General features: G+C 76.6%; 16 protein-coding genes and 1 pseudogene. 6 read left to right on the top strand and 11 right to left on the bottom strand.

Translation table 11 applies throughout. The annotated features are described in order from the left end of the window. Positions 1–114: 114 nt before the first annotated feature. The 9 genes from AC07AL_RS33305 to asnB all read right to left on the bottom strand — a co-directional run bounded on the left by AC07AL_RS33305 (position 115) and on the right by asnB (position 33,803). The gene (locus AC07AL_RS33305) at positions 115–3,315 is read right to left on the bottom strand and encodes a non-ribosomal peptide synthetase (RefSeq protein WP_331744776.1); all 3,201 of its coding nucleotides are present in this window, start codon (positions 3,313–3,315) and stop codon (positions 115–117) included. Continuing rightward, the gene (locus AC07AL_RS33300) at positions 3,312–8,831 is read right to left on the bottom strand and encodes a type I polyketide synthase (protein ID WP_400985622.1); all 5,520 of its coding nucleotides are present in this window, start codon (positions 8,829–8,831) and stop codon (positions 3,312–3,314) included. Before AC07AL_RS33300 ends, AC07AL_RS33305 begins: the two co-directional genes overlap by 4 nt. Positions 8,832–8,931: 100 nt before the next feature. Next, positions 8,932–17,601 carry an amino acid adenylation domain-containing protein gene (locus AC07AL_RS33295; protein ID WP_363585484.1) on the bottom strand — a complete coding sequence of 2,890 codons (8,670 nt, stop codon included), beginning with the start codon at positions 17,599–17,601 and terminating at the stop codon, positions 8,932–8,934. After that, positions 17,598–22,070: a type I polyketide synthase gene (locus tag AC07AL_RS33290; protein ID WP_478319232.1), complete on the bottom strand. Its 4,473-nt coding sequence runs from the start codon at positions 22,068–22,070 to the stop codon at positions 17,598–17,600. The genes AC07AL_RS33295 and AC07AL_RS33290 overlap by 4 nt, the downstream gene beginning before the upstream one ends. Before the next feature lie 104 nt (positions 22,071–22,174). Then, a complete protein-coding gene (locus AC07AL_RS33285; RefSeq protein ID WP_331744769.1) occupies positions 22,175–22,912 on the bottom strand; it encodes an aspartyl/asparaginyl beta-hydroxylase domain-containing protein in 738 nt (245 codons plus the stop codon). A gap of 1 nt (position 22,913) precedes the next feature. Further along, positions 22,914–29,399: an amino acid adenylation domain-containing protein gene (locus tag AC07AL_RS33280; protein ID WP_478319231.1), complete on the bottom strand. Its 6,486-nt coding sequence runs from the start codon at positions 29,397–29,399 to the stop codon at positions 22,914–22,916. Continuing rightward, positions 29,396–31,183 (bottom strand): non-ribosomal peptide synthetase, encoded by a 1,788-nt coding sequence (locus AC07AL_RS33275; protein ID WP_478319230.1) that lies wholly within the window; start codon positions 31,181–31,183, stop codon positions 29,396–29,398. Before AC07AL_RS33275 ends, AC07AL_RS33280 begins: the two co-directional genes overlap by 4 nt. After that, positions 31,180–31,923, bottom strand: coding sequence for an aspartate/glutamate racemase family protein (locus AC07AL_RS33270; protein WP_331745473.1), 744 nt, complete (start codon positions 31,921–31,923; stop codon positions 31,180–31,182). Before AC07AL_RS33270 ends, AC07AL_RS33275 begins: the two co-directional genes overlap by 4 nt. Continuing rightward, positions 31,920–33,803 carry an asparagine synthase (glutamine-hydrolyzing) gene (asnB, locus tag AC07AL_RS33265; RefSeq protein ID WP_363585488.1) on the bottom strand — a complete coding sequence of 628 codons (1,884 nt, stop codon included), beginning with the start codon at positions 33,801–33,803 and terminating at the stop codon, positions 31,920–31,922. The genes AC07AL_RS33270 and asnB overlap by 4 nt, the downstream gene beginning before the upstream one ends. A 311-nt stretch (positions 33,804–34,114) precedes the next feature. Between asnB and AC07AL_RS33260 the strand changes: the two genes are divergently transcribed. Further along, the gene (locus tag AC07AL_RS33260; protein WP_380377381.1) at positions 34,115–34,948 is read left to right on the top strand and encodes a thioesterase II family protein; all 834 of its coding nucleotides are present in this window, start codon (positions 34,115–34,117) and stop codon (positions 34,946–34,948) included. A gap of 74 nt (positions 34,949–35,022) precedes the next feature. Here the strand turns inward: AC07AL_RS33260 and AC07AL_RS33255 are convergent, their stop codons facing one another. Then, on the bottom strand, positions 35,023–42,315 hold the full coding sequence (locus AC07AL_RS33255; RefSeq protein WP_478319229.1) for an amino acid adenylation domain-containing protein: 7,293 nt from the start codon (positions 42,313–42,315) through the stop codon (positions 35,023–35,025). A 426-nt stretch (positions 42,316–42,741) separates the two neighbouring features. Further along, a complete protein-coding gene (locus AC07AL_RS33250) occupies positions 42,742–43,218 on the bottom strand; it encodes a GNAT family N-acetyltransferase (RefSeq protein WP_363585491.1) in 477 nt (158 codons plus the stop codon). 458 nt (positions 43,219–43,676) lie between these two features. Between AC07AL_RS33250 and AC07AL_RS33245 the strand changes: the two genes are divergently transcribed. From AC07AL_RS33245 to AC07AL_RS33225, 5 genes and pseudogenes are all read left to right on the top strand, one after another. Then, the gene (locus AC07AL_RS33245) at positions 43,677–44,588 is read left to right on the top strand and encodes an ABC transporter ATP-binding protein (protein ID WP_363375621.1); all 912 of its coding nucleotides are present in this window, start codon (positions 43,677–43,679) and stop codon (positions 44,586–44,588) included. Between the two features lie 83 nt (positions 44,589–44,671). Beyond that, the gene (locus AC07AL_RS33240; protein ID WP_363624229.1) at positions 44,672–45,496 is read left to right on the top strand and encodes an ABC transporter permease; all 825 of its coding nucleotides are present in this window, start codon (positions 44,672–44,674) and stop codon (positions 45,494–45,496) included. Continuing rightward, positions 45,492–46,409: pseudogene (gene ddaH / locus AC07AL_RS33235) on the top strand (dimethylargininase); the annotation flags it as partial. The gene AC07AL_RS33240 and the pseudogene ddaH, both read left to right, overlap by 5 nt. Before the next feature lie 49 nt (positions 46,410–46,458). Further along, positions 46,459–46,659, top strand: coding sequence for an MbtH family protein (locus AC07AL_RS33230; RefSeq protein WP_478319228.1), 201 nt, complete (start codon positions 46,459–46,461; stop codon positions 46,657–46,659). Positions 46,660–46,859: 200 nt separating this feature from the next. After that, entirely contained in the window at positions 46,860–47,570 is a 711-nt protein-coding gene (locus AC07AL_RS33225) for a hypothetical protein (RefSeq protein WP_478319227.1), read from the top strand. The last annotated feature ends 93 nt before the right edge of the window (positions 47,571–47,663 follow it).

Raw genomic sequence — 47,663 nt, 5'->3', positions numbered from 1 at the left:
GTCTTTTATTTTCTCGGAGGAAAGGGTGGGAGGGGGAGGGCGGGGGGTGGTTTGTCCCCGGGGGGGGGTGGGCGCCGCTGCGCCCCCCCCCCCCCCCCCCCCACGCCGGTTGGTTCACTGGTCGGCGTCGGAGCCCGGGGCGTCGGAGCCGGCCGGTGCGTCGGCGTCGGCCGGTGCGTCGGCGTCGGCCAGGGCGGGGCCGATGGCCGCGGTGAGGTCGCGGACCGTGGAGGAGTCGAAGAGCAGCTCGATGTCGAGCGAGCAGCCGAGTTCCGCCTCCAGCCGGGAGACCAGTCGCAGGGCGCGCAGCGAGTCGCCGCCCAGCTCGAAGAAGTCGTCGTCCAAACCGACCTCCGGCAGTGCCAGGACCTCGCGGAACAGCCGGGCCACCAGCGCCTCGTGGTCCGCCGTGCCGCCCGGCCCGCCGCTCGGCGCGGCCTCGTCGGCGAACCCGGCCGGGGTGGGCAGGGCGAGCAGGTCGGTCTTGCCGGCCGGGGTGAGCGGCAGCTCGGCGAGGACGGTGACCGCCTCGGGGACCATGTAGGAGGGCAGCGAGCGCCGCAGCCCGGCCTGGACCCCGGGGGTGTCGAGCGGGGCGCCCCGGTCCGCGGGCACCACCCAGGCGACCAGGCGGCCCTCCCGGACGGCGACCGCGGCGGCCGCCACCTCGGGCAGGGCCAGCAGGACCTGCTCGATCTCGCCGGGCTCGATCCGGTAGCCGCGCAGCTTGAGCTGGCGGTCCATCCGGCCGAGCAGTTCGATCCGCCCGTCGGGCAGGCGGCGGGCGTGGTCGCCGGTGCGGTACATCCGGCCGCCCGTGAACGGGTCGGTGACGAACCGCTCGGCCGTCAGCTCGGGCCGCTGCCAGTAGCCCTGGGCCACGCCGTCGCCGCCGATGCACAGCTCGCCGACGCAGCCGACCGGCAGCAGTTCGCCGTCCACGGTGTCCAGCACGTGCAGCACGGTGTTGGCGATCGGGCGGCCGACGGTGACCCGGGTGGTGTCGGCGGTGATCCGCTCGACGCTGGAGTACACGGTGGTCTCGGTCGGCCCGTACATGTTCCACACCGACTCGCCGCGCTCGGCCAGCGGCGCCGCCAGGTCCGCGGGGAAGGCCTCGCCGCAGCTGTAGAGCCGGGGGCGGCCGGCGCCCTGCCAGTCGGAGTCCAGCAGCGCCCGGTAGCGGGACGGGGTGGCCTGGAGCGCGGTGATGCCGTGCTCGACGCTGTAGCGGTCGAGTTCGCGGCCGCTCAGCCCGAGGGCCTGGCCGCCGACGTGCACCGTCGCGCCGACGGCGAGCGGCACCAGCAGCTCGGCCAGCGAGGTGTCGAAGCCGAGCGTGGTGAGGGCGAGGAAGCGGGTGTCGCCGTCGAGGCCGGGGTGACGGCGGGCCAGGCTGTCCACCAGGTTCGCCAGTGCCCGGTGGCCGACGGCGACGCCCTTGGGGCGGCCGGTGGAGCCGGAGGTGAACATCAGGTAGGCGAGGCCGTCCGGGGCTGCGCCCGGCAGCTCGGCGGCGGCGGGGTCGGCGGCCTCCTGGAGCATCAGGTCGAGGTCGGCCAGGTCCAGGGAGGCCAGGTCGACGGCGGTGCCGTCCCAGCCGGCCAGCGCGGGCGCGCCGGTCGCGTCGGTGAGCACCACGGCCGGGGCCGCGTCCGCCAGGACGAGGCCGATCCGCTCCACCGGGTGGGCCGGGTCGAGCGGGACGAACGCGGCCCCGGCCCGGGCGACGGCCAGCACCGCGGTCACCAGGTCGGCGCTGCGGCCCAGGCAGACGCCCACCCGGTCGCCGGGGCGCACGCCGCGCGCGGCCAGCTGCCGGGCCAGGGCCTCGGCCCGCCGGTCGAGTTCGCGGTAGCTGTACCGGGTCTGCTGGTCGACCACCGCCGGGTGGTCCGGGCGGCTGCGGACCGCGTCGTCGATCAGCCCGGACAGCAGGGCCGACGGCTCGCCGCGGTCGATCTCGCTGCCGTTCCAGGTGTCGAGCTGGCGGGCGCGGGCCGCCTCGGGGACGGCGAGCAGCTCGCGGACCGGGCGGCCGGGCTGCGCGGCGATGCGGGTCAGCACCGCGACGACGTGGTCGAGCAGCGCGCCGGTCTCCTCCGGGGTGATCCGCCCGGCGTCCACCACCGCCTGGAGCTGCATCTCGGCGGCGGCCCGCACGACCAGGGTGACCGGGTAGTTGGTCCGCGTCTCGTAGCGGACGTCGCTGACCGTGACCGCGCCGTGGGAGAGCACCGCCTCGGTGCGGTCCGGGTAGTTCTCGACCACCACGACGGTGTCGAACAGCGGCACGCCGGGCGCGGTGTCGGCCCAGCGCTGGATGTCGGTCAGCGGGGTGTGCTGGTGGTCCAGCAGCGGGTGGCGGGTCGCGGCGTGGCGGGCCAGCCACTCGTCGCCGGGCAGCTCCCGGTCGATCCGCACCCGCACCGGGACGGTGTTGATGAACATCCCGAGCATCCGGTCCGCCCGGTGCAGGTCGACGGGGCGGCCCGAGACGGTCACGCCGACCACCACGTCGTCGCGGCCGCTGTGGCGCGCGACCGTCCCCGCCCAGGCGGCCTCGACCAGGCTGCTGAGCGTGGTCGCCTTGCCGGCGGCCAGCCGCCGCAGCGCGGTGACGGTCTCGGCGGGCAGCTCGGCCCGCACCGTGCGGAAGTCGCCGGACGGCTTGGCGCCCGGGCGCACGCCGGGCAGGCTCAGCGTCGCCGGCTCGCGGTAGCCCGCCAGGTAGCCGGTCCAGAACGCGCGGTCGCGCTCGGCCTCCTGACGGCCCAGCCAGGCGATGTACTCGCGGAAGGCGGGCGGCGCGGGCGGCTCGGCGGCGTCACCGGACAGTCCGGCGGTGACCTCGGCCAGCAGCAGCGCGGCGGACCAGCCGTCCAGCAGCAGGTGGTGGTACGTCCACACCACCAGGTGCTCGTCGGGCAGGCGCAGCACCAGCAGCCGCATCAGCGGCGGCCGGGCCAGGTCGAAGCGCTCGCGGGCGCGCTGCTCCAGCTCCTCGGCGACGGCGCGCTCCCGGGCCGGCTCGTCCAGCCCGGACAGGTCGCGGAACTCGATCGGCAGGTCCGCCTTGGGCAGCACCACCTGGTGCGGGGTGCGGATCCGCTCGCGGACGAAGGCCGTGCGCAGCACCGGGTGCCGGGCGATCGCCCGCTGCCAGGCTGCTCCCAGTTCCGTCAGGTCCAGTTCGCCGCGCACCCGGAAGGTGGTCAGCTCGACGTACAGGCCGTGCTCGGGGGAGGTGGTGCTGTGGAAGAGCATCCCCTCCTGGGTCGGCGAGAGCGGGTAGATGTCCTCGATGTCGTTCACTTGGTGTCCTCTCCTGACCGGAACAGGGCGAATACCCGGGCCAGGTCGTCTTCGCTGAGGTCCGCGTCCGAGAACGCCTCGCCCGCCCCCTTCGCGGGGGCCGGATCGGGCTCGGTGGGAGCGGTGGGCGGGGCGGGGGTGTCGGACGCCGGGGCGGCGGCGGGCGTGCGGTCCGCGCGCAGCCGGGCGGCGAGCTGTCCGACGGTGGGGTGGGCGAAGAGGTCGCCGGGGGAGACGGTCAGGCCCTGCCGCTGGAGTTCGGCGGTGATCTGGACGATCAGCAGGGAGTCGCCGCCGAGTTCGAAGATGCTGTCCTCGGGGCCGATCCGGGGGACGCCCAGCAACCGGGACCAGACCGCGGCGATCTGCTCCTCCAGCCCCTCGGGGCCGGTCGCCGGTGCGGACGCCAGGGCGGCCTCCGGCGCGGCCTGCGATGCGGTCGGGACGGGCGTGGCCGGCCCGGCCGCGCGGGGGCTGACCAGCACGTGCGGGAGGTGACGGTTGGCCAGGATCCGGTCGAAGGCCAGCAGGCCCTCCCGGGTCGGGATGCCGCCCTGCTCGGGCCCGGCGGCCGCGGCGTGCCCCGCGTCCGGGCCGGGGGCGGCCGGGGCCGGGCGCAGCACGAAGCCCTCGACGAGCACGGCCGGAGCGCCGTCCGGCCCGGCGACGACCACGTCGACGACCAGCGTGTCGCCCGCCCCGGCGTCACCGGAGCGGCGGTCGACCCGCACCACGGCCTCGGGGCCGAGCGGGCCGAGCACCACCAGGCGGCGGTAGGCGACCGGCAGGTGGCTGCCGGTGCGGGCGGTGACGGCGCCGGTGGCGGTGTCCAGCAGCGCGGGGTGCAGCGGGTGCGCGGCCAGGTCGCCGTGGAACGCCTCGGGCAGGCGCAGCCGCAGCATCGCCCCGCCGCGCCCGTCCTCGCGGACCTCGGTGACGCTCTCCCAGCGCGGCCCGGTGCGCAGCCCGCTGGCGCCGCCGGGCCGCTCCCCGGCGGCGGCGGACACCGCGACCTGCGGCACCGGGGCGCAGCGGGCCGCGAGGCCGTCGAGGTCCAGGCGCTCGGGGGAGTCGCCCCCGTACGGCGCGATCCGGCCCTGGGCGTGCGGCCTGGACGGCACGGCGGTGGAGCGCACCTCCCACAGGTGCCCGCCGTCGGGCGCCGGACGCAGCCGCAGGGTGACCTCGGGCGGGGCGTCGGCGGGCATCCGCAGCGGGTGGGTGAAGACCGCGTCCAGCTCGACCGGCCCGTCCCCGACCGCCAACCGGTGCCCGGCGACGGCGAGTTCGAGCAGCGCGGTGCCGGGCAGGACCGGGACGTCGCCGATCCGGTGCTCCTCGGCCGGCCAGGCGCTCTGCCCGGTGCGGCGCAGCCGCAGCTCCACCGTCCCGTCCGGCTCCGCCCGGCGGGCGTCGAACAGGGCGTGGTCGAGCACCTCGCCGCCGTCGAGCCAGTCGCGCCGGCCGGACCGCAGCGCCATGCCGGTCTGCGACCAGCGGTCCCAGCCGATCGACACGGCGGCCCGGGAGCCGGCGGCGAAGCTGTCCAGGAAGGCGTTGGCGCCGGTGTAGTCGGCCTGGCCGACCGCGCCGGTGACCGCCAGCACCGAGGAGCAGAGCACCAGCACCGGCCGGTCCACGGCCGTCAGCCGCTCCAGCAGGACGGTGCCGAGCACCTTGGGGGCGAGCACCCGCGCCATCTCCCCGGCGCTGCGCAGGGCGGTGACGCCACCGCCGGGCACCCCGGCGGCGTGGACCACCCCGGCGATCGGGCCGTACGCGGCCCGGACCCGGTCGAGCGCGGCGCCGAGCGCGGCCTCGTCGGTGACGTCCGCCTGGACGAGGCAGAGCCGGGCGCCGTGCGCGGTCAGCCCGGCGAGGGCCTCGGCCAGCTCCGGCGGGCAGCTCGCGGCGGGCGCCGCGTCCTCGGGGCGCAGGCTCCGCCAGCCGGCGCCGTCGGGGACGGCACGGCGGGTGAGCAGGACGAGCGTCCGGTCGGCGTCCTCGGCGAGGTGGCCGGCCACGGCCAGACCGATCCCGCCCAGGCCGCCGGTGACCAGCCACACGCCGGACGGCGCGGCGGGCTGCGGCCCGGCCGGGTCGGTGAGGACGGGCCGCTCCGGGGCCGGCACCAGGTGCGCCCGGCCGCGGACGGCGGTCAGCGGCGCCGCAGCGTGCCCGGCGCGCAGCTGCGCCACCACGGTCTGCGCCGCCAGGGCCAGTTCCTCGGGTTCCCGGGTCGGGCAGTCCAGGTCGAGGGCCTGGACGGTGACGCCGGGCAGCTCCTGCGGCAGCACCCGCACCGCGCCCAGCCCGGCGGCGGCCTGCGGGGTGCGGGCGGGCTGCCCGTGCACCCCGTGGGCGGCGTCGGTGACCAGCAGCATCCGCAGCGGCCGGCCGGGGAACGCCTCGCCCAGGGCCCGGGCCAGCTGGACCGGGACGGTGAGGGCGCGCAGCGCGCCGTCGGCCGCCTCGCCCGGGGTGGCCGAGCGCAGCGGCGGGGTGTCCAGGGCCCAGCAGGAGAGGACGGCGTCCGGCGCGGTGCCGCGCGCGGCCAGGGCGGCGGCCAGCGCGGGGAAGGCGGCGGGGTCGTCGGCGTCGAGCGTGAACGGGGTGCCGTGCGTGAGCGCGGTGGATGCCCCGGCGCGGACCAGGCTGACCTGGGCACCGGCGGCGGCGAGCTCTCCGGCGACGGCCTCGGCGAGGCCGGACTCGTCGGCGAGCAGGAGCACCGACGGCGGGAGCGGCCCGGTGCCGGACGGCGGCAGGGCCTGCGTCCAGGACACGACGTGCAGCCAGTCGTCCACGCCGCTCGCACCGTCGGAAACCTGCGCGGGCCCGGCGGGGCCCTGGGCGGTGACGGCGGCGGGTTCGGCGGCGGTGGGCTCGAACCAGTGCCGGGTGGGCTCGAACGGGTAGCCCGGCAGCGAGACGTGCCGGCGCCCGGCGCGCTCGCCGAGGGCGGACCAGTCGACCTCGGTGCCCCGCTCCCACAGCCGGGCCAGCGCGGTGAGCCGGGCCGGCGGCTGGTCCGGGGCGGGCGCGGCGCCGCCGAGGGTGGGCAGCGCGGGGCGTCCGGCGCCCAGGGTCCGTACGGCGAAGCCGCTCAGCCCCCGGCCGGGGCCGAGCTCCAGCAGCGGGCCGTCGCCCGGCAGCGCGGCGAGCGCGTCGGCGAAGCGGACGGTGTGCCGCAGCTGGCGCGCCCAGTACTCCGGTGACGCGGCCTCCTCGGCGGTGAGCTCACGCCCGGTCAGGCCGGAGACGAGCGGCACGGCGGGCGCCTGGACCGGGACGGTGGCGACCAGCCGGGCGAACTCCTCCAGCAGCGGTTCGGCGTCCCGGGAGTGGAAGGCGTGCCGCACGGCCAGTTGCCGGGCGGCCACACCGCGCGCGGCCAGCCGCTCGGCGAGCCGCGCGACCGCCTCGGGGGCGCCGGCCACCACGCAGCGGTCGGGCGCGTTGACGGCGGCCAGCTCCGGCCCGGCCGGGTCGTCCAGCAGGGCGCGCAGCTCCGGCTCGGGCAGCGGGACGCTGAGCATCGCGCCGGGCGCCATGGTGCCCATCAGCCGGCCGCGTTCGGCCACCAGCCGGGCGGCGCCGGGCAGGTCGAAGACCCCGGCGGCGCAGGCGGCCGCGAACTCGCCGACGCTGTGCCCGGCGAGTGCGACCGGCCGGACGCCGAGCCCCGTCCACCACGCGGTGAGCGCGTACTCCACCGCGAACAGGGCCGGCTGGGCGGTCTCGGTCCGGTCGAACAGGTCCGGGTGGGCCGGGTCGAGCAGCAGCTCGCGCAGCGGCGCCGTGGTCCACGGCCGCAGGGCGTCCAGGCAGCGGTCGAGCGCGGCGCGGAAGAGCGGCTCGGCGCGGTACGGCTCGGCCGCCATGCCGGGGTGGCCGGCCCCCTGCCCGGGGTAGAGGAAGGCCACCTTCCGACCGGTTCCGACGGCCTGGACGGCCTGGGCGGCGGGGGACGCCTCGCCCGAACGCCCGGTCAGGACGGCGCGCCGCCACGGGTGGTGGCGCCGCCTGGTCTGGAGGGTGAACGCGGCGTCGCCCGCGCCGGGCGCACCGGGGGCGGCCAGCGCCGTGCCGATCCGCTCGGCGGCCCGGTCGAGCGCCCGCTCGCTCCTGGCGGACAGCGGCAGCAGCTCCCACTGCGCGGGCTCGGCGGCGGGCGCGGCGGGCAGCGGCGGCGCGTCCTGGAGGATCAGGTGGGCGTTGGTGCCGCCGATGCCGAAGGAGCTGACGCCCGCGATTCGGGCGCCGTCGCGGCCGGACCACGGCTCGGCCTCGGTCAGCACCCGGAACAGGCCCGGGGCCAGTTCGGGGCTGGGGCTCTCGAAGTGCACGGTCGGCAGCAGCGTGCGGTGCTGGAGTGCGAGCACCGTCTTGATCAGCCCGGCCATCCCGGCGCAGGTGTCCAGGTGGCCGACGTTCGACTTGACCGCGCCGAGCACCCGGCGGGAGTCCGGGGCGTCCGCGAACACCCGCCCCAGCGCGGCGAGTTCGATCCGGTCGCCGAGCGCGGTGCCGGTGCCGTGCGCCTCGATGCAGGAGACCTCGCCGGGCGTGACCCCGGCCACGGACTGGGCCGCCGAGACGACCCGGACCTGTCCGTCCAGGCTCGGCGCGGTGAAGCCGACCTTGCGGTTCCCGTCGTTGTTGACCGCCGAGCCGAGCAGCAGGGCCCGTACGGTGTCGCCGTCGGCGACCGCGTCGGCCAGCCGCTTCAGCACCACCACGCCGACGCCGCTGCCGAAGACCGTGCCGGTCGCGTCGGCGTCGAAGGGGCGGCAGTGCCCGTCGGCGGAGAGGATGCCGCCCTCGGCGTGCAGGTAGCCGAGCCCCTGGCCGATCCCGGCGGAGACGGCGCCGGCCAGCGCCACGTCGCACTCGCCGCTGAGCAGCGCCTCGGCGGCCAGGTGGACCGCGAGCAGGGCGGAGGAGCAGGCGCTCTGCACGCTCAGGCTCGGGCCGGTCAGGCCCAGCCGGTAGGAGGTCTGGGTGGCGAGGTAGTCCTTGTCCCCGGCGGCCAGCCACTGGACGTCGGCCCGGTCGGCCAGGTGGGCCGCGTTGGGCAGCAGGTGGTGCGTCAGGTAGGAGTTGAAGCCGGCCGAGGCGTAGACGCCCACGCCGCCCTCGACGCCGTCGGTCAGCTGCCCGGCGTCCTCCAGCGCGGTGACCGCGCACTGCAGGAACAGCCGGTGCTGGGGGTCCATCAGCTCGGCGTCGCGGGGCGGGATGCCGAAGTACTCGGCGTCGAACTCCGCGAGGCCCTCCAGCACGCCGCCCGCCCCGACGAACCGGGGGTCGGCCAGCCGTTCGGCGGGGACGCCCAGGGCCGCCAGCTCCTCGGGGCTCCGGAAGGTGACGCTCTCGCGGCCCGCGACCAGGTTGGCCCAGAAGGCCCCGGCGTCGGGAGCTCCGGGGAACCGGCAGGCGAGGCCGGTCACGGCGATCGCGTCCGGCAGGTCCGGCGGTGCGGCGGCCGGGCCCCCAGGGGCGTGGGTGGTCATCGGGCTTTCTCCTCATGGGTGGTGATGCGACGCGGCTCGCGGGGGTCCGGCGGCCGACACCCGGCACGGGGTGCGGGGTGTCGGCCGCCGGCCGTCGGGGTCAGCCGGTCGGGCCGGTGCCGGAGCCGCCTCGGCGGGCGGCGCGGCGCCGTTCGTGGTGCTGCCGGCGGTCGCCGCCGGCGGGCTGCGCGGTGTCGGATGCGGCGGTGTCGGGTCCAGCGGTGTCGGGTCCGGCCGTGTCCGAGGCGGGCTCGGGTGCCGATGCAGCCGGTACCGCCTGCGGCGCCGGGGCGCCGGCCGGCCGGTCCAGCAGCTCGGCCAGGTGACGGATGGTCGGCCGGTCGAACATCTCGACCACCGAGAGCTCCTGCCCGAAGTCCTCGGCGATCCGCCGCTGGACCCGGACCAGGTGGATGGAGTTGGCGCCGGCCTCGAAGAAGTTGGTGTCGACGCCGACCTCCGCCCCGTCCATCACCTCCCGCCACAGCTCGGTGAGCCGCTCCATCGCGCCGAGCGCGCTCGGCCCGTGCGCCGCCGCTCGCGCCACCGGTGAAGCCGGGGCCGCCGCGAGGGCGGGGGCGACGGGGACGGCGGAGACGACGGCGGGGGCGGGCACCGCGGCGCCCAGCCGGGCGAGCGCCGCCCGGTCGACCTTGCCGTTGGCGGACAGCGGCAGCGCCTCGACCGCCCGCACCCGCTGCGGAACCATGTAGCCGGGCAGCCGCTCGGCGAGCGCGTCGCGCAGCGCGGCCGTCCAGTCGGTGCCGGAGCCGGGCTCCTCGGCGGACGCGTTCAGCGGTCGGCCGCCGACGAGCGTGTGCAGCACGCGCTGGCCCTCCTCCAGCCGCAGCGCCTCGCGCAGCGGATCCGGGAAGACGTCGCCGATCGGGCAGAGCGCCACCGCGCAGTCGGCGGCGCGGTGGCGCAGCAGCTGCGCCATCGCCCCGGCCTCCAACAGGCAGAAGCGGTCGGCGAGTTCGCCGTACACCGGGGCGATCGCGGCGGTCCGGGAGACCAGGAAGACGGCGAAGCCGGCCTGGTCGAGCAGCGGCCCGTTGGCCTCGCTGTAGAGCGCCCGGTCCAGCGCCCGGGCCGAGCCCGGTGCTCCGTCGAGGGCGACCAGCGCCGGCCCGGCCGGGTCGACGTAGTAGGTGCCGGCCGGCAGGCCCGCCACCCTGCCGGGGGCGACGGCCAGGTAGGTCTGCACCGGGTACAGGCCGCCGGCCGAGCCGTAGGCGTACCGGGGCACGCCGTCCTCGTCCTGGCGGGCGAGCACGGTCAGCAGCGCGTGCAGGTCGGCCAGCCGCACGGGGGCGTCGGCGAACCCGGTGGCGGCGCCGCGCAGGGCGGCGGCCCGGCGCAGGTCCAGGGTGTCGGTCGGCAGGGCGAAGGGCAGGACCTCACGGCCCGCCAGGTCGGCGCGGCGGCCGGGCTGGCGCAGGCGCGCCTCCAGCCGGCGGACCCGCTCGGCGTCCAGGGCCGGGGCCGCCGCGGGAGCGGGGGCGGCGGGCTGCGGCCGGGCGGCCTCGCGGACCACGAAGGCCGCGAGCCGGGCGCCGAGCCCGTTGCCCTCGACCAGCGCCGCCGCCTCCCGGACGCCGTCCATCCGGACCAGCGCCGATTCGATCTCGCCCAGCTCGATGCGCATGCCGCGCACCTTGACCTGGCAGTCCTCCCGGCCGAGGAACTCCAGCTCGCCGTCGGGCAGCAGCCTGGCCAGGTCGCCGGTGCGGTACAGGCGCTCCCCGGTGACCGGGTGGGTCGGGAACGCCCGGGCGGTGAGCTCGGGGGCGTTGCGGTACCCGACGGCCAGGCCCACGCCGGTGATGAACAGGGCGCCGGCGACGCCGACCGGGCGCGGCCGGAAGGCCTCGTCCAGGACGACCATGCCCTGGTTCCGCATCGGCCGCCCGTACGGGATGCTCGGGCGGCCCGGCTCGACCGCGCCGATCGGGTGCAGCACGGACCAGATCGACGCCTCGGTGGCGCCGCCCAGGCTGATCACCTCGGCCTTGGGCGACAGCGCGCGGACGTGGTCGGGCATGCCGACGGGGATCCAGTCGCCGCTGAGCATGACCAGGCGCAGCGACTCCAGGTCGGCGGCCGGGTTGCCGCCGGCGTACGCGAGCAGCATCTCCATCAGCGCGGGGACGGAGTTCCAGACGGTGACGCCGTGCTCGGCGACCAGCCGGGACCAGCGCGCGGGGTCGCGCTCCTCCCCGGGCCCGACCAGCACCAGCGCGGCGCCGGCGGCGAGGGTGCCGAACAGGTCGTAGACCGAGAGGTCGAAGCCGAGCGAGGAGAGGCCGAGGACGCGGTCGGCGGGGCCGACCCGGAACCGGTCGTTGACGTCCACCACGGTGTTGAGCGCGCCGCGGTGGTCGATCATCACGCCCTTGGGGTCACCGGTGGAGCCCGAGGTGTAGATGACGTACGCGAGGTCCGCCGGGGTGGTGGGCGCCGGGGCCGGCTCGGCGTCGGCCGGGGCGGCCAGCGCCTGTTCGAAGCCCAGCAGGGTGACCCCGGCCGGCACCGCGCCGGCCGCGTCCCAGGACTCCCGGGCGAGCAGCGCGGTGGCGCCGGCGTGTTCGAGCGAGCGGGCGACGCGGGCGGCCGGCAGTCCGGCGTCCAGCGGCAGGTAGGCGCCGCCGGCCCGGATCACGCCGATCGCGGCCGCGACCTGCTCCCAGCCCCGGTCGGCGCGCACGCCGACCAGGTCGCCGGGGCCGACGCCGGCCCCGCGCAGCGCGTGGGCCACGGCGGCGGAGGCGCGCTCCAGCTCGCCGTAGGTCACGGTGCCGGTGGCGGAGACCACGGCGGTCCGCTCGGGGGCGGTGCGCGCCTGGGCGAGGAACGGCTCGTGCAGCAGACCGTCGGGCCGCGGGCCGTCCGTGGCGTTGAGCGCGCGGTAGGCCTCGGCGTGGGCGGCGGGCAGGGCGGCCAGGTACGGGTCCGTCCAGGCGTCGGGCCGCTCGGCGAGGGCGGTGAGCAGGCCGGTGTAGGCCTCGAACATCGCGTCGAGCAGGTCCTCGGGGAAGAGCTCCTCGACGGCGTCCCAGGTCAGCCGCAGCCGGCCCTCGTCCTCGGAGATCTGGTGGTCCAGCCAGACCTGGGGGGTCTGGGTGATGGTGTGGGCGACCTTGGCGCCGAGCTCCCGCAGCACCCGGCTGCCGCCGACCTCGCCGGCGCCGAGCTCGCTGGTGAAGACGACCGGCATGGCGGCGTCGGCCACCCCGCGTCGGCGGGCCAGGTCGCCGCCGACCCGCACGCCGCTGACCAGCTGGTGGTCCAGGTCCTCCCAGAGCCGGTCCTGGAGCCGGCGGGCCCGCTCGGCGAAGGAGCCGGCGGTCGCGCCGTCCACCTCGAAGAGGCTGAGCGCGGTGAAGTCGCCGACCATGGCGGCCAGGTCGGGGTGGTCGCCGACGCGGTTGAACAGCGTCAGGTTGAGGGTGAAGCGGTCGGCCGCCGCCCAGGTGCCGAGCACGGTGGCGTAGGCGGCCAGGGCGAGCGCCGAGGGCGTGACCCGGCCGGCGGCGGCCCGGCTCTTCAGCCGCTCCCACAGCTCGGCGGGCAGGTGCGCCTCGCGGCGGTGGAACCTGGTCTGCGTCAGCTCCTCGGGACGCCGCGCCAGCGGCAGCGCGGGGGCGGGCGGCAGGGTCTCCAGGCGGCCGTGCCAGTAGTCGAGGTCGCGCTGCAGCGCGGGGCCCTCGCGGCGGGTCCGCTCGGCCAGCACGTAGTCGCGGAACGAGAGCTCCATCGGGCGCGGGTCGAGCGAGCCCTGGTAGATCGCCAGCAGCTCGCGCAGCAGGATCTGCACGCTGCCGCCGTCGGCGATCAGGGTGTCGATGCTCAGGTGCAGCCGGGCGTCGGTGCCCTCGGTCCGGCTGGCGTGCAGCTCGAACAGCGGCCAGGTGTCGGCGGGCAGCACCTGGTGCGACATCCGGGCGCGGGTCCCGGCGAGGGCGGCGGCCCGCTCGGGCTCCGGCAGCCCGCGCAGGTCCTCGACGGCCAGCTGGTACGCGGGCACCTCGGGCAGGATGCGCTGGGTGCCGTCCTCGGCGAAGACCAGGCGCAGCGCGTCGTGCCGCCGCACCAGGGCCTGCCAGGCGTCCTGGAGGCGCAGCGGGTCGACGTCGGCGACGTCCACTTCGAGGTAGAGGTGGCAGGCGACGTCGCCGCCGACGGCGCCGCTGCGGCCGATCCAGTACGCGCGCTGCACGTCCGTCAGCGGGAAGGGCTCGTGGCGGTGGGCCGGGTCGGGCAGCAGCTCGACCGGTTGGGCGGGCGCCGCGGTGGCCCCGTCGGCGCCCAGCGCGTCCACGGCCCGGGCGAGGGCGGCGACGGTCGGCGAGTCGAACAGGGTGCGCAGCGGCAGCTGGACGTCCAGGTCGCGGCGGATCCCGGCGACCATGCGGGCGGCCAGCAGGGAGTGGCCGCCGAGCTCGAAGAAGTCCTCCTCGGTGCCGACCTCGTCGAGCGTCAGGGCCTCGCGCCAGATCGCGGCGATCCGCTCCTCGGTCGGCGTGGCGGGCGCGGTGCGGTCGCGGCCGGCGGCGGGGACGGTCTCGGGGGCGGGCAGCGCCGCGCGGTCGACCTTGCCGTTGCCGGTGAGCGGCAGCGCGTCGAGCGGGATGAACCGGGACGGGATCAGGAAGCCCGGCAGCTGCCCGGCCAGGGCGGCCCGCAGCTCGGCCGGGGCGGGCGGCGCGGCCGGGTCCTCGGGCACCAGGTAGGCGGCCAGCGCGGCCCGGGCGGTGCCCAGGCCGTAGGCGGTGACCACGCACTGGCGGATGCCGGGCAGCGCGGTGAGCGCGGCCTCGACCTCGCCGGTCTCGATCCGGAAGCCGCGGATCTTGACCTGGTGGTCGTTGCGCGAGAGGTACTGGAGGCGGCCGTCGGGCAGGGTGCGGACGAGGTCGCCGGTGCGGTACAGCCGGGCGGCGGGGTCGGCCGAGCCCGGGCCGGCCGACTCGGAGCCGGCCGACCCGGGGCTTGCCGAGGCGGGGTCGGTCGCCTCGGGGTCGGCGACGAAGCGTTCGTCGGTGAGCCGGGGCAGCCCGAGGTAGCCGGCCGTCACCCCGGCGCCGCCGATCAGGAGTTCGCCCGGCACGCCGACGGGCACCCGCCGCCCGTACGGGTCGAGGACGCGCACGGTGGTGCCGGCGATCGGGCCGCCGATGGTGACCAGGCCCTCGGCCGGGTCGACCACGGCGGTGGTGGACCAGACGGTCGTCTCGGTCGGCCCGTACATGTTGCGGATCGGGCCGCCGAGGTGCTCGGCCAGCCGGCGCACCAGCTCGGCGTCGAGGGCCTCGCCGCCGAGCAGCAGCTGCCGCAGGCCGCGCAGGGCCTGCGGGTCGGCCTCGTCGAGCAGGGTGCGGGCCCGCGAGGGGGTGCACTGCAGGTGGGTGACGCCGTGGGCGCGCACCAGCGCCGTCAGCTCGGTGTCGGCCGCGACCGCGAGGGCGGCCGGTGCGGCGGCCGCGGTGCGGCGCAGCTCGGCCAGCCGGGGCAGGGCGGCCAGCGCGACGTCGGTGTCGACGCCGAAGTCGACCAGGCAGCCGATCTCGTCCACGCCGGCCGCGGCCAGCCGGTGCACCAGCGGCAGGCACTCCTCGGCGGTGCCGATCAGCGAGCCGTGGCCCAGGTAGCGGGCGCAGGCGTGGTCGAGCAGGGCCTCCTGGTCCTCCGCGGTGAAGTCGTTGCTGCGCACGTCCATGCCGAGGCCGCGGGCCAGGTTCTCGATCAGGCCGACCGAGCTGCGCAGGTAGTCGCGGAACGGCTGCCAGGCGTGCGCCCGGACGTCGGCGGCGTCCGCGCCGACGTAGCTGTGCAGCATCAGGGTCACGTGCGGCTCGCCCGGGTGGCCGGCCTCGTGCCAGGCCTCCCGGTAGAGGGCGATCTTCTCGCCGAGTTCCTCGACGCTCTGGCCCAGCAGGTGGGTCAGCAGCCGGGCGCCGACCCGGCCGGCCGTCCGGCAGGTCTCGGGGTTGCCCGAGGAGGTGAGCCAGTACGGCAGCTCGGCCTGGACGGGGCGGGGCAGCACCTGGACGTCGACGGTGCGGCCGCCGGGCCCCTCGAAGGGGAGCCGCTCGCCGCGCCACAGCCGGCGCACCTGCTCGATCCCGCTGACGGTGAGCGCCTGGCGGTCCTGGTAGGCGTCCTTGGCGAGGACGAAGTCGTCCGCGTGCCAGCCCGAGGCGAAGGAGAGCCCGACCCGCCCGCCGGACAGGTTGTCGACGACCGACCACTCCTCGGCGACCCGGACGGGGTGGTGCAGCGGCAGCACCACGCTGCCGGCCCGGATCCCGATCCGCTGGGTGGCCTGGGCGATCGCGGCGGCCAGCACCGAGGGGGCCGGGAACGGCCCGCCGAAGGCGTGGAAGTGCCGCTCGGGCAGCCAGACGGCGGAGAAGCCGTTGGTGTCGGCGAAGCGGGCGCCGTCCAGCAGCAGCCGGTACTGGTCGGGGCCGGGCTCGGCGCCGGCGGTGTCGCTGGCGAAGTAGAAGAGGCTGAACTCGGGGACGGCCGGGGCGTCCTGCGAGGCCGGTGCGGCCGGGGTGGGGGCCGCCGTGCCGGGGTCGGGGTTGACCACGACGCGGTGGCCCCGGCTGAGCGTCCAGAGCAGTTCCAGGACGGAGATGTCGAAGGAGACGCTGGTGACGGCCAGCCAGGTGGCGGGCTCCCCGTCGTCCGCCAGCACGCGGTCCATCGCCGCCAGGAAGGCGGTGAGGTTGCGGCGCAGCACGACGACGCCCTTGGGGCGGCCGGTCGAGCCGGAGGTGTGGATGACGTACGCGGGGGAGTCCGGATCCACGGGTGCGGCTGTGGGCGCGGGTCCGGCGGACTCGGCCGGGGCGTCGAGGTCGAGCAGCGGGGCGCCGGCGGGCGCGGCGTCCCGGGTCGCGGCGTGCACCACGACCACGGCGGGCTCGGCGTCCTCGACCACGTGGCGCAGCCGGGCCGCCGGGTAGTCCGGGTCGAGCGGCAGGTAGGCGGCGCCGGCCCGGAGCACGGCGAGCATGGCGGCGGGCAGGTCGGTGCCGCGGCGCAGGCACAGGCCGACCCGGTCGCCGGGGCGCACCCCGGCGGCCTGGAGGCGGGCGAGCAACTCGTCGACCCGGGCGTCCAGTCGGGCGAAGGTGAGGGCCAGCTCCGGGCGGCCGCCGGGCAGCACGGCCTCGGCGTCCGGGCGGGTGCGCACGGCCTCGGCGAAGGCCGTCACGACGTCCGGCGCGTCCGCGGGCAGCGCCGGGCCGTCGCCGGCCGAGGCCAGCAGGGCCTGCTCGACGGGGGTGAGCGCGAGCAGTTCGGAGAGCCGCAGTCCGGGGTCGGCGGCGCCGCGGGCCAGCACCCGCTGAAGCGCCTCGGTCAGCGTGCGCACGGTGTCGTCGTCGAACAGGTCGCCGCTGAACTCGCAGACGCCTGCCGTGAGTTCGCCGTCACGGGCGAGTTCCAGGCTCAGGTCGGTGCGACACAGGCCGTTGTCCAGCTCGACCAGCTCGACCGTGACGCCGGGCAGGGCGATGTCGGGGGCGGGGACGTTGCGGTAGCCGAACTGCACCTGGTAGAGCGGGGCGTGGCTGAGGTCGCGGTCCGGGCGCAGCTCGCGGACCAGGCGCTCGAAGGGCACCTGGGCGTGGGCCAGCGCGCCGAGCGAGGTCTCCCGCACCCGGCCGAGCAGTTCGCCGAAGGTCGGGTCGCCGGAGAGGTCCGAGCGCAGCACCAGGCTGTTGACGAACATGCCGACGAGCCCGGCGAGTTCGGGCCGGTCGCGGCCCGCGGTGGGCACGCCGACCACGACGTCCTGCTGGCCGGAGTGGCGCATCAGGACGGCTTGCCAGGCGGCCAGCGTGACCATGAACGGGGTGGCCCGGGCCGCCCGGGCCGCGCCCTCCACGGCCTCGGTGGTGGCGGCGTCCAGGGTGAAGTGCACCCGGCCGCCCCGGTGGCCGGGCACGGCCGGCCGGGGCCGGTCGGTGGTCAGCTCCAGGACGTGCGGGGCGCCCTCCAGCCGCTCGCGCCAGTAGCCGAGCGGCTCGGCCAGCGCGGTGTCGGTGAGTTCGCGGCGCTGCCACTGCGCCCAGTCGGCGTACTGCACGGCGAGCGGCTCGGGGGCCGGGCCGCCCTCGCGGAAGGCCCGGTAGCGGGCGCAGAGCTCCTCCACGAGCACTGCGCGGGACCAGGCGTCGCCGACCAGGTGGTGGTTGACCACGACCAGCAGGGCGCGCTCGGGCGCGGAGCGGATCAGCAGGGCGCGCAGCAGCGGGCCGTGCTCCAGGTCGAACGGCAGGGCCGCCTCTCGCTCGGCCAGCGCGCGCTCCTCGGCCTCGCTCCAGCCGGCCTCGCCGCCGGCCGGCTCGACCACCCGCAGCACCGGGGCGGTGCGCTCCAGCACCCGCTGCACCGGGCCGTCCTGGCCGGCGGCGATGACGGTGCGCAGCGCCTCGTGCCGCTCCACCAGGCCGTCCAGCGCGGCCTCCAGCGCGGCGACGTCCAGCGGGCCGCTCAGGCGCAGGCCCACGTACTCGTTGAACACCCCGAGCCCGGGGGTGAGCTGCTCCAGGAACCAGAGCCGCTCCTGGCCGAAGGACAGCGGCGCCGGCAGCGCCGGGTCGCGCGGCGGCACGGCGGGGGCGGTGGCGGCGGGGCCGGCCGTGGCGGCCGGGGTGGTGCCTGCGCGGCCCCGGGCGCGCGCCTCGAAGGCGGCGCGCTGCTCGGGGGTGAGCCGGGCGAGGCGGTCCTCGCGGCGGCCTGCGGGGTTGGTCACTGGTTCTCCAGGTCGGCGAGGATGCGGTCTTCGATCTCGGTGGCGAGGTCGGCGACGCGGCCGCCCTCGAAGAAGACCCGGGCGGGGACGTCGACCTCGAACTCGGCCCGCAGCCGGGCCGCGATCTGGGCGGCCAGCAGCGAGTGCCCGCCGAGCTCCAGGAAGTCGTCGTCCACCCCGACCCGGTCGAGGCCGAGCAGTTCGGCGTAGATCTCGGCCAGGCGCTCCTCGGTCGGGGTGGCCGGGGCGGTGTACGGCGTGGCGAGCTCGGGGCGGGGCAGGGCCGCCGTCCGGGGGGCCTCGGCGGCCGGGGCGGCGGAGGTGCGCAGCGTGCCGTCCGCGATCGCGGCGCCGGCCCGGGCCACCACGGCCCGTCCGGGCGGGCCCTCCAGCAGGGCGGCGAAGGCGCGGGCGCCCTGCTCGGGGGTGAGCGCGCCGGCCAGCATGTCGGCCTGGAAGGCCCGCAGGGCCTCGGGGACCTCGGCCCGGCTGGCCATGCCGACGCCGGCCCACATGTCCCAGTCGACGGCCACCGCGTGGCGCTCGCCGCGCGCGGCCTCGGCCTCCGCGACGGCGGCGAGGTAGGCGTTGGCGGCCGCGTAGTCGGCCTGGCCGTAGGTCGGGATCAGGGTGGCGAGCGAGGAGCAGAGCACCAGCACCTCGGCCTCCCCGGGCCGCAGTGCGGCGAGCAGGTGGCGCAGGCCGGCGGTCTTCGGGGCGAGGACCGTGCGCATGCTGTCGTCGGAGCGCAGCTCGATGGAGCCGCCGCCGGACACGCCGGCCGCGTGGACGACGCCGTCGATCCGGCCGAAGGCCGAACGGGCCTGTTCCAGCGCCCGGTCCAGCGATTCGGCGTCGGTGACGTCGGCCTGGACGGCCAGCACCTCGGCGCCGCTCTCGCGCACTGCGGCGAGCGCGGCCTCGTCGGCGGCGCGGCGGCCGAGCAGGACGAGCCGGGCGGCGCCGGCCCGGGCCAGGGCCCGGGCGAGGGTCAGGCCGATCCCGCCGAGGCCGCCGGTGAGCAGCCAGGTGCTGCCGGCCCGCACCCGGGCCGGGGCGGTCGGGACGGGGCGCTCGGCGGGCTCGACCACGCGGGTGAGCAGAGCGCCCTCGCGCAGGGCGAGCAGCCGGGCCGGGCCGGTGAGCACGGCGCGCACCACCGCGTCGGCGGCGGCCTCGTCGAGCGCGGCGCCGACGGCGAGGTCGACCTGGGTGCAGCGCAGGTTGCGGTACTCCTCGCCGAGCACCTGGACCGGGCCGCTGAGCAGGGCCGCGGCGGGCCGGGGCTGCTCGCCGGGGGCGGCCGGGAAGGCCCCGGCGGTCACGACGCCGAGCCGGACTTCGTTCAGCACGCTCTCGGCGGACATCGCCCGGGCGAGGTGGACCAGGCCGAAGTAGCCGGCGGTCTCGTCCGGCGTCTCGTCCAGGCCCCAGGCGTACAGGACGGCGGTGGGCGTGCGGACCAGGCCGCGCAGGTCGGCCAGCAGCTTCGCGTACTGGGCCGGGTCGGCGGGGTCGAGCTCGTAGACGCCGCGGCGCACCCGGCGGTAGGCCGGGCCGGGCCGGACGGTGGTGACGATCTGGCCGCGCGCGGTCAGCAGCTCGACCAGGGGCTGGGCGGCGGCGGCCCGGTCCAGCAGGACCAGCCAGGTCTGGCGGCGGCCGGCCAGCGGGTCGTCCCCGGCGCTCTCGCCGAGCGGGCGCCAGTCGACGGTCGCGTGGACGGCGTCCAGGTCCGCGGCGGGCAGCGCGGTGGCGGGCGCCCGGCCGGGGACGGCGGGCTCGATCCAGTGCGGGAGCCGCTCGAAGGGGTAGCCGGGCAGGTCGGCGGGGCGGGCGTCGGCGTCGACGGGCTCCCAGTCGACGGCGGCGCCGTGCGCCCACAGGCTGCCGAGCGCGAGGACGGCGCTGCCGGGCTCGTCCTCGGCGCCGCGCCGCCCGCGGGTGGGCAGCGGCGGCAGGGCGAGCCGCGGCCCGGCGGTGCCCTCGGCGGCCGCGCGGGCCAGGTCGGTCAGCACGCTGCCGGGGCCGGTCTCCACCAGCACCATCCGCTCGTCGAGCGCCGCCAGGCGGGTGAGCCCGTCGTGGAAGCGCACCGGGGCGAGCATCTGGCGCACCCAGTAGCCGGGGTCGGTGGCCTGCTCGGGGGTGATCCAGTCGCCGGTGAGGTTGGACAGGAACGGCACGGTGGGCTCGTGCAGCGTGACCTTGGCGAGCTCGGCCGCGAACTGCTCGGCGGCGGGCGCGCACAGGGCGCTGTGGAACGCCCGTTCCACCGGCAGGCGCAGGGCGCGCAGGCCCCGCTCGCCCAGCTCGGCGGCGGCCCGCTCGACGGCCTCGGCGCTGCCGGACAGCACCGAGGCGCCCGGTCCGTTGACGGCGGCGAGGTCCAGGCCGTGCGCGGCGGCGAGGTCGGCCGCGGCCGCCTCGTCCAGCGGGACGGCCAGCATCGCGCCGGGCGCGGTCTGCTCCATCAGCCGGCCGCGGGCGGCGACCAGGGCGAGCGCCTCGGGCAGGTCGAGGACGCCGGAGAGCAGCGCCGCGGTGTACTCGCCGAGGCTGTGGCCCAGCAGCGCCGCCGGGCGCACGCCCCAGTGCCGCCACAGCGCGGCCGTGGCGTGGCCGACCGCCAGCACGGCGGGCTGGGTGACGGAGCTGCGGCGCAGCAGGTCGGCGTCGCCGCCGCGCAGCAGCTCGACCAGGTCGAGGCCCAGGTGCGGGCGCAGCAGGTCGGCGGCCTCGTCCAGGGCGGCCCGGAAGACCGGGTGCGCCCGGTGCAGGCCCAGGGCCATGCCCGGGTACTGCGCGCCCTGGCCGGGCAGCAGGAAGGCGACGGGGGCGGCGCCCTGCCCGGCGCGGGCCCGGACCGACTCCCGGCGGCCGGCGCCGCGCAGCGCGGCCACGGCGGCGGCGGTGTCGTCCGCGACCACGACGCGGCGCTGGACCAGCTGGCGGCGGCCGGTGCGCAGGGTGCGGGCGACGTCGGCCAGCGGGCGGTCCGGGTGGGCGGCGAGGTCGTCGGCGAGCCGTTCGGCGGCGGCGTCCAGCGCGGCGGCGGTGCGGGCCGACAGCGGCAGGGCGACGGGGACGGCGTCCGGTGCGGCGGCCTCGCGCGGGGCCGGCTCGGGGGCCTGCTCAAGGATCACGTGCGCGTTGGTGCCGCCGATGCCGAAGGCGCTGACGGCGGCCCGGCGCGGGCCGTCGGCGACCGGCCAGTCGGTGAGGCCGGCCGGGACGAAGAACGGGCTGTCGGCGAGGCCGAGTTCGGGGTTGACGGCTTCGGCGTGCAGGCTCGCCGGGATGCGGCCGCCGCGCACCGTCAGGATGGCCTTGATCAGGCCGGTGACGCCGGCGGCGGTGTCCAGGTGGCCGAGGTTGGACTTGACCGAGCCCAGGCCGCACCAGCCGGTGGCGGACCTGTCGTCGGCGTCCTGCTCGGCGCGGAAGGCGGCGGTGAGCGCCTCGACCTCGATCGGGTCGCCGATCGGGGTGCCGGTGCCGTGCGCCTCGACGTAGCCGATGCTGTCCGGGGCGACGCCCGCGACGGACAGCGCCTCGCGGATCACGGCGGTCTGGCCGGCGACCCCCGGGGCGGTGTAACCCGCCTTGTTCGCGCCGTCGTTGTTGACGGCCGAGCCGAGGATGACGGCGTGCACCCGGTCGCCGTCGGCGAGCGCGTCGGCGAGGCGCTTGAGCACCACGACGCCCGCGCCGTTGCCGAAGACCGTGCCGGCCGCCTCGGCGCCGAAGGGCCGGCAGTGCCCGTCCGGGGACTCGATGCCGCCGGGCACCGGCAGGTAGCCGGAGCGGTGCGGCACGGTGACGGTGACGCCGCCGGCGAGCGCGAGGTCGCACTCCTCGGACAGCAGGCTCTGCACCGCGAGGTGCACCGCGACCAGCGAGGTCGAGCAGGCGGTCTGCACGCTGACCGCCGGGCCGCGCAGGTTGAGCTTGTACGCGGCGCGGGGGGCCAGCTGGTCGGGCTGGTTGCCCTGGAAGAGCATCGGCACGCCGAGGGAGTCCCGCAGGTCGGTGCGCGGCAGCAGGTTGTGGATCAGGTAGGTGCTCAGCAGCGACCCGGCGTAGACCGCGATCGGCCCGCGCGCCCGGTCGGGGTCGCAGCCGGCGTCCTCCAGCGCCTCCCAGGCGCATTCGAGGAAGATCCGCTGCTGCGGGTCGATGACCGAGGCCTCCAGCGCGTTGTAGCCGAACAGCTGGGAGTCGAAGCCGGCGACATCCGCCAGCACGCCCTTGGCGGCCACGTACCCGGGCTTGCCGGCCTCGCCGTCCGGCACCCCGGCGGCCCGCAGCTCCTCGGGGCCGAACCGGCTGATCGCCTCGGTGCCGGAGGCCAGCAGCTCCCACAGCGCGTCGACGGAATCGGCTCCGGGGAAGCGGCCCGAGAGGCCGACGACGGCGACCCGGCCGTCGGTCTCGGCCTCGTCGGGAATGACCGGCTGTGCGTTCAAGGTGTTCTCCGTGGGTGAGGTGGGCTCCGCGCGCGGCGGGGCGGGCAGGACCGGGTACGCGGCCGGGGCTCAGACCGCCATGGGGTTCAGGGCCGCCGTGCGGCTCAGACCGCCATGAGGTAGCGCTGGAAACGGGGCATCAGGAACTCCAGGGCCCGGACCTCGACGGGCGTCAGCTCCGGGTGCCAGACGTCCCAGAGCAGGACGGCGCGCTGCTGGGTGCCCTTGTTCCAGGCCTCGTGGATGAAGCTGTCGTCGAAGAGGATCACCTTGCCCTCCTCCCAGCCCCGCTCGTCGTCGCCGACCTTGATGGCGCAGCCGGGCGGCACGATCAGCGGCAGGTGCGCGGTCAGCAGCAGGTTCACGCCGCCGGTGTGCGGGGTGATGTGCACGCCGGGGTTGAGGATGGTGAACATGCCGTCGCGCGGCCCGTGCGGGCTCGCCGAGACGGCGGCGTGGGTCTCGGGGCAGCGCTCCAGGACCTCGTCGCGCCAGCTGCCGTTGCGGTACAGCTGGTAGGTGTCCCAGCCCTGCCAGCCGAGCTCCTTGGTGTACAGGTCCTCGTACGGGGCGAAGCGGGCCTGCTCGGCGCGCAGCTCCAGGAACTCGGCCTTGATCCGGTCGTACGCCTCCTCCATCCGGGCCACCCAGGGCAGTTCGGCGGTGTCGTGCCAGGGCAGGGCGCTGATCCCGGGGAAGAACAGCCGGGTCGGCTCCTGGTCGTCGTGCAGGTACTCCGGGGCCTGTTCGCCGGTGAGGATGCGCAGGCACTCCTCGACCCGCTCCAGCCCCTCGGTGCCGAGGATGCCGTGCAGCTCCGTCATCACGCCCTGAACGTCCATGTCAGTCCCTCCCTGTCGGTGCGGTCCGGGTCGTCGGCCCGGCCGGTGTGTGCTGGTCGGCGGCCGGGCCCTCGGCCCGGTCCCGGGCCTCGCGGCGGGCCCTGGCGCGGGCCCGGACGGCGCTCTGGCGGCGTTCGCCGCGCGGCTCGGCGGTCCCGGCGGCGGCTCGGCCGTCCGGGGCGGCGCCCTCGGTGAGGCCGGCCGCGAACTCGGCGATGGTGGGCCGCCCGAAGACGTCCACCAGCCGGACCGGCCGCTCCAGGCGGCGGGCCAGCTCCAGCTGGAGCCGGGCGGCCAGCAGCGAGTCGCCGCCGGCCTCGAAGAAGTTGGTGTGCCGGCCGACCGGGCCGCCGCCCAGCAACTGGCGCCAGGCGTCGGCGACGAGCTGCTCGACCCCGGCCAGCGGGGCAGCGTCGGCGGGCCGGGCGGCGGCCCCGGGCAGCGGCAGCCGGGCCCGGTCGCGCTTGTTGGTGCGCGTCCTGGGCAGCGCGTCCAGCAGCAGCACGGTGTCCGGTACGACCGCGGCCGGGAGCCGCTCGGCCAGGTGCGCCCGCAGCTCGGCGCCGGTGACCCCGGGCGCCGCGACGGCGTAGCCGACCAGTCGGCGGGCCCCGCCCTGGCCGTGCGCGGCGGCGGCCGCTTCGCGGACCCCGGGGTGCAGCTCCAGCAGCGCCTCGATCTCCTCCAGCTCGATCCGGTTGCCGCGGATCTTCAGCTGGCTGCCGATCCGGCCGACGAACGCCAGCTCGCCGTCCGGGAGGCGGCGGCCCAGGTCCCCGGTGCGGTACAGCTGGCCCCCGGCCTGCCAGGGGTCGGCGACGTACGCCCGGGCGCTCTCCTCGGGCCTGCGGTGGTACGAGCCGGCCAGGAAGTCGCTGCGCAGGTGGATCTCGCCGACCACGCCGACCGGGCAGAGCCGGCCCCGGCGGTCCAGGACCACCGCCTCGCGGCCCGGGATCGGGCTGCCGATCGGTACCCCGGCCGGGAACTCCTCGCCCGGCGCCAGCTCGCGGTGCGTCGCCAGCACGCACTCGGTGGGCCCGTAGAGGTTGTGCAGCCGCGGCCGGTCGGGGCGGTGCGCCCAGGCGGCGGCCAGGGCCACCGGGAGCACCTCGCCGGCCATCAGCACGTGGGCGAGGTCCGGCAGGTGCGATCCGGTGGCGTCCAGCGCCTCGGTGACCAGTTGGAAGAAGGCCGGGACGGTCTGGATCTGGGTGATCCGCTCGGCCCGCAGCCACCCGGCCACCGCGAGCGGGTCGCGGCGCAGCCCCTGCGGCGGCAGGCAGAGCACCGCGCCCGAGCAGAGCGCGGCGAACACCTCGGTGTACGCGGCGTCGTAGGTGAACGGGGCCCACTGGGCGATCCGGCTGTCCGACCGGATGCCGAAGTGCTCGCGCTGCCAGTGGGCGAACTGGGCGAGCGCCGCGTGCGGCAGGGCGATGCCCTTGGGCGTGCCGGTGGAGCCGGAGGTGTAGACCAGGCAGAGCGGGTCGCCGGGGCCGGCGGGTGAGGCGGCCGGGGCGGGGCCCGCGGGCTCGTCGGCGGCCGGTACCCGCGGGTCGACGGCCTCGACCGGGACGTCGGCGAAGTGCCCGACGCCTTCCCGCAGTTCGGGGTGCAGGGCGAGCGTGCTCTCGGCGGCCAGCAGGCACACCGGTTCGGCGTCGGCCAGCAGCGCGGTCAGGCGGGCGTCCGGGTCGGCCGGGTCGAGCACCGCGAAGGCGGCCCCGGTCTTGGCGACGCCGAGGATCGCGGCGCTCTGCACCGGGCCGGCGGGCAGCAGCACCGAGACGAACCGGCCGGGGGCGGCGCCGCGCTCCAGCAGCCGGGACGCGATCCGGTCGCTCCAGACGTCGAGCTGCCGGTAGCCGACCGTCACGCCCTCGGCCCGGATCGCGGGGGCGTCCGGACGGGCGGTGGCCCGGGCCCGGAACAGCTCGGACACCGAGACGGCGTGCCCGGCGCGCGCCTCGCCCGCGGGGCGGGCCGGGCGCGGGGCGGGCAGAGCGGGGTCGGTGAGCTCGACGGCGTCGAGGGGGGCCTGCGGCGAGGCCAGGGCGGCCCGCAGCAGGACGTGGAAGTGCCGGGCGAAGCGGTCCGCGAACTGCGGGCCGAAGCGGTCCGTGGCGTACTCCAGGGCGCCGGCGATCCGGTCGGCGCGCTCGTCCAGGGCCAGGGTCAGGTCGTACTTGGCCGCCCCGGTGGGGACCTGGCGCAGCACGCCGGCGGCCGCGCCCAGCCGGACGTCGGCCGGCGGCGCGTCCTGGAACACCAGCGAGGCCTGGACCAGGGTCGGGCGGCCCGGGTCGCGGGGCAGGCCGAGGCCGGCCACCAGCCGGTCGAAGGCGACCAGCGGACGGCCGAGGTCGCCCGCCAGCGCCCGCCCGGTGCGGGCGGCGAGTTCGGCGAAGGACGGCGCCCCGGCCAGGTCCACGCGCACCGGCAGGGTGTTGGCCAACGAGCCGACCAGCGACTCCAGTTCGGGCCGGTCGCGGTTGGCGACGGGCACGCCCACCAGCACGTCGTCGCTGCCCGCGTAGCGGCCCAGCAGCGCCGCGTACACGGCGAGCAGCAGGGTGAAGGGCGTGGTGCGCAGCCGGGCGGCGCCCTCGCGCAGCGCGGCCGTCAGCTCCGGGGCGAGCGCCACCGGCAGGGTCTCGCCGGCTCCCGTCGGCCGCGCCCGGGTCGGTGCGTCGGCGGGCAGGTCGAGCACGCCGGGGTGCCCGTCGAGCCGCTTCAGCCAGTACTCCAGGTGTTCCTGGCGCAGCCTCAGGCCCGCCTCGTCGGCGCAGTCGGCCGCGTAGCCGGCGACGTCCAGGTCGAGCGCGGGCGGCGGCTCGGCCAGCCCGAGGCGGGCGGCGTACAGCGCGGCCAGCTCGCGCACGGCCACGCCGATCGACCAGCCGTCGACCGCGAGGTGGTGCGCGGTGCACAGCAGCACCGAGCGCTCGGGGCCGGTGCGCACCAGGGTGAGCCGCAGCGGCGGCTCACCGGCCAAGTCGAAGGGGCGCACCGCCTCCGCCCGGGCCAGCTCGGGCACCTCCTCGGGCGCCGCGTCCAGGACGGCCAGGGCCGGTGCGGCGGGCGGCGCGAGGACCAGCACCGGGCCGTCCTCGCGCAGCTCGCAGCGGGCGGCCAGCACCGGGTGCCGGGCGGTCAGGTCGCCGAGTGCCCCGGTCAGGGCCGCCTCGTCCACCGGGCCGGTCAGGTCGAGCGCGGCCGGCAGGTGGTAGGCGGGCGAGTCGGGGGCCAGGCGGTGCAGCAGCCACAACTGGCGCTGCTGGTCGGTCATCGGGACGGCGTCCGGGGCCGGCCCGGCCGTCCGGACGGCGGGCGCCGGGGCGGCGGGCCGCACCCGCGCCAGGGAGGCGGGGGTGGGGTCGGTGTAGAACTCGGCGAGCGAGGGCGCGGCGCCGAAGCGGGCCCGGACCCGGCCGAGCAGCCGGGTCGCGGCGATGGAGTTGCCGCCGGCGGCGAAGAAGTCGTCGGTGGTGCCGACCCGCTCGGGCGGCAGGCCCAGGACCTCCGCCCAGAGCGCGACGGCGGCCCGCTCGGCCTCGGTGACCGGTGCGCTGCGCCGGGCGGCGGAGAGCTCCCCGGCGCGCAGCAGCAGCGCCGGCCGGTCCACCTTGCCGCTGGTGTTGAGCGGCAGCGCGGGCAGCGGGGCGATCACCCCGGGGACGGCGGCGGCGGGCAGCCGCTCGCGCAGGTGCCGGCGCAGGCGGTCGGGCAGTCCGTCGTCCCCGGTGCGGGCGGTGACGAAGGCGACCAGCCGGGGCCCGGCGGGCTGCCCCCGGTCCACGACCACCGCCGCCTGGCGGACCTCGGGGTGGGCGGCGAGCAGGGACTCCACCTCGCCGACCTCGATGCGGTGACCGAGGATCTTCACCTGCTGGTCGGCCCGGCCGAGCACGACGATCCGGCCGTCCGGCAGGTGGCGGGCCAGGTCGCCGGTGCGGTAGACGGTGCCGCCGGCCGGGTCGACCGGGTCGGCGACGAAGGCGGCGGCGGTCAGCTCCGGGCGGTTGCGGTACCCGGCGCTGACGCCGGCCCCGCCGATCACCAGCTCGCCGACGGCCCCGCGCGGCACCGGCCGCAGCCGCCGGTCCAGGACGTAGCAGACGGTGCCGGCCACCGGGCGCCCCACCGTGACGCCCTCGCCGGGCAGCACCCGCCCGACGGTGGACCAGATGGTCGTCTCGGTCGGCCCGTACAGGTTCCACAGCCCGGCGCAGCGAGCCAGCAGCCGATCCGCGAGGTCGGCGTCCAGGGCCTCGCCGCCGCACAGCGCCCGCAGCCCGGGCCGGCCCGCCCAGCCGCCGTCCAGCAGCCCGCGCCAGAGCGAGGGGGTGGCCTGCATGACGGTGGCGCCGCTGCGCTCCAGCAGCGCGCCCAGCGCCTCGGCGTCGCGGACGCTCTCGCGCGGGGCGACCACGACCCGGCCGCCGGCCAGCAGCGGGGCGAACAGCTCCAGGACGGAGATGTCGAAGGTGATCGAGGTGACGGCGAGCAGGGTGTCGTCGGCCCGCAGGCCCGGCTCGACGCGGACCACGCTGTGCAGCAGGTTGGCGACGCAGCCGTGCGGCACCGCCACGCCCTTGGGCAGCCCGGTGGAGCCCGAGGTGTACATCAGGTACGCGAGGTCCTCGGGGCCGGCGCCGGGCAGCGGCTGCCCGGTCCCGGCGTCCGGGCCCTCGTCGAGCAGCGCGGCCGGGTCGGCGGCGGGCAGCCCCTCGGCGGGGTCGCCGATCAGCAGGCGGGCGCCGCTGTCGGCGAGCACGTGCTCGGCCCGCGCGGCGGGCATGGCCTCGTCCAGCGGGACCAGCACGGCCCCGGCCCGCCAGATGCCGACGATCAGCGGCACCAGCTGCGCGCCGCGCTCGACGCGCAGGGCCACCCGGTCGCCGGGCGCCACGCCGTACCGGGCCACCAGCCGGCGGGCGACCAGGTCGGCGGCCGCGTCGGCCGCGGCCCGGTTGAACGCGCGGCCGGGTGACTCGACGGCCGGTGCGGCGCCGTCCTGCCGGGCGAGTTCGCGCAGCGCCTCGGGCACGGTGGCCCAGGCGCGCTCGGCGTCGGGCGCCCGGTTGAAATCCACCAGGACGCGCCGGCGCCGGCCTTCGGAGAGCACCGGAAGCTCGGCCAGCGGCCGGTCCGGGTCGGCTGCGGCGGCCTCCAGCAGGCACAGCAGCGAGTCCGCGAAGTCGGCCGCCGTCTCGGGGGCGAGCAGCGCCGTGCGGTACTCCAGCGTCGCGTCCAGCGCGCCCGAGGGGCGCGGGCGCAGGAAGAAGGTCAGGTCGTACTTGGCCGTGCCGCTGTGCGAGGGCGCCGGGGCGGTGGTGACGCCGGGCAGCTCCAGGGTGGTGGTGGGGCCGCTGTGGAAGGAGTACATCAGCTGGAACAGCGGCGTGCGCCCGCCCGCGGCCCGGCCCAGCCGCTCCAGGACCAGGTCGAAGGGGGTGTCGCGGTGGCGCAGGTCGGCCTTCAGGTGCCGGCGGGTGCGGGCCAGGGCCTGCCGGAAGCTCGGCTCGCCGCCGAGGTCGCTGCGGTGGGCGACGAGGTTGAGCAGCGGTCCGACCACGCCGGCGAGGGCGGTGCGGCCGCGGGTCGCCACCGGCATGCCGACCACCAGGTCGTCCTGGCCCGTCCAGCGGGCGGCGGTGGCGCAGAAGGCGGTGAGCAGCACGGTGGACAGGCTGGCCAGTTCGCCCCGGCCGAAGGCGCTGAGCCGGGCGGCCAGTTCGGCGGGGACGGTGAAGTGGTGCAGCGCGCCGGCCGCCGGGTCACCGCCGGGGCCGACGTCGGACGGCAGGTCGGCGGTGGGCAGTTCGCCGCCCAGCCGGGTCTGCCAGTGATCGATTCCGCCGGCGTGGCTGGTGTCGCTGTCGTCGCCGCGCTGCCAGGCGGCGAAGTCGCCGAAGTCGGGTCCGGCGGCCGGTTCCTGGGCCGGGTCCGGGGCCTCGCCGCCGAGTTCGGCGGCGTAGCAGGCGGCCAGCGACTCCAGGAAGACGCCGAAGCCCCAGGCGTCGACCACGATGTGGTGGGCGGTGAACAGCAGCAGCGAGCGGCCGCCGCCCAGCAGGAACAGCTGGGTGCGCATCAGCGGGGGCCGGGCCAGGTCGAAGGGCACGGCCACGGCGCGGGCGGTGAACTCGGCGAGCCGGTCCGCGCGCTCGCCCTCGGGGACGCCGGTCAGGTCGACGGTCTCGACGGCGGGGCGGACCAGGTCGGCGAACAGCTGCCACGGCTCGCCCGCCCCGTCGGCGGCGACGGCGCAGCGCACCACCTCGTGCCGCCGGGCGACGGCGGCCAGCGCCCGTTCCAGGGCGGCCACGTCCAGCGGGCCGCTGACGTGGAAGGCGGCGCTCTCGTTGTGCAGGGCGGTGCCGGGCAGCACCTGCTCGGCCCGCCAGATGGACCGCTGGGCGTAGGACAGCGGCGCGCGGGCGCGGTCGCCGCGCAGCGGCAGGGAGGTGTCGCGGCTCATCGGCGGCCGCCCTCCGGCGAGGCGTCCGCGCGGCCGGCGGCGACGGCCGCGGCCAGCCCGGCGACGGTCGGGTCGCCGACGTACACCCGCAGCGGCACCTCGACGCCGAAGCGGGTGCGCAGTCCGTCCAGCAGGCGGGCGATGCCCAGCGAGTCCCCGCCGAGCAGGGCGAAGTCGTCGTGCCGGCCGACGGCGGGCACGTGCAGCAGCTCGCGCCACAGCTCGGCGATGCCGGCCTCCAGGCCGTCCAGCGGCTGTTCGCCGGTGCGCCCGGCCAGGGCGGCGGCCGGGCTGGGCAGCGCCCGCCGGTCGGCCTTGCCGCTGAGGGTGCGCGGGATCGCGGCGAGCCGCAGGTACAGGGCGGGGCGGGCGGGGGCGGGCAGGCCCTCGGCGGCGTGCGCGCGCAGTTCCTCGTCGGTGGCGCCGTCGGCGACCAGGTAGGCGCAGAGCACCGGTTCGCCGTCGGCCTCCTCGACCAGGGCGGCGCAGACGTCCGCCACCGCGGGGTGGCGGCGCAGCAGGTCCTCGATCTCGCCGAGTTCGACCCGGGCGCCGTTCACCTTGACCTGCTGGTCGCGGCGGCCCAGGACCTCCAGGGTGCCGTCGGCGCCGAGGCGGCCGAGGTCGCCGGTGCGGTACCGGTCCGGTGCGGCGAAGCCGCCGGCCGCGTCGCCCAGGTAGCCGCGCAGCGGGAACGGGGTGCGGATCTCGATCTCGCCGATCGCGTCCACCACCGGGCGTCCGCCGAACAGCACCGCGATCTCGACCCCGGGCATCGGGTGGCCGGCCGGGACGGTCTCGGCCTCGGCGTCCTCGGCGGTGAGCCGGCGGAAGACCTTGGTCATGGTGGTCTCGGACGGCCCGTAGAGGTTGACCAGTTCCTTGCCGTCCCCGAACAGGGCCCGCCACCAGGCGATGTCGGCGGGGCGGACCGGCTCCCCGGCCATCAGCACGCTGCGCAGCCGCGGCAGGGAGTCGGCGGCCAGCCCGGCGGCGCGCAGGGTGCGGAACACGGTGGGCACGCAGTGCAGCAGGTCGACCTGCTGCTCGGTCAGCCAGCGGGCCAGGGCCGCGCCGACGGGGATGGCGCCGGGCGCCGGGAGCACGGCGGTGCCGCCGGCGCACAGCGGGACGAGGGCGTCGCGCAGGAAGGCGTCGAAGCCGGGGGAGGTGAGCATGGAGATCCGGGTGCCCGGGGCGATGCCGAACTCGGCGATCTCCCAGTCCAGGAAGTGCGCGACCGCCTCGAAGCTGCCCCGGATGCCCTTGGGGCGGCCGGTGGTGCCCGAGGTGAAGTAGACGTAGCCGGCGTCGGGGCCGCTGATGCCGGTCCAGTCGTCGGCCGCCCAGGGCAGCGGGGTGATCGACTCGGCGGCGAGCAGCGGCAGTTCGCCCTGTCCGGCGACGGCCAGGTGCTGCCCGGCGACGGTCGGGCCCGGCCCGGCGGCGGCCAGCGCGGAGCGGCCGGCGGCGTCGGCGAGCACGGTGCCCGGCCGGAGGTCCTCCAGCAGGGCCGTCCAGCGGGCGGCGGGCTGGCGGGTGTCCACCGGGGCGAACGGGCGGCCGGTGGCGGCGCAGGCGAGGATCGCCGCGACCACCGGGACGGGGTCCGCGCAGGCAACCAGGACCGGGCCGGTGCCGGTGGCGAGGCGGTCGCGCAGGCCGGCGGCCAGCCCGGCCAGCTCCTGGTGGCTCCAGACCCGCTCGGCGGTGGCGAGGGCGGGGGCGGCGGCTCGGCGCTCGACCTGGTCGGCCCAGCGGTCGAGGATGCTCGTGTGGCTCACAACTCTCCGTTCATGATCCGGTGGGCCACGACCGTCAGCGGGTCGAGGGAGGGCAGGGCCTCGCTCAGACCGGCGTCCTCGATCGCCCTGGTGACCAGGTGCAGCTCGGTGCAGGCGGCGACGAAGGCCCGCACGCCGTAGCGGGGCAGGGTCTCGCGCAGGAAGTCGATGGTGCGGGCCGGGTCCTCGCCGCGCTTGAGGCGGTGGATCTCCCGGTGCAGCGCCTCCTGGTCCGGTGGGCGCAGCGCCACCAGCTGGCCAGCGGCCCGGGCCCCGGCGGCGCCCGAGGTGAGGATGCCGGCCCGGGCGGTGCCGGAGGAGCAGAGCAGCAGGTGCGGTTCGCCGGCCGCGGCCAGTTCCTCGTGCACCACGTCGACCAGCGAGACGCAGCGCGCCGCGAGGTCGGCCGGCAGGTCGCCGAGCACGTGGTGGGCGGTGATGCAGGCGATCACCACGCGTTCCGCGCCGGCGGCCAGCAGGCCGCGCAGCGAGGACTCCACGGCGCGGCGCAGCTCGTCGAGTTCGCCGCTGCCGATGGCCTCGGTGCGGTCCACCACGGCCGGGTCGGACCAGAGCAGCACCCGGGGGGTGTCCTGCTCGGGGTGGAGCCGGCAGGCCCGGTAGACGGTGCGCAGCAGTTCGACGGAGGCCAGCGGGCCCATGCCGCCGACCACCCCGACCAGCGGGTGGCGCGGGCGGGTGCCGGGGTCGGCGATCGGCCCGGCGGCTGTGGCGGTCATCCCAGGCACGGCAGATCGAACTCCTCGACGAAGAGGGCGAAGGTCGCGACGAGCATCAGGTAGTCGGTGTCCAGGTGGGCGTGCACCTGCTGGCCGTCGCCGCGCTGACGCTGCGTCAGGGCGGCGACGGTGTCCGGGTCGAAGTAGCCCTGGCGGCGGACGGTCGCGGGGGAGACCAGCTCCTCGAACCAGTCGGCGCCGGTGCTCAGCAGGTGGCTGCTGGTCTGGCCGCGGAATCCGTACTTCTGCCGGCTGAGCACCTCGCCGGGCACCAGCCCCTCGGCCGCCCGGCGCAGCACGGCCTTCTCCCGGCCGTGGGCGAGCATCAACTCCGGTGGCAGCGTGGTGGCGTGGTCGACCACCGCGTTCGCCAGGAAGGGGAAGCGCAGCTCGACGCCGTTGGCCAGGGCCATCCGGTCGCCGTGGTCGCCGAGCAGGTGGTCGGCGAGCCGCAGGTGGTAGTCGAGGTAGGAGCGCTGGTGCAGCGGGTGGCGCCCGGACAGCCGCTCGGGGTCGACCAGGCGCTGGTTGGTGACGGAGAACTCGTCCAGCCCGTAAGCCAGGTCCTCGGCGTACAGCTCGCGGCGGAACTCCTGGGCGGGCAGCTGGTCCTGCTCGTAGCCGAGGTCGACGCCCCACATCCGTTCGCGGATCTCGCGCTCCAGCCGGGCGTCCAGGCCGGTGAGCCGGCTGCCGCCGAGCCCGGTGGCGTCGAAGCGGTAGCCGGGGTAGCCGCCGAACAGCTCGTCGGCGCCCTCGCCGCTGAGCGCGCCGACCGTCCCGGCGGCGCGGACGGCCTCGGACAGCGCCAGCGAGCAGACGTTGTACGACTCGCGCACGGGTGCCTCGGCGTGGCGCACCATCGCGGTGATCCGCTCGGCCACCTCGTGCTCGCCGACCGGGACTTCGTGGTGCTCGGTGCCCAGCTTGGCGGCGACCAGCCGCTGGTGCGGGCCCTCGTCGAAGTCGCGGCCGGGGAAGGTGACGGAGAAGCTGGGCCAGGCGTGGCCGGGCCGGGCCCGGGCCATCAGGGCGCCGATCAGGCTGGAGTCGAGGCCGCCGCTGAGGTACATGCCGATCGGCACGTCCGCGAGCAGCCGGCTGCGCACGGCCCCGTCGAGCAGTTCGGCGGTGCGGTGGGCGTACCGCTCCAGCTCCCGGTCCAGGGCCTCGGGGGCCACCGGGTCGAGGTCGGCGGCGAGCGGGAAGTCGAGGTCCCAGTACCGTTCGGTGCGCACGCCGGAGCGGTCGGCGATCAGCCGCTCGCCGGGGCGCAGGGCGCTGATGCCCTCGAACATGGTGCGCGGGCTGACCAGTCCGGGCAGCGTCAGCACCTGGTCGAGGCCGCGCAGGTCGACCCGGGCGCTGACGGCCGGGTGGCGCAGGATCGCCTTGATCTCGGAGGCGAAGATCAGCTGGCCGTCGGCGACGGTGTAGAAGAGCGGGACGATGCCGGCCCGGTCGCGGGCGAGCAGCAGCCGCTGTGCGGTCCCGTCGTGCAGCGCGAAGCCGAACTGGCCGTCCAGGTGGGCCGTCAGGTCCTCGCCGTACTCGCGGTACAGGTGGAGCAGCACCTCGGTGTCGTTCTCGGTGCGGAACCGGTGGCCGCGGCGGCTCAGCGCGGTGCGCAGCTCGCGGTGGTTGTAGATCTCGCCGTTGCAGACCGAGACCAGGGTGCCGTCCTCGGTGCGGTGCGGCTGGTTGCCGCCGGCGAGGTCGTTCAGGGCCAGCCGGCGAAAGCCCAGGCACAGGCCGTCCGTGGCGTAGTGGCCGTCGTCGTCGGGGCCGCGGTGCACCAGGCACGCCGTCATCTCCCGGACCACGGCGGCATCGGCCGGGCGACCGCCGCCCAGGACGAATACGCCGGTTATTCCGCACATTCTGTCCGCCCTCTCCCGTCGTGCGTTCGGAACTCGTCGTCGGAACTCGCCGATCGAAATACTCTGGAAATATCCGAAAGAAACCCGGACGAGGAGCACCGTAACAGAGCTCGGTGTTCCGGGAAAGACTCAAGATCCTTATGCGCCAACCAACTATTTCAGGGCACAACTGAGCTGCGGCATCGCCCGGTTGGACCTTCTCGGGGCATGCCGGAATACGGGCTGGACCAACCCGTGAATTACCGCATAAAGTCGTGCGGGAGGCCTGTTCAGGCTTCGCGTAATTGACTGGGGAAGAAAAAGGAGCAGCGATGACCGGTTCGTCCGCCGTACAGCACGACGAGGTGGCCCGATGGACGCCGTGGCACCGGGACGCCGCGCCGAACGGGCGGTCCGGGCCCGTGCGCGTCTACTGCCTGCCGCACGCCGGCGGCTCCGCGAGCGCCTACCTGCCGTGGGCCCGGTCCGGCGAGCAGCCGGGCCTGACGATCGTTCCGGTGGAACTGGCGGGCCGGGGCACCCGCCTCGCCGAGCCGCCGTCGGCCGTCATGGACGAGGTCGTCGACGGCCTGCTCGCCCTGCTGGCGAGCCGCCCGGCGGACGAACCGTTCATCCTCTTCGGCCACAGCATGGGCGCCCGGATCGCCTACGAGACGACCCGCCGGCTCGCCGCCGAGGCGCGGCCGCTGCCGCTGTCCCTCGTGGTCTCCGGCGGCCGGGCGCCCGGCACGCCGGACGTCACCCGGCTGCACGGACTCACCGACGACGAACTCCTGGAGCGCATCGTCGGCCTCGGCGGGACCCCGGCCGAGGTGCTGGAGTTCGCCGACCTGATGCAGATGATCCTGCCGGTGCTCCGGGCCGACGTCACCCTGCTGGGCGAGTACAACGACCGGATCCGGCCGACCGTGCTGCCCTGCCCGGTGCTGGCGCTCGGCGGCGCCGACGACCTGATGGCCGGACCGGAGTGGATCACCGGCTGGCGGTCCACCACGGCGGCCGGCTTCCGCCACCGCATCCTGCCGGGCGACCACTTCTTCCTGCACCAGCAGCGGGCCGAGGTGCTCGCGGAGCTCGCGGCGCAGGCCCGGGCGTGCCTGGACACCGCGGACGGCCCCCAGGAGGGCCGGGCGCCGGGCGCCTGACCCCGGCCGCCCGGTTCCGTACGACGGGGCCGGGCGGCGGGTGGCGGTCCGTCCGGAACGCTCCGGACGGACCGTCATCGCCGGCCCTCGTCGGCCCGTCGCAGGACGGCGGCGACGACCCGGGCGATCTCGTCGATCGGCCCGGCGTCGGCGAGGTCCAGGTGCCGGGCGGCGAGCGGGTGGTCGGCCACCGGCCCGGTGGTGTGGGCCGACCAGACGGCCACCGTCTGCTGCGGCCGGTGGTCGCCGGTCGCGGTGAAGGTGGTCAGCGGCGCGTCGAGCACCCCCGGGGTCCACGCCGCCATCAGCCCGGCGTGGTAGCGGCAGGAGTCGAGGAACACCGCCAGCTCGTCCTCGTCGCGCGGCGCGGCCTCGCGCAGCGCCACGGCCAGCCGGTCGAGGAGTTCCGAGGGCTTGGGCCGCCACTGCTGCGCCAGGACGGCCGCGACCTCGGCGGCGGGCGCGCCCGTCGCCGTCAGCAGCTCGGCCAGCACGGCGGTGTCGGTGACCTCCCCGGCGTCCGGCGGCGCCGGATGGCTGTCCAGCAGCGCGACCAGGTCGACCTGCTCGCCCTGCTCGCGCAGCAGCACGCCGATCTGGTGCGCGACCAGCCCGCCGAAGGACCAGCCGAGCACCCGGTAGGGGCCGTGCGGCTGGACGGCGCGCATCCGCGCCAGGTACTCCCGCGCCAGGCCGTCCACGTCGGCCGGCCGCTCCCCGCCGCCGACCGTGCCGATGCCCTGGAAGGCGTAGACCGGCTGGTCCGGGTCGAGCCCGCGCAGCAGGCCGATGAAGCCGAGGCCGTCGCCCGTCACCGGATGGACGCAGAACAGCGGTGCCCGGCCGCCCGCGGCCCGCAGCGCCAGCAGCGGTTCGAAGGGGGCGTCGGCGCGCCCGGGCCGCTGCCCGGTCAGCCGCTGCGCCAGCGCGGCCGGGGTCGGCGCCTCGAACAGCGTCTTCACGGGCAGGTCGACGCCGAACTCCGCGTGGATGCGCTCGACCAGCCGGATCAGCAGCAGCGAGTGGCCGCCGAGCAGGAAGAAGTCGTCCTCCGGGCCGACCGCGGGCACGCCCAGCAGCTCGGCGAAGACCGCGACCAGCGTGCGTTCGGCCGGCGTGCGCGGCTCCCGGGCCCGGCTCTCGACGTGGGTCTGCGGCTCGGGCAGCGCCCGGCGGTCCAGCTTGCCGTTGGCCGTCACCGGGAGCGCGCCGAGCAGCACGTAGGCGGTGGGCACCATGTGGTCGGGCAGGTGGCCGCGCAGGTGGGCGCGCAGCGTGGCGGCCGTGGGCGGCTGCGCGGCGCCGTCCGGCACCACGTACGCGACCAGCCGTACGGCGCCGGCCCGGTCCTCGCGCACGGCGACGGCGCAGGCCGTGACCGCCGGGTGCTCGCCGAGCCGGGTCTCGATCTCGCCGAGCTCGATCCGGTGGCCGCGCAGCTTCACCTGGCTGTCCACCCGGCCCAGGTACTCCACCACGCCGTCGGGGCGGTGGCGGGCCAGGTCGCCCGTGCGGTACATCCGGGTGCCCGGCGCGCCGTGCGGGTCCGCGACGAAGCGCTCGGCGGTGAGCGCCGAGCGGCCGAGGTAGCCGTACGCGAGCTGCTCGCCGGTCAGGTAGAACTCGCCCGGCACGCCCGGCGGGACGGGGTTGAGGGCGGTGTCCAGGACGTAGCCGCCGGAGTTCCAGACCGGCCGCCCGATCGGCACCGGGTGCGCCTGCTCGTCCGCCGGGCCGCACTCCCAGGCCGTCACCTCCACGGTGGCCTCGGTGGGCCCGTAGAGGTTGTCCAGCCGGACGCCCGGGAGCACCTGCCGGAACCGGCGCACGGTGGCCGCGGGCAGCGCCTCGCCGCTGGCCACGACCAGGCGCAGCCCGGTGCACTCGGCGGCCCGCGGGTGCTGGAGGAAGACGTCCAGCATGGACGGCACGAACTGGGCGACGCTCACGCCCTCGCGCTGGATCAGCTCCGCCAGGTAGGCCGGGTCGCGGTGCCCGTCGGGCTTCGCCAGCACCAGGGTGGCGCCGGTGATCAGCGGCCAGAAGAACTCCCACAGCGAGATGTCGAAGCTGGCCGAGGTCTTCTGCAGGACGCCGTCCCGGGCGCCGAGCCGGTACTCCTCCTGGCCCCAGCGCAGCCGGTTGGCGATGGCGTGGTGCGGGACGAGCACGCCCTTCGGCCGCCCGGTCGAGCCCGAGGTGTAGATCACGTAGGCCGGGTCCCCGGGGCCGGGGGCGGTCGGCGTGACGCCCTCGGGCGCCGGCAGGTCCTCCGGTGACAGGCACGGCACGCCCTCGGCGGGGCGCAGCGCGGCGGCCTGCTCCGGGGCGGCGATCACCGCGGCCGGGCGGGCGTCCGCCAGCATGTACGCGAGCCGGTCGGCCGGGTAGTCCGGGTCCAGCGGCAGGTAGGCGCCGCCGGCGCGGTGGACGGCGCACAGCGCCACCACGAGCTCCACCGAGCGGGGCACGGCCACCGCGACCCGGCTGCCCGGGCGGACGCCGACCGCGGCGAGCCGGCGGGCCAGCGCGTCGATCCGGCGGTCCAGCTCGGCCGGGCCGAGTTCCCGGCCCTCGAACACCAGGGCGGGGGTGTCGGACGGCGCGGCGAGCCCTGCCGACACCAGGGCGGCCAGCGTGGTCGGCGCCAGCTCCCGCCGCTCGCCGGCGGAGCGCTCCAGCAGCCGAGGCCGCTCGCCCTCGGCGGACAGTTCGAGCCGGGAGATCGGCCGCTCGGGGTCGGCCGCGGCCGCGCCGAGCAGCCGCGTCAGGTAGCCGGCGATCGCCTCGACCGTGGCCCGGTCGAACAGGTCGGCGCGGTACTCGACGGCGCCGGTCAGCTCGTCGTCCGGGCCGGCGGGCGTGCCCAGGGTGACGGTGAGGTCGAACTTGGCCGGCGCCGGGCCGGCGGTGAGCAACTCGCTGTCGAGGCCGGGGATCTCCACGGCGGCGCCCGCCTGCTCCATCACCAGGGCGACCTGGAAGAGCGGGTGGCGGCCGGGGGAGCGCTCCGGGTTGACCAGCTCGACGATCCGCTCGAACGGCAGGTCCTGGTGGGCGTAGGCGGCGAGGTCGGCGTCCTTGACGCGGCGCAGCAGCTCCCGGAAGCCCGGGTCCCCGTCGGTGTCGGTGCGCAGCACCAGCGTGTTGACGAAGAAGCCGACCAGGTCGTCCAGGGCCTCGTCGGTGCGCCCGGCGATCGGGGTGCCGATCGGCAGGTCGGTGCCCGCGCCGAGGCGGGTGAGCAGCGCCGCCAGACCGGCCTGGACGGCCATGAAGAGGCTGGCGCCGTCGGCCCGGGCGAGCTCCGCCAGGGCGCGGTGGTCCGCGCCGCTCAGCCGCAGCGGCACCCGGCCGGCCTCCTGGCCGGTCTCGGCGGTGCGCCGCCGGTCCACCGGCAGCGCGATCTCCTCGGGCAGGCCGGCCAGCGCCCCGCTCCAGTACTGCCACTGCCGGGCGGCGGTGCTGCCCGGGTCCTCGTCGTCCCCGAGCAGGGTGAGCTGCCACTGGGTGTAGTCGGCGTACTGGACGGGCAGGGCGGTCCACTCGGGGGCCCGGCCGGCCGTCCGGGCCTGGTAGGCGGCGCCCAGGTCGCGGGCGAGCGGGCCCATCGACCAGCCGTCGCAGGCGATGTGGTGGACCGTCAGCAGCAGGACGTGCCGCTCGGGGGCGAGGGCGAAGAGGTGGGCGCGCAGCGGTGGCTCCGACGCGAGGTCGAAGGGCTGGGCGGCGGCGGTGCGCAGGGCCTCGGCCAGGCCCTCCTCGGTCACCGTGGCGGCGCCGGAGTGCCGTAGCAGCGGCGGGAGTTGCTCCGGGGCGAGGATCCGCTGGTGGGGAGCCGCGTCCTCGCCGCGGGGGAGCGGGAAGACGGTGCGCAGGGCCTCGTGGCGCGCGGCGCAGTCGTGCAGCGCGGCGGCGAGGGCGTCCCGGTCCAGGGCGCCGGTCAGGCGCAGGGCCAGCGGGATGTGGTACGCGTCGCTGTGCGGGTCCAGCTGCTGGAGGAACCAGAGCCGGCGCTGGGCGTGCGAGAGCGGGATCCGCTCGGGGCGGGCGGCGGCCGTCAGCGCCGGGCGACATCGCCCGGCGTCCACCGCGCGGGCGAGCCCGGCGGCCGTCGGGCTCTCGAAGACCGCCCGGATGGGCAGTTCGGCACCCAGGGCGGTGCGCACCCGGCTGACCAGCCGGGTGGCGAGCAGGGAGTGGCCGCCGAGCGCGAAGAAGTCGTCGTCGGGGCCGACCTCGGCCACGCCGAGGACCTCGGCGAGCAGCGCGCACAGCGCGGCCTCGCGGGCGTCCCGGGGGGCCCGGGAGCGGCCGGTGGCGGCCCGCAGCCCGGGCTCGGGAAGAGCGGAACCGTCCAGCTTCCCGCTGGAGTTGAGCGGGAGCCGGGCCAGGACGGCGTAGGCCGCCGGGATCATGTAGTCGGGCAGCTGCCCGGCCAGCAGCTCGCGCACCTCGGCGAGGTCGGGGGCGTTCCCGTCCTCGGTCACCAGGTAGGCGGCGAGGTGGCGCTCCTCGGCGCCGGCGCCCCGGGCCAGGACGGCGGCCTGCACGATCGCGGGGTGGCGCAGCAGCACCGCCTCGATCTCGCCGGGCTCGATCCGGAAGCCGCGGATCTTGATCTGCCCGTCGGCCCGGCCGAGGTACTCCACCTGGCCGTCGCGGCGCATCCGGGCGAGGTCGCCGGTGCGGTACATCCGGGCGCCGGGCGGGCCGTACGGGTCGGCGACGAAGCGCTCGGCGGTCAGGGCGGGGCGGCGCAGGTAGCCGCGGGCCAGGTGCGGCCCGGACAGGTAGAGCTCGCCGGGCACGCCGAGCGGGACGGGGCGCAGCAGGTCGTCCAGCAGGTACGCCCGGGTGTTGTCGAGCGGGCGGCCGATGACGGGGGTGCGGCTGTCCGCCAGGGAGCAGGCGAGCGCGTCGACGGTGCACTCGGTCGGGCCGTAGTAGTTGAACACCGCGACGTCCGGCAGGGCGGAGAGTTCGGTCCACAGCGCCGGCCCGACGGCCTCGCCGCCCAGCATCAGCACGGCCGGGCGGTGGTGGCCCTCGGCGAAGAGGCCGGCGGCGGTGAGCGCCGGGACGTACGTCGGGGTGAGGTCCAGGAAGTCGAGGCGCTCCCGGCGGACGTAGCCGACCAGGGCCTGCGGGTCGAGCCGGACCTCGTCGCTCAGCAGGTGCAGCGGGTGGCCCTCCAGCAGCCAGAACAGCGGCTCCCAGGCGGTGTCGAAGGTGATCGAGGCGACCAGGCCGAGCTGGAGCCGCCGGCCCTGCGGGCCGCCGGACGGGCGGACCATGCGGGTGCGGTGGTGGTGCATCAGGCTGCTGAGGCCGCCGTGCGGGATCACCACGCCCTTGGGCACGCCGGTCGAGCCGGAGGTGTGGATGACGTAGGCCGGGTCGTCCGGGCCGGTGGGGCCGGTGCGGTCGGCGTCCGTCAGGTTCCCGCCGGGGTGGGCGGCGACGGCGGCCCGCGCCCCGGGCTCGTCCAGCACCAGGACGGGCGCGCCGTCCGGCAGCCGGCCGGCGTCGGCGGCCGTGGCGAGCACGCAGACCGGGGCGGCGTCGGCGAGGATGCCGGCCAGCCGCTCGCGCGGCATGGCGGGGCTGACCGGTACGTAGGCGGCGCCCGACTTGATGACGGCGAGCAGCGCGATCAGCAGGTCGGTGGTGCGCGGCAGCGCCAGGACGACGTAGCGCTCGGGGCCGGCCCCGCGCCGCACGAGCTCCCGGGCGAGCCGGTTGGCGCGCTCGTTGACCTCGGCGAAGGTGAACCGGCCGTCCTCGGCGACGAGGGCCGTGACCTCGCCCTCCAGGGCGGCGCGCTCCTCGAAGGCGCCGTGGTACGTCACCGCGGGGGCGCCGTGCTGGGTCGCGGTGAGGGCGCCGTCGTGCGTCATCGTGGCGGTACCGTCGTGCGGCACCGCGGGGGCGTCGTCGTGCGGCACCGCGGGGAAGGGCAGGGCGGGCCCGTGGGCGCGCTCGAACAGGTCGAGCCGCTCCTCGGCGCCGAGCAGGTCGTACTCGCCGATCCGCTGGTCCGGGTCGGCGGCGGCCGCGGCGAGCAGCCGGCCGAGCCGGGCGGTCAGGGCCTCGGCGCCCGCGCGGGTGAACAGGTCGGTGCTGTACTCGACGAAGCAGCCGAGCCCGGCCGGGGCGCCGTCGGCGTCGTGCACCTCGCGCATGTTGAAGGACAGGTCGAACTTCGCTCCGCCCGGGCCCGCCTCGGCGATCTCGGTCTCGATGCCGGGCAGCGCGAGGGAGGCCTCGGGGGTGTTCTGGAAGGCCAGCATCACCTGGAACAGCGGGTGCCAGCCCAGCGAGCGGTGCGGGTTGAGCGCGGTGATCAGCCGCTCGAACGGGAACTCCTGGTGGGCGAAGCCCTGGAGGTCGGTGCGGCGCACCCGCTTGAGCAGCTCGCGGAAGGTCGGGTCACCGGAGGTGTCCAGGCGCAGGACCAGCGGGTTGACGAAGTAGCCGACCACGTCGTCGTAGCGCTCGTCGGTGCGGCCCGCGATCGGGCTGGCGATCGGGATGTCCGTACCGGCCCCCGACCGGGTCAGCACCGTCGCCAGCGCCGCCTGGAGCACCATGAACATGCTGACCCGGCAGGAGCGGGACAGCGCCAGCAGCTCGCGGTGCAGCTCGGCCGGGAGGTCCCACGGGAAGTACTCGCCCCGGTGCGACATCGCGGCGGGGCGGGGGTGGTCGGTGGGCAGCTCCAGGAAGTCCGGCAGGCCCGCCAACGCCTGGCGCCAGTAGGCGAGTTGCCGCCCGCCCTGGCCCTGCGGGTCGTCCAGGTCGCCGAGGTTCGCGTGCTGGCGCACGGCGTACTCGGCGTACGTGCCGGGCAGCGGGGACCAGACGGGCGCCCGGCCCTGGCTGCGGGCCAGGTAGGCGGTGCTCAGGTCGCGGGCCAGCGGGGCCAGCGACCAGCCGTCGCCGGCGATGTGGTGCAGCACCATGAGCACCACGTGCTGCTGCGGGCCGAGCACGAACAGGTGCACCCGCAGCGGGGCCTCGGCCTCCAGGTCGAAGACGTGCCCGGCCCCGGCCTCGATCAGGGCGGGCAGCTCCTCCTCGGTGACGGGCACCACGGTGAGGACCGGCGGCAGCTCGGCCATCGCCAGCACGTGCTGGCGCGGCACGCCGTCGCGCTCGGGGAAGACGGTACGCAGGGCCGCGTGCCGCTCCACCACGTCGGCGAGGGCGCACCGCAGCGCCTCGTGGTCGACCGGGCCGGTCAGCCGCAGCGCCACCGGGACGTTGTACGAGGCGTCGCCGCCTTGGAGGCGGTCGTTGAACCAGAGCGCCAACTGTGCGTACGACAGCGGTGTCTCCGCGGGCAGGCTGTGTTCGCCCAGCACGGGGCATCCCTCCAGGTGGAACCGCCCCGCCGGCCGGGTGGGTCGGGCGGGCCGGACGGTGGTTTCCGGTGGCTCTTGGCCGTTGTGGGCCCCGGCCGTGGTGAGCCGTGGTGAGTTGCGGCCACGGTGAGTCGCGGGGCGTCGTGGGCCCCGGGGCCGTCGGGGGCCGCGGCCGTGGTGAGTTCAGGCCGTGGCGAGCCCCGCCGTTGTGATGAGCGGGCCGTGGTGATGAGCGGGCCGTGGTGATCTGCGGACCGCGGTGATTCACGGACCGTGGTGGTGTGCGGGCCGCCGGGGGTCCCGGGGCCGTCGCGGGCCCCCGGCCGTGGTGGCCTCCGGGGGTCCTTGTGGGCTCCGGGGCCGCGGGGGCCCGCCGACGTCCCTCGGCGGGGGGGGGTACCGGCTACCGCGCTGTGCGGGCGGGAGTCACGCGGTCCAGCGGTAGGTCATGTCCGGCTCGTTCTCCTCGTTGCGGCTGCCGTCGTTGGTGTCCACCACGACGAAGCCGTGCCGCTCGTAGAAGGCGCGCGCCTCGGTGTTCTTCTGGAAGACGTGCAGCGAGAGCTCCTGCGGGCTGGCCGACTTGACGGCCTCCAGCAGCACGGTCCCGATGCCGCGGCGGCGCACCTCGGGGCGCAGGTAGAGGTGGTCGAGCAGGTTGCCGTCGAGCGAGGCGAAGCCCAGCACGGCCCCGGTCCCGGCCTCCTCGGCCAGCCACACCCGGGTGTCCGGGAGCACGACGTGGGTGATCCAGCTCAGGGTGGCCTCGTCACTGTGCAGACGGGGCAGGTACGGCATGGTCGCGGTGCGGGAGGCCAGGAAGACCTCGGTGACGACACCGGCGTCCTCGGCTACCGCGGCCCGCAGGCGGACGTTCGCGGTGAGCGGTCCGTCGGACTGCATCCACATCTCCTCGGTCAGGTGTGTGAAGGGGCGGTGGTGCCGCGGGTGACGACCGAAGGAGGAATACGTGATCGGCACCCGTCGCACACCGACGCTACGGTCGCGAACTACGGGCGATGGAGCCGAATTTCCCCCCGGATGGGCCGACATAGTGCGTCCCGGCGGCATTGATCTTCGAGCAACCTAACACCTGGTCATGGACAGGGGAACCCCCGAAAGCAGGTTCCTGACAAGTCGATTCTGCGGTTAGATGATCGCGCGGGCCCGGCCCCCGGGGAGCGAGGATTTCGGCGCACCGGGCGGTGACATTCCCCGACTTCCCTTGTACCTTCCCCGACGCCGAACTTCCCCTGGCTTCGCCCGACTTCCTCCGCCTTCCCCTCGTCTTCCCCCGCACATCCCCTGCACATCCCCTGCGCTTCTCCTGCCTTCCCCGACTCCCCGAAAGGAGCGCCCGCGTGGACACTCCTGCCGTCCGAATCAGCGGCGCGGTCAAGACGTTCGGTGCCACCACCGCGGTGGGCGGCCTGGACCTGGAAGTGCCGCCCGGCATGTTCCTGGGCCTGCTCGGGCCCAACGGCGCGGGCAAGTCCACCACCATGCGGATGCTCACCGGGCAGACCCGCGCGGACGCGGGCACCGTGGAGGTGTTCGGGCACCGGATGCCGGAGGACTCCCGCCGCGCCCGCTCCCTGGTCGGCGTCGTCCCGCAGCACGACAACATCGACCCCGAACTGACGGTGCGCCAGAATCTCGACGTCTTCGTCCGGTTCACGGCCCTGCCGCGCGAGCGCTACCGTGAGGCGGTCGACCAGGCGCTGGCCGCCGTCCGGCTGACCGACCGCGCGAACACCCGCGCCGACGCGCTCTCCGGCGGCATGCGCCGACGGGTCCTACTGGCCCGGGGCATCGTCAACAACCCGCGGCTGCTGCTCATGGACGAGCCCACCGTGGGCCTGGACCCGCAGATCCGGCAGGACCTGTGGGACGTCATCGACGGGATGCGCGAGAGCGGCACCACGGTGGTCATGTCGACCCACTACATCGAAGAGGCGGAACGGCTCGCCGACGAGGTGGCCGTGGTGACCGGCGGCCGGGTGATCGCCCGGGGCACCCCCGCCGAACTGCTGCGCGCGCACGCGGGCGCGCAGGCCGCCGAGTACCGGGGCGACGCGGCCCGGCGCGAACTCGTCGAGGCCGAGGCCGCCCGGGCCGGACTGCCCAGCCGGCGGACCGGGCCGGCGGTCTCCGTCCTGCGCGCCGAGACGATCTCCGCGCAGCTGCGCGAGCGTCTCGGACCGCCGGACGTGCTGCGCCCGACCTCCCTGGAGGACGTGTTCGTCGCGCTGACCGGAGAGCTGTTCGGCTGAGCCCGGGCCGGCCGCTCCCTCGCCCCCCTGGCCCACCGGCCGCCTGCCCGCCCGCCTGCTCGCCCCCACAGAGAGGACACCCGATGACCACGGCGACGCCCATGCCCCGCACCGAGGCCCAGACCGGTCCCGCCCCAGGCCTCCCGCCCGCCCTGTGGCCGACCATGCGGGCGGTGTGGCTGCGCGAACTGCTGCTCTTCCGCCGCTACTGGCCCGCCATCACCTTCGGCTCGCTGATCGAGCCGCTGGTCTACATGACCGGGTTCGGCATCGGCTTCAGCCGGCTGATCGACTCGGTCCAGGGGCACCCGTACCCGCAGTTCGTCGGCGTCGGCATGGTGGTCACCTCGGTGCTCTTCGCCTCGGCCTTCGCCGGGATGTTCGAGAGCTTCAACCGCCGCAAGTACCAGAAGATCTACGACGCCGTCCTGTGCCAGCCCGTCGACGTCTGGGAACTGGTCACGGCCGAGGCGTCCTGGATCGCCGTCAAGTCCTCCGTCTACGGCACCGCGCCGCTGCTGGTCTGCCTCGCCATCGGCCTGCCGCCGGGGCCGGAGCTGCTGCTGGTGCCGCTGGTGGCGCTGGTCTCCGGCTTCGCCTTCGCCCTGCTCGGCATGTGGGTGTCCTGCCTGGTGCCGGCGATCGACTGGCTGCGGCTCGTGGTGTCCGGCGTGCTCACACCGCTGGTGATGGCCGCGGGCGTGTTCTTCCCGCTGGACGGGCTGCCCGACTGGGTCCAGGGGGTGGCGGCCGTCAACCCGATCTACCACTGCACGCAGCTGGTGCGCCACGCCGCCTTCGGGACGCTCGGGGCGGGCGACGCCCTGCACGGGGCCGTCCTGGCCGCATTCGCCGTCCTCGCCTGGTTCCTGGCCGTCCGCGGGATGCGCCGCCGGCTCGTCGACTGAACGGCTCCCGGACCTTCCCGGACCTCCGGAGCAACACGAACACCACGCAGCACACAGCACGCAGCACGCAGCACGCAGACCGAGGAGAACCACCCCGATGACAGCCCGCGTCGCAAGCCAGCGCCGTTTCCTGATGTGCCGGCCCAGCCACTTCGGCGTCAGCTACTCCATCAACCCCTGGATGCACCCGGAAAAGCCGGTCGACGGCGCACTCGCGCTCGCCCAGTGGACCAGGCTGCGCGACCTCTACCGCGAACTCGGCCACACCGTCGAGGAGATCGACCCGCTGCCCGGACTGCCCGACATGGTCTTCGCGGCCAACGGCGCGACCGTGGTCGACGGGAAGGTCCTGGGCGCGCGCTTCCGCCACGCCGAGCGCACGGCCGAGGGCCCGGCCTACCTGTCCTGGTTCCGCGAGCAGGGCTGGTCCGAACTGCTGTGGCCCGAGCACATCAACGAGGGCGAGGGCGACTACCTGCTGGCCGGCCGTCGGCTGCTGGCCGGCACGGGCTTCCGCACCGACCCGAGGTCGCACGCCGAGGCCCAGGAGTTCTTCGGCGTCCCCGTGACCAGCCTGACCCTGGTCGACCCGGAGTTCTACCACCTGGACACGGCGCTCGCCGTCCTCTCCGACGACGAGATCATGTACTACCCGGAGGCCTTCACCCCCGGCAGCCGGGCGGTACTGCGCGAACTGTTCCCGGACGCCATCCAGGCGACCGCCGAGGACGCCGCCGTCTTCGGCCTCAACGCGCTCTCCGACGGCCGCCACGTCCTGCTCCCCGAGTCGGCCACCCACCTGATCGGCGAACTGCGCCGACGCGGCTTCGAGCCGATCGGCGTGGACCTCACCGAACTCCTCAAGGCGGGCGGCAGCGTCAAGTGCTGCACCCTGGAACTGCGCGGCCGCTGACCACACCGGCAAGCTCACCGGTTTTCACCAAGCACGAGAGGACGACGTGGTGACGAATCCCTTCGACGACCCCGACGCCGACTACCTGGTCCTGGTCAACGGAGAGGGCCAGCACTCACTCTGGCCCGCCTTCGCCGCCGTGCCCGAGGGCTGGAGGACGGTGTTCGGCGCGGCGCGTCGGCAGGCCTGCCTCGACCACATCGAGCAGACCTGGCCCGACATCCGCCCCCGAACCCTGACCCACGACTGACCGCCGCCCCGCCCCGCTGCCCCACGGGATGGCAGAGTTCCTGCTGAGGCCGCTGCGCGACGAGTTCGACGAATCGGCCGATCAGGAAGCGTGCTTGGCGCTGCCGGAGGGGCCCCGGGAGTGGCCGGCCGCGCCCGGTTGAGAACCTTTGGGGTGGGACGTTGTACACGGAGAGGCCGGTCAGGGAATCGGCGCGGGTGATGTGGGAGCACAAGGCGCTGCTGCTCCTGCCCGGGATCGCCGGCGTGGTGCTCGCCGGGTTGGTCGGGGCGCTCGCCTTGGGGGTGACGGGGCTGTGGTCGGGGGCCGTCCTGGGGAACGTGGCCTTGGTGGTGGTCGCGATCCTCGTCGTGGCGGTCTGCGCCACGTTCTTCAACGCGGTGCTGGTCGTCGCGGCGGATGACGCGATGCAGGGGCGGGCGGTCGGGATCGGGGCCTGCTACGGGCGGGCGCTGCGGCGGCTGCCGGCGATCGTGGTGTGGGCACTGGTCGGGGTGGTGGTGATCTTCTTCGGGTCGCTGCTGCTGGTCGGGCTCTCGTGGGCGATGGCCTCCTACCTGGTACTGCCGGCGATGATGATCGACGGCATCGGGGTCCGTGAGGCGATGCGGACTTCCCGGCAGGCGTTCCGGGCCCGCGGCGGGGACACCGCGCGCAGTTCGACCTGGATCGCTCTGCCCGTCTTGTTGTCCTTCCTTCCGTCGGTGGCGGTCTTCGGCCTGGGCCTCACGGCGGTCGACCGGGTCTTCGGGGTGCTCGCCATGGCGGGCGCTGCCCTTTGGCTGGCGGTCGCCGTGACGGTGACGGCGAGCCTGTCCGGGGTGTTCCGGGTGCGCCATTACCGCGAGTTGACGGGACGATCGGCCACGGCCCCAACGCTTCCCGCGCTGCACGTTTCGCCGGTGGAGTAGCGGGGGGGGGGGGGGGGGGGGGGGGGGGGGGGGGGGGGGGGGGGGGGGGGGGGGGGGGGGGGGGGGGGGGGGGGGGGGGGGGGGGGGGGGGGG

It is taken from the genome of Kitasatospora sp. NPDC043949 (genome assembly GCF_056435365.1).
This window is presented reverse-complemented; position numbering and strand designations above follow the sequence as displayed.

What these genes read in the sequence shown, in the direction of transcription:
- AC07AL_RS33300 (WP_400985622.1), bottom strand. Translation starts at nt 8,831, where the DNA reads ATGACCACCCACGCCCCTGGGGGCCCGGCCGCCGCACCGCCGGACCTG.
- AC07AL_RS33285 (WP_331744769.1), bottom strand. Translation starts at nt 22,912, where the DNA reads ATGGACGTTCAGGGCGTGATGACGGAGCTGCACGGCATCCTCGGCACC.
- AC07AL_RS33280 (WP_478319231.1), bottom strand. Translation starts at nt 29,399, where the DNA reads ATGAGCCGCGACACCTCCCTGCCGCTGCGCGGCGACCGCGCCCGCGCG.
- AC07AL_RS33270 (WP_331745473.1), bottom strand. Translation starts at nt 31,923, where the DNA reads ATGACCGCCACAGCCGCCGGGCCGATCGCCGACCCCGGCACCCGCCCG.
- asnB (WP_363585488.1), bottom strand. Translation starts at nt 33,803, where the DNA reads ATGTGCGGAATAACCGGCGTATTCGTCCTGGGCGGCGGTCGCCCGGCC.
- AC07AL_RS33260 (WP_380377381.1), top strand. Translation starts at nt 34,115, where the DNA reads ATGACCGGTTCGTCCGCCGTACAGCACGACGAGGTGGCCCGATGGACG.
- AC07AL_RS33250 (WP_363585491.1), bottom strand. Translation starts at nt 43,218, where the DNA reads ATGCAGTCCGACGGACCGCTCACCGCGAACGTCCGCCTGCGGGCCGCG.
- AC07AL_RS33240 (WP_363624229.1), top strand. Translation starts at nt 44,672, where the DNA reads ATGACCACGGCGACGCCCATGCCCCGCACCGAGGCCCAGACCGGTCCC.
- AC07AL_RS33225 (WP_478319227.1), top strand. Translation starts at nt 46,860, where the DNA reads ATGTGGGAGCACAAGGCGCTGCTGCTCCTGCCCGGGATCGCCGGCGTG.